Origin of the sequence: Vibrio sp. J2-3(2022), assembly GCF_021725735.1 — a bacterium.
GTDB classification, from domain to species: domain Bacteria; phylum Pseudomonadota; class Gammaproteobacteria; order Enterobacterales; family Vibrionaceae; genus Vibrio; species Vibrio diabolicus.
In genome coordinates this window covers 288,358-346,028 of sequence record NZ_JAKKCK010000002.1, presented here as the reverse complement: position 1 = coordinate 346,028, position 57,671 = coordinate 288,358, and the positions used below count along the sequence as shown (strand labels likewise).

Annotated in this window: 46 protein-coding genes and 1 pseudogene (2 of these 47 only partly in view); 30 read left to right on the top strand and 17 right to left on the bottom strand. The window is 44.1% G+C overall.

Annotation, left to right across the window (positions count from 1 at the left end; genetic code table 11):
- The 5 genes and pseudogenes from L3V27_RS09645 to L3V27_RS09625 all read left to right on the top strand — a co-directional run.
- Positions 1 to 766, top strand: the 3' portion of a protein-coding gene (locus L3V27_RS09645; protein WP_237311718.1) for an HAD family hydrolase. 236 nt of this gene lie to the left of the window's left edge; only the last 766 of its 1,002 coding nucleotides appear in the window; its start codon lies beyond the left edge, outside the window; its stop codon occupies positions 764 to 766.
- A 187-nt stretch (positions 767 to 953) separates the two neighbouring features.
- Positions 954 to 1,727, top strand: a complete 774-nt coding sequence (locus L3V27_RS09640; RefSeq protein ID WP_237311716.1) for a DeoR/GlpR family DNA-binding transcription regulator — start codon at positions 954 to 956, stop codon at positions 1,725 to 1,727.
- 11 nt (positions 1,728 to 1,738) lie between these two features.
- On the top strand, positions 1,739 to 2,779 hold the full coding sequence (locus L3V27_RS09635; protein ID WP_085343880.1) for an oxidoreductase: 1,041 nt from the start codon (positions 1,739 to 1,741) through the stop codon (positions 2,777 to 2,779).
- Positions 2,776 to 3,252, top strand: a pseudogene (locus L3V27_RS09630) (heme-degrading domain-containing protein). The gene L3V27_RS09635 and the pseudogene L3V27_RS09630 overlap by 4 nt, the downstream one beginning before the upstream one ends.
- Before the next feature lie 189 nt (positions 3,253 to 3,441).
- Positions 3,442 to 5,019 (top strand): sensor domain-containing diguanylate cyclase, encoded by a 1,578-nt coding sequence (locus L3V27_RS09625; protein ID WP_237311714.1) that lies wholly within the window; start codon positions 3,442 to 3,444, stop codon positions 5,017 to 5,019.
- Between the two features lie 51 nt (positions 5,020 to 5,070).
- On the opposite strand, the gene L3V27_RS09620 is transcribed toward L3V27_RS09625, so the two are convergent.
- Positions 5,071 to 5,628, bottom strand: a complete 558-nt coding sequence (locus L3V27_RS09620) for a DUF3750 domain-containing protein (protein ID WP_012841873.1) — start codon at positions 5,626 to 5,628, stop codon at positions 5,071 to 5,073.
- 480 nt (positions 5,629 to 6,108) lie between these two features.
- Between L3V27_RS09620 and L3V27_RS09615 the strand changes: the two genes are divergently transcribed.
- The 5 genes from L3V27_RS09615 (at position 6,109) to L3V27_RS09595 (ending at position 10,443) form a co-directional block, all read left to right on the top strand.
- Positions 6,109 to 6,471, top strand: coding sequence for a hypothetical protein (locus L3V27_RS09615; protein ID WP_237311713.1), 363 nt, complete (start codon positions 6,109 to 6,111; stop codon positions 6,469 to 6,471).
- 35 nt (positions 6,472 to 6,506) lie between these two features.
- Complete coding sequence (locus L3V27_RS09610) at positions 6,507 to 6,983, top strand: GNAT family N-acetyltransferase (RefSeq protein ID WP_150918632.1); 477 nt, start codon at positions 6,507 to 6,509, stop codon at positions 6,981 to 6,983.
- Between the two features lie 240 nt (positions 6,984 to 7,223).
- The gene (locus tag L3V27_RS09605) at positions 7,224 to 8,642 is read left to right on the top strand and encodes an SLC13 family permease (protein ID WP_005394158.1); all 1,419 of its coding nucleotides are present in this window, start codon (positions 7,224 to 7,226) and stop codon (positions 8,640 to 8,642) included.
- A 3-nt stretch (positions 8,643 to 8,645) separates the two neighbouring features.
- A complete protein-coding gene (locus L3V27_RS09600; protein ID WP_005394159.1) occupies positions 8,646 to 9,983 on the top strand; it encodes an ATP-binding protein in 1,338 nt (445 codons plus the stop codon).
- A complete protein-coding gene (locus L3V27_RS09595) occupies positions 9,970 to 10,443 on the top strand; it encodes a response regulator (protein WP_046875216.1) in 474 nt (157 codons plus the stop codon). Before L3V27_RS09600 ends, L3V27_RS09595 begins: the two co-directional genes overlap by 14 nt.
- Before the next feature lie 131 nt (positions 10,444 to 10,574).
- Here the strand turns inward: L3V27_RS09595 and L3V27_RS09590 are convergent, their stop codons facing one another.
- The gene (locus L3V27_RS09590) at positions 10,575 to 12,278 is read right to left on the bottom strand and encodes an EAL domain-containing protein (protein ID WP_237311711.1); all 1,704 of its coding nucleotides are present in this window, start codon (positions 12,276 to 12,278) and stop codon (positions 10,575 to 10,577) included.
- 486 nt (positions 12,279 to 12,764) lie between these two features.
- On the opposite strand from L3V27_RS09590, the gene L3V27_RS09585 reads away from it, so the two are divergent.
- The 4 genes from L3V27_RS09585 (at position 12,765) to L3V27_RS09570 (ending at position 17,462) form a co-directional block, all read left to right on the top strand.
- Complete coding sequence (locus L3V27_RS09585; RefSeq protein WP_005394162.1) at positions 12,765 to 13,982, top strand: HD-GYP domain-containing protein; 1,218 nt, start codon at positions 12,765 to 12,767, stop codon at positions 13,980 to 13,982.
- Between the two features lie 192 nt (positions 13,983 to 14,174).
- Complete coding sequence (locus tag L3V27_RS09580) at positions 14,175 to 14,798, top strand: LysE family translocator (RefSeq protein ID WP_012841868.1); 624 nt, start codon at positions 14,175 to 14,177, stop codon at positions 14,796 to 14,798.
- A gap of 214 nt (positions 14,799 to 15,012) precedes the next feature.
- Positions 15,013 to 16,557 carry a YjjI family glycine radical enzyme gene (locus L3V27_RS09575; RefSeq protein ID WP_237311709.1) on the top strand — a complete coding sequence of 515 codons (1,545 nt, stop codon included), beginning with the start codon at positions 15,013 to 15,015 and terminating at the stop codon, positions 16,555 to 16,557.
- A 23-nt stretch (positions 16,558 to 16,580) separates the two neighbouring features.
- Positions 16,581 to 17,462 carry a YjjW family glycine radical enzyme activase gene (locus tag L3V27_RS09570; RefSeq protein WP_006741577.1) on the top strand — a complete coding sequence of 294 codons (882 nt, stop codon included), beginning with the start codon at positions 16,581 to 16,583 and terminating at the stop codon, positions 17,460 to 17,462.
- Positions 17,463 to 17,486: 24 nt separating this feature from the next.
- Here L3V27_RS09570 and L3V27_RS09565 read toward each other — a convergent pair whose 3' ends face one another.
- Entirely contained in the window at positions 17,487 to 18,425 is a 939-nt protein-coding gene (locus L3V27_RS09565; RefSeq protein ID WP_041853038.1) for a LysR family transcriptional regulator, read from the bottom strand.
- A 414-nt stretch (positions 18,426 to 18,839) separates the two neighbouring features.
- Here L3V27_RS09565 and L3V27_RS09560 point away from each other — a divergent pair, with 414 nt between their 5' ends.
- Both L3V27_RS09560 and L3V27_RS09555 read left to right on the top strand, forming a co-directional pair.
- The gene (locus L3V27_RS09560; protein WP_167426618.1) at positions 18,840 to 19,610 is read left to right on the top strand and encodes a TerC family protein; all 771 of its coding nucleotides are present in this window, start codon (positions 18,840 to 18,842) and stop codon (positions 19,608 to 19,610) included.
- Positions 19,611 to 19,770: 160 nt separating this feature from the next.
- Positions 19,771 to 20,373, top strand: coding sequence for a 2OG-Fe(II) oxygenase (locus tag L3V27_RS09555; RefSeq protein ID WP_046875222.1), 603 nt, complete (start codon positions 19,771 to 19,773; stop codon positions 20,371 to 20,373).
- Positions 20,374 to 20,434: 61 nt separating this feature from the next.
- Here L3V27_RS09555 and L3V27_RS09550 read toward each other — a convergent pair whose 3' ends face one another.
- Positions 20,435 to 21,700: an HD domain-containing protein gene (locus L3V27_RS09550; RefSeq protein ID WP_237311707.1), complete on the bottom strand. Its 1,266-nt coding sequence runs from the start codon at positions 21,698 to 21,700 to the stop codon at positions 20,435 to 20,437.
- A 625-nt stretch (positions 21,701 to 22,325) separates the two neighbouring features.
- On the opposite strand from L3V27_RS09550, the gene L3V27_RS09545 reads away from it, so the two are divergent.
- The 8 genes from L3V27_RS09545 (at position 22,326) to L3V27_RS09510 (ending at position 32,986) form a co-directional block, all read left to right on the top strand.
- The gene (locus L3V27_RS09545; protein WP_225461644.1) at positions 22,326 to 23,519 is read left to right on the top strand and encodes an iron-containing alcohol dehydrogenase; all 1,194 of its coding nucleotides are present in this window, start codon (positions 22,326 to 22,328) and stop codon (positions 23,517 to 23,519) included.
- Positions 23,520 to 23,680: 161 nt separating this feature from the next.
- A complete protein-coding gene (locus tag L3V27_RS09540; RefSeq protein WP_237311705.1) occupies positions 23,681 to 24,886 on the top strand; it encodes an aromatic amino acid transport family protein in 1,206 nt (401 codons plus the stop codon).
- 274 nt (positions 24,887 to 25,160) lie between these two features.
- The gene (locus L3V27_RS09535) at positions 25,161 to 26,285 is read left to right on the top strand and encodes an HD domain-containing phosphohydrolase (RefSeq protein WP_237311704.1); all 1,125 of its coding nucleotides are present in this window, start codon (positions 25,161 to 25,163) and stop codon (positions 26,283 to 26,285) included.
- Positions 26,286 to 26,372: 87 nt separating this feature from the next.
- The gene (locus L3V27_RS09530) at positions 26,373 to 26,591 is read left to right on the top strand and encodes a hypothetical protein (RefSeq protein ID WP_005377723.1); all 219 of its coding nucleotides are present in this window, start codon (positions 26,373 to 26,375) and stop codon (positions 26,589 to 26,591) included.
- A gap of 335 nt (positions 26,592 to 26,926) precedes the next feature.
- Positions 26,927 to 27,691 carry an ABC transporter ATP-binding protein gene (locus L3V27_RS09525; RefSeq protein ID WP_237311703.1) on the top strand — a complete coding sequence of 255 codons (765 nt, stop codon included), beginning with the start codon at positions 26,927 to 26,929 and terminating at the stop codon, positions 27,689 to 27,691.
- 10 nt (positions 27,692 to 27,701) lie between these two features.
- Positions 27,702 to 28,586, top strand: a complete 885-nt coding sequence (locus L3V27_RS09520; protein ID WP_046875228.1) for an ABC transporter substrate-binding protein — start codon at positions 27,702 to 27,704, stop codon at positions 28,584 to 28,586.
- Complete coding sequence (gene fhuB, locus L3V27_RS09515; protein WP_237311702.1) at positions 28,583 to 30,559, top strand: Fe(3+)-hydroxamate ABC transporter permease FhuB; 1,977 nt, start codon at positions 28,583 to 28,585, stop codon at positions 30,557 to 30,559. Before L3V27_RS09520 ends, fhuB begins: the two co-directional genes overlap by 4 nt.
- 204 nt (positions 30,560 to 30,763) lie before the next feature.
- A complete protein-coding gene (locus L3V27_RS09510) occupies positions 30,764 to 32,986 on the top strand; it encodes a TonB-dependent siderophore receptor (RefSeq protein ID WP_237311701.1) in 2,223 nt (740 codons plus the stop codon).
- Between the two features lie 41 nt (positions 32,987 to 33,027).
- On the opposite strand, the gene L3V27_RS09505 is transcribed toward L3V27_RS09510, so the two are convergent.
- From L3V27_RS09505 to L3V27_RS09480, 6 genes are all read right to left on the bottom strand, one after another.
- The gene (locus tag L3V27_RS09505; RefSeq protein WP_005394187.1) at positions 33,028 to 33,576 is read right to left on the bottom strand and encodes a hypothetical protein; all 549 of its coding nucleotides are present in this window, start codon (positions 33,574 to 33,576) and stop codon (positions 33,028 to 33,030) included.
- Positions 33,577 to 33,827: 251 nt separating this feature from the next.
- Positions 33,828 to 35,603, bottom strand: coding sequence for an ABC transporter transmembrane domain-containing protein (locus L3V27_RS09500; RefSeq protein ID WP_237311700.1), 1,776 nt, complete (start codon positions 35,601 to 35,603; stop codon positions 33,828 to 33,830).
- A gap of 3 nt (positions 35,604 to 35,606) precedes the next feature.
- Positions 35,607 to 37,346: an ABC transporter transmembrane domain-containing protein gene (locus tag L3V27_RS09495; RefSeq protein ID WP_237311699.1), complete on the bottom strand. Its 1,740-nt coding sequence runs from the start codon at positions 37,344 to 37,346 to the stop codon at positions 35,607 to 35,609.
- Positions 37,347 to 37,619: 273 nt separating this feature from the next.
- A complete protein-coding gene (locus tag L3V27_RS09490) occupies positions 37,620 to 38,111 on the bottom strand; it encodes a type II secretion system protein (protein ID WP_101911898.1) in 492 nt (163 codons plus the stop codon).
- Between the two features lie 214 nt (positions 38,112 to 38,325).
- A complete protein-coding gene (locus L3V27_RS09485; protein WP_047008748.1) occupies positions 38,326 to 39,669 on the bottom strand; it encodes a sodium:glutamate symporter in 1,344 nt (447 codons plus the stop codon).
- Positions 39,670 to 40,244: 575 nt separating this feature from the next.
- On the bottom strand, positions 40,245 to 40,931 hold the full coding sequence (locus L3V27_RS09480; RefSeq protein ID WP_237311698.1) for a DNA-3-methyladenine glycosylase I: 687 nt from the start codon (positions 40,929 to 40,931) through the stop codon (positions 40,245 to 40,247).
- Between the two features lie 86 nt (positions 40,932 to 41,017).
- On the opposite strand from L3V27_RS09480, the gene L3V27_RS09475 reads away from it, so the two are divergent.
- Positions 41,018 to 41,212 (top strand): hypothetical protein, encoded by a 195-nt coding sequence (locus L3V27_RS09475; RefSeq protein WP_005394200.1) that lies wholly within the window; start codon positions 41,018 to 41,020, stop codon positions 41,210 to 41,212.
- Positions 41,213 to 41,310: 98 nt separating this feature from the next.
- On the opposite strand, the gene L3V27_RS09470 is transcribed toward L3V27_RS09475, so the two are convergent.
- From L3V27_RS09470 to L3V27_RS09460, 3 genes are read right to left on the bottom strand one after another with little or no spacing between them, the layout of a single operon-like run.
- The gene (locus L3V27_RS09470; protein WP_237311697.1) at positions 41,311 to 44,121 is read right to left on the bottom strand and encodes an Hsp70 family protein; all 2,811 of its coding nucleotides are present in this window, start codon (positions 44,119 to 44,121) and stop codon (positions 41,311 to 41,313) included.
- Between the two features lie 60 nt (positions 44,122 to 44,181).
- Entirely contained in the window at positions 44,182 to 46,137 is a 1,956-nt protein-coding gene (locus tag L3V27_RS09465; protein WP_225461651.1) for an Hsp70 family protein, read from the bottom strand.
- A complete protein-coding gene (locus tag L3V27_RS09460) occupies positions 46,137 to 46,769 on the bottom strand; it encodes a DUF2760 domain-containing protein (RefSeq protein WP_006741562.1) in 633 nt (210 codons plus the stop codon). Before L3V27_RS09460 ends, L3V27_RS09465 begins: the two co-directional genes overlap by 1 nt.
- 289 nt (positions 46,770 to 47,058) lie before the next feature.
- On the opposite strand from L3V27_RS09460, the gene L3V27_RS09455 reads away from it, so the two are divergent.
- Both L3V27_RS09455 and L3V27_RS09450 read left to right on the top strand, forming a co-directional pair.
- On the top strand, positions 47,059 to 48,600 hold the full coding sequence (locus tag L3V27_RS09455) for a sensor domain-containing diguanylate cyclase (RefSeq protein WP_031780387.1): 1,542 nt from the start codon (positions 47,059 to 47,061) through the stop codon (positions 48,598 to 48,600).
- Between the two features lie 83 nt (positions 48,601 to 48,683).
- Positions 48,684 to 49,214, top strand: coding sequence for a 3'-5' exonuclease (locus tag L3V27_RS09450; RefSeq protein WP_005394213.1), 531 nt, complete (start codon positions 48,684 to 48,686; stop codon positions 49,212 to 49,214).
- Positions 49,215 to 49,466: 252 nt separating this feature from the next.
- On the opposite strand, the gene L3V27_RS09445 is transcribed toward L3V27_RS09450, so the two are convergent.
- The 3 genes from L3V27_RS09445 to L3V27_RS09435 all read right to left on the bottom strand — a co-directional run bounded on the left by L3V27_RS09445 (position 49,467) and on the right by L3V27_RS09435 (position 52,397).
- Complete coding sequence (locus tag L3V27_RS09445) at positions 49,467 to 49,907, bottom strand: TerB family tellurite resistance protein (RefSeq protein WP_046875238.1); 441 nt, start codon at positions 49,905 to 49,907, stop codon at positions 49,467 to 49,469.
- Between the two features lie 189 nt (positions 49,908 to 50,096).
- Positions 50,097 to 52,037, bottom strand: coding sequence for an alkaline phosphatase D family protein (locus L3V27_RS09440; protein WP_193447101.1), 1,941 nt, complete (start codon positions 52,035 to 52,037; stop codon positions 50,097 to 50,099).
- Between the two features lie 9 nt (positions 52,038 to 52,046).
- Positions 52,047 to 52,397, bottom strand: coding sequence for a hypothetical protein (locus L3V27_RS09435; protein ID WP_182036576.1), 351 nt, complete (start codon positions 52,395 to 52,397; stop codon positions 52,047 to 52,049).
- A gap of 237 nt (positions 52,398 to 52,634) precedes the next feature.
- Here L3V27_RS09435 and L3V27_RS09430 point away from each other — a divergent pair, with 237 nt between their 5' ends.
- Both L3V27_RS09430 and L3V27_RS09425 read left to right on the top strand, forming a co-directional pair.
- Complete coding sequence (locus L3V27_RS09430; RefSeq protein ID WP_047008808.1) at positions 52,635 to 53,939, top strand: MipA/OmpV family protein; 1,305 nt, start codon at positions 52,635 to 52,637, stop codon at positions 53,937 to 53,939.
- Positions 53,940 to 54,004: 65 nt separating this feature from the next.
- Positions 54,005 to 54,421, top strand: coding sequence for a hypothetical protein (locus tag L3V27_RS09425; protein ID WP_237311696.1), 417 nt, complete (start codon positions 54,005 to 54,007; stop codon positions 54,419 to 54,421).
- 79 nt (positions 54,422 to 54,500) lie between these two features.
- Here L3V27_RS09425 and L3V27_RS09420 read toward each other — a convergent pair whose 3' ends face one another.
- A complete protein-coding gene (locus tag L3V27_RS09420) occupies positions 54,501 to 55,085 on the bottom strand; it encodes an FMN-dependent NADH-azoreductase (protein ID WP_237311694.1) in 585 nt (194 codons plus the stop codon).
- Between the two features lie 185 nt (positions 55,086 to 55,270).
- On the opposite strand from L3V27_RS09420, the gene hrpA reads away from it, so the two are divergent.
- Positions 55,271 to 57,671, top strand: partial view of an ATP-dependent RNA helicase HrpA gene (gene hrpA, locus L3V27_RS09415; RefSeq protein ID WP_237311692.1) — the 5' portion only. It continues 1,586 nt past the right edge of the window; the window shows 2,401 of its 3,987 coding nt (coding positions 1–2,401); it begins with the start codon at positions 55,271 to 55,273; the stop codon falls past the right edge of the window.

The window sequence follows — 57,671 nt, the reverse complement described above, 5'->3', positions numbered from 1 at the left end:
TCTACAGCTGTTTTTTGCGATCGATAAAGTGAAAGAGATGGCCTCTGAGCATCCTGATTGGAAAACAACAGAACCTTTTGCTTCGGCAATAAAAGGTGACTTGGAGGGGGTTGGTAAGCAAGGCCTTGAAGGTGTGATGAAGCTTGTTATGGCGACTCACTCCGGAATGTCGACTGATCAGTTCCATCAAGAAGTGAAGGAGTGGATGAAAACGGCCGTGCATCCTACGACGGAAAAGCCATACACTGAAATGGTTTATCAACCGATGCTTGAGTTACTCGACTATTTGAGAGCAAATGACTACCAGACCTATATAATTTCTGGAGGTGGCATTGATTTCATGCGTGTTTGGGCACCAGAAGTATACGGGATCCCAACGCAAAATATCGTTGGGACGACATTAAAAGCGGAGTATCAGGTCGTTGATGGAAAGCCAACGATTCAACGCTTGCCTGAAATTGATTTTGTGAATGATAAAGCGGTGAAGCCTGTCACGATCCAGAACTTCATTGGTAAGCGCCCGGTGATGGCATTTGGTAATTCTGACGGTGACTTACAAATGCTAGAGTGGACTAAAGCGGGGTCTGGCCCACGATTTTCAGCGGTTATCCATCACACGGATGACAAGCGAGAATGGGCGTATGATAAAGATTCTCACGTGGGGAAATTAGACAAATCATTTAAAGTGGGTGAAGAGCAAGGTTGGTTGTTTGTTGATATGAAACAAGATTGGAATCAAGTTTTTAAAGAAGCCATGAAAAAGTAGCGACCCAGCCAACGTAAACATTACACCAAAAATTTTTTGATAGGGGGTGATGAGCAAAACGCTCTTCATCTCCTCAACTTAACAATTCTGTTTGGTATCAGCATAAGCAAATATTGCGTGCGTCCGTATTGGTTATTTGATTGCTGTGTGGCATCATTGCTTAAAACCACTTAAGTGAATTTAAGTAATGACGCAAGAAGAGCGATTGATAGAGCTCAGAGCCAAGCTAGAGCTACAAAACAAAATAACGTTATCGGAAGTTTGCGAGTATTTTGGCATCTCGCGAGATTCAGCGCGTCGAGATTTAGTTAAGTTGAGCCAACTACCGGGATTACAAAGAATCCGAGGTGGCGTCATGCTTGCCCCGATATCTTCCTCTACAGAGGCGTACTCCAGTCGAGCAATTAGCGACACTAAACATCGCCTTGCTCAAGCGGCTGTTAAGCTTTTGGATGAGCGTGACCACCTTGTCATTGATACCAGTACTATCTTATCTCTGCTCCCACTTTACGTAGAAAAAGCACGTTGTGAAGAAGATAAGCTCAACGTGGTCACCAACAGTATTGACGTACTGCTCGCTGCTGAAAAAAGTGAATCAATGGACGTCCATTTCTTAGGTGGACACTTTGACCCCTACGCCAGAGCGATCTTGGGTGCACAAGCAGAACAGCAAATGAAGCAATATCATGTGAATAAGGCGTTTATTGGTGTGTGCGCGTTGTCATCCCGAGGGTTGACGACAAATAATGAGCTAGAAGCAACCATGAAACAAACCATGATAGAGCAAGCTCAACAAGTCATTGTCGTTTGTGAATCCCGCAAAATTGGAAGCGACAATTTTCACCATGTATGTGATTTGTCAAAGATCGACATCGTTATTACCGATCATGCTCCTCAATCAGATTTTCAACAACTTCTCGACCACAATGATATTGAATGTATTGTTGTTTCACCGAAATAAGGAATCTTAGTATGGCTTACGATCCCGTAAAGACCGCCGTGATTGGTTACGGATATTCAGCAAAAACTTTCCACTTACCCTTCATTAAAGCACTGCCAAACTTGACGTTGAGCGCAATAAGTTCTCGTCAACAGGAAGCGGTCCAAAATGATTGGCCAGATGCTCAGTGGTTTGCTGATGCTAATACTTTACTCGATGACAGTGACGCTGAGCTTGTGATCATCACTGCGCCAAATGACGTGCACTACGAGCTCGCAAAGCGCGCGTTGAACAATGGGAAACATGTCATTGTTGAAAAACCGTTTGTAACGCGCATAGAAGATGGGAATGAGTTGATCGCCTTAGCAGAAGAAAAAGGATTGGTTCTGAGCGTTTTTCATAATAGGCGTTGGGACGGCGACTTTCTCACCGTTAAATCGCTTATCGAACAAGGTAAGTTAGGTGGTGTGAGGTTGTTTGAGTCGCACTTTGATCGCTACCGTCCTGAAGTTCGTCAACGCTGGCGAGAGCAGGCTCAAGATGGCGGTGGTATTTTATTCGATCTTGCTCCCCATCTTCTCGATCAGGCCTTGGTGTTATTTGGTTTGCCAGATGCGATAGACGCACAGTGTCGAATGATGCGTCCGGGCGCGACGACGATTGATTACTACAACTTAGTGCTTCATTACCCAGACCATATTGTGCATTTACATTCAAACTTATACAGCCCAGAACCAAACCTGCGTTATAAAGTATTGGGTACCGAAGCTAAATATGAAAAGTTCGGATTAGATCCTCAAGAAGGCTACTTAAAAGAAGGCCGATTACCGGAAAACGATGCTTGGTCAGAAGAGGACGAGGCGTTATACGGTGTCCGCTACGACGAAGACGGTGCGCAAACCATCAAAACGGAGAGAGGTGCGTATCAAGCTTATTTTGTTGGTGTAGCAGATGCAATTCGTTTGGGGACTGATAACCCGGTTCCTGCCGTTCAAGCAGTACAGAATATCGCTCTGATTGAGATGGCATTGGAAAGCAGTAAAACGGGTAAAACGATTCAGGTGAAATCATGAGCTTAACGCTTGAGCTCGTCGCTCAACAAGAGCATGAGCTTCAATTGAAAGAGTTTAACCATCAAGTTGCGTGGTCTATTGGTTTAGCTTTAAAAGAAGCGGCGGAAGCCTGTGACGCGGCTGTGGCTATTGAGGTCTACGGTTTTGGACAAACGCTATTTTAATACGCGATGACAGGAACGTGCGCTGACCATTTGGATTGGGTTCGTAGAAAGCGAAACTCAGTATTGAGATATGGTCACAGCTCTTACTACCTCTCGCTATACAATAAGCAAAAGCAGCGTGATTTTGAAAATCAGCCACATCTCGATGCGCGTGAGTATTGTGCTCATGGCGGCGCGTTCCCAATTCGAATCTTGGGTTCTGGTTTAATTGGGGTTGTGACGGTATCGGGTTTACCGCAGTTAGATGATCATCAGCTTGTTGTCGATGTATTAAAGGCAATGGTAATGACCAGCACAGAGCTTGCTTAAAGTTGTGCGATATTACAGTGGCACGGCATTTATTTTGTGTCACTGAATTCTCTTATTAGCTCATTTTGTGTTCTATTATGTGAGAAAATATTTAATATTGCTCCCAACTTCCTACCTGAAAATTAAATCGATTTCATATAACCTATACGCTCATTCATACAAAAAGCCATCGAAGCTGGCAGTTGGCAAATGTCCTTTAGAAGAAAAGAAAAACTTAATCTTAGAAACCTTATTGTAATCTTGTGTGTTTTCAGTGTGCTTGTCACTTTGATCAATGCGTTTTATTCGATCTATCGAGTGCAACGAGATCTCATCATCAATAACACGTTAGAGTCCAACCGCGTTTATGCGCAAAAAATGTCAGAAATGACGGACTCTTTCATAGAAAGCTCAATGTCGCAGCTAAAATACAGTGCGAACTTGCTAAAAGATAAGATGCACGATGCTCAGTTTCTTGACGAAGAGGCGGAGAGGCTGAGAAAGCAAACCAAATCATTCAACTCTGTGGTTGTCGTTAATGCGAAAGGCGTCATTATTTCTGTATCACCAGAGACACTTCAGGTGAAAGGTGTAAAGCTCGTTGGTGAAAGAAAACGTCAATCTTTAAATGCTCAAGCGCCCGTTGTCACTGAGCCATTTATCTCACCCGCAGGAAATTATCTGTTAACGATCTCATACCCTATATTTTCTCAGTCCAATGAATATTTAGGCTATATCGGCGGTACTATCTATTTAGAGAAGGACAATATTCTTGCGGAATTACTTAGCCAGCATGCTTACAAAGATGGCTCTTTCCTTTACGTTGTGGACGAAAGCAATACGCTGATCTACCACCCAGATAAATCGCGGGTTGGTGAAGTGATCAACGATAATATGGCAATTAACGCCGTGACAATGGGTCAGCGTGGTAACAAAGAAATTGTGAACTCTCGCGGTGTTGAAATGCTAGCAGGGTATGCACCAGTTGAATCATCAGGGTGGGGCATTGTCGCTCAGCGCCCGAAATCAATGACGTTAATGGTGCTAGATGAGCAGATGTGGAGTGTATTTTTCAAATCGATTCCAATTGGTTTATTAACTCTGCTGTTGATCTGGTTCTTCTCTCTACTTATTTCAAGACCATTATGGCAACTGGCTGGCGCTGTTCGAGGAGTGGAAGAACACTCTTCATCCATCGATGATTTGAAGCTGGTTAAGTCTTGGTATTTTGAGGCTTCACATTTGAAGCTCAGTTTCCTCAAAGCGTTTGGTATCGTTTCAAAAACCATTGATAAGCTGCAACTGGATACGCTAACAGACGCGATGACTGGGTTGTTAAATCGACGCGGCTTAGACAAAGTTCTAGGCTTGTTTAAGCAAGAAAACACCGCTTTTTCTATTTTAGCTTTGGATATTGATCATTTTAAGAGCGTCAATGATAACTATGGTCATGATGTGGGTGACAATCTACTCAAAGAATTCGCTCAGTTGATGAAAGAGCAAGCCCGAGAGAATGATCACCTTTGCCGTTCCGGTGGGGAAGAGTTCATGATGTTCCTTGAAGCGACGGATGTTCATCACGCGGCTGATGTCGCTGAGCGGATTAGGCATAACGTAGAAAAACACGATTTCCTGGTCGTTGGTAAGGTAACGGTATCACTTGGTGTTTCTCACTGGAAAGGCAACGATATGCCAATTGAAGCGGTAATGAAAGACGCTGACAACGCTCTGTATAAAGCAAAGCGCAACGGAAGAAACAGAACCGAGTTGGGTGAAGACGCACAATAGGTATAGTGCTATGCGCTGCACGTAAAACGCGCCAGTTACCAAGCTTTTGTTTTACTCGTTGGCGTAGCCGCTACCAATTGCTCTAAATGGCAAGTCGAGTTCTAACTCCGGAATTTGCTTGCCTACCCAAGCCGGGAATGTATTGCTATTTGGTCCTGGAAACAACGTGTATTCTTCAGCCCAAGGGTATTGGTTGATAACGCTTTGTATTTTTGGGATAAGTTTATCGGCTTTTTCACCTTGTATTGAGAGTATTTTTTCTGGCTTCGCACCATACCAGTAGCGATCAGGTGTGCCCGTTTGGTATTGATACAGAGCGGGTTGTCCACGATTCACGCGCCACCCTACCACTTCATACACGGTATATTCGTTCGCATTTTCAGGCTTTATCGCAAACCAAGTGTGCACCGCAAACCAGCCTCGCCAACCAAATGCATCTGCGGCGTAAAACTCAATTACGGCATGTTTCACATTGGAAGGGTCAGGCGCGATACCGGCAGGTTCTCTGCTTGCGGTACGCCAATCTCCTTGAGTGCATCCACCCATCAAAGCTGCGATTGATATCAAGCCAACTTTTAATAGATGAGTAAAACTGAGAGAGTTTTTCATTGATCGCTCCTAGACCAACCGATGTTGGAAATGCTTTATTGATTTTAGCTATAAAATAGGTGCAAGCCTTATTGTTAAATCTTCCCTTCGTTAAAAAGAAGGGAAGGCTAGCGCCACAATATCGGATCATACGTAATAATGAGGTAAGCAGATTTGTAACATGTGGCATAGACAATATTGTCTCTCTCTATTAACTTGCTTAGTTGCGTATGAAAAAGTAAGAGCTTGTACGTATATTGCTTACACTATTTATTACTTTTAAATTCAATAAAAACAATTGCTTGGGTGTTATTGGGGGCGATTAAATAGGCTGTTTTATCCTCGGCTGCATTGTGATTTCCCCATTTTTAGCGGAATTTCATCGTACATCCTTTTACTGTATTTAGAGACTTGCGTACACCTGTGGCACAATAGGCGATTATTGAGGAGTGCTGTTTGGTAATGCAAATGGCAGAAAAATAACTAGAAATTGAATAACCAATGTTTAAATCAAAAAGTATATTTGCATTATGCATGTTCGCATTTGGCTGTTTTGCCCATCAAGATAGTGAACCAACGTCCGTTGTACTGAACTATGGTGACTCTTCACTCAGTGCTGATATTCAAGCAAATCGAAAATTTCATGTGGTCCAAGATAATGAAAGTGAGCATGTGGAGTTTTCTGGAGGAGTCACGAAGGAATATTCCGATTACATTGTTAATATACATATCATCAGAAAAAGCAAAATACGCAGATCAAGTCGAGAGCTGAATACCACCGTATTGATGAACAGCGATCAGCTTGAAAAGCCTTTAGTGGTTGGTATTGAAAATGATGAATTCACCAGTATTACTTTGCGTTAATACTTGGTATTTATCGAATAGGAATGATTAAACCGATGCTCTCAATACGCCGCTATCGCACAGAGGATGCTCCAATATTGTGGACACTTTTTTACCACACTGTACGAGTCATTAATCGTCGCGATTATACCGAATCACAAGTTTCAGCTTGGGCCCCATCAGATTTTGATCTCAATTCATGGCAACGCACAATGGATGCTATTCAACCCTATATCGCGGAAATAGAAGGGCAGATCGTTGGCTATTGTGATTTGCAAAGTGACGGCTTGATTGACCATTTCTTTTGTCACCATGAATATCAAGGCCAAGGTATTGGTCGTGATTTGATGTCTTTTCTATTTTCACAGGCGAAAGTAAAGGGGATAGAGCGACTGTACTCTGAAGTGAGTATCACTGCCCGACCTTTCTACGAGAAAATGGGGTTCACAGTTAAGGTTCAGCAACGTGCTGAAGTTAGGGGAGAAACCTTAACTAACTTTATGATGGAAAAGTATATTTCACTGAAATCGTGAGCATTTAGTGAGCTTGAACACAGATATAAAATGTTTTCCAATGTGAAAACAAGTTCATTGATCTCGCACCAAAGTTTTGTTTGAAAACAGTGTGCATAATCTTCTCTGGAACAAGCCATTACTGCATTTTTCGTCTCTGAAGGCTTAGTCAGAGCCTAAAAGCTTCGGTATTGCGGTGGGTAATGGCGTTCCATACGCCAATCGTGTCTGGCTAACCATCTCAGGAAGAGAAGTAGTACTATGCGCCCTTATCTCAAATACATTATTCCAACATTGATACCATTGCTTATTTGGTTAATGCCCCTCTCTGCATTCCCATTTGACGGCATTACTATCGTCCAGCAGAGAGTGATCGCAATCTTCTTGCTTGCTGCACTCTGTTGGGTGTTTGAACCAATTCCAATCTACGCCACTTCGGTCGTTATCATTGTGCTCGAATTATTGCTTGTTTCGAATAAAAGCATCGTACTTTTTCGTTTGCAAGAAGGGCAGCCACATTTTGGTGAGCTGTTGCAATATAACGAGATAATGGCGACTTTCGCTAGCCCGATTATTATGCTGTTCCTCGGTGGGTTCTTCTTAGCTATGGCGGCGACAAAGTACAGGCTGGATGTCAACTTAGCGCGCGTGTTGCTAAAACCATTTGGGCAAAACCCAAAGTTCGTTATGTTGGGTTTGATGTTGATCACCGCTGTCTTTTCCATGTTTATGTCAAACACCGCAACAACAGCAATGATGTTGTCGATTCTAACCCCTGTGATTGCGGTATTTGGGCCTAAAGATCCCGGTCGAATTGCGTTTGCCTTGTGTATTCCTGTTGCCGCCAACATTGGTGGTATTGGTACACCAATCGGCACGCCCCCGAATGCTATCGCGCTGAAATATTTGGTTGGTGACAACTTAATTACCTTTGGTGAATGGATGGTCTTTGGCGTGCCATTCGTCATTGTGATGATGGCGCTAGCGTGGTTTCTGATTGGCTTTTTGTATAAAGCCGAGCAAACCACCATTGATCTGAATATTAAGAGCAAGTTTTTGAAAACACCAAAAGCGATGATTGTCTATGTCACCTTCGCAGGTACGATTATTCTCTGGTTGATGGGGTCAGCACATGGGATGAACTCTTACACAGTGGCATTAATTCCGGTCGCGGTATTCTCATTGACGGGCATTATCAACAAGGAAGATTTGAAGAAAATTTCTTGGGACGTGCTTTGGTTGGTGTCAGGTGGTATCGCTCTGGGTCTTGCTCTGGATAAAACAGGGCTTGCGAAGCTGGTGGTACACAGTATTCCGTTTGATCAGTTCTCGCCATATGTGGTCTTGTTTGGTGCGGCTTTCTTGTGCTTGTTAATGGCAAACTTTATGTCGCATACGGCTACTGCAAACTTACTTATGCCGATTATGGCTGCGCTAGGCACCTCGATGACTTCGTTAACGCCATTGGGTGGAGAAGTGACGCTGATCTTAGTCGTGACATTTGCCGCTTCACTCGGTATGTCGTTACCAATCAGTACACCACCAAACGCGTTAGCTCATGCTACTGGGCATGTCGAAAGCAGCCAAATGGCTCGTATCGGTGCAGTGCTGGGCGTGATTGGTGTATTACTTAGTTTTGTTATGGTTTGGATTTTACATACCGTTGGGCATATTGGGTAACCCATGTACGAAACGAAACTAGATGCGTTAGTACAACGCTATTTTAACCATCTTGAACGCCGATTAACGGTCCTATCCGGATCGGTGCTTATTGAGCAAGCTGGCTACAACGATCGGTTGTACTACGTGCTGTCAGGAGAGTTGGCTGGCTATTATGCGGAAGATGACAAGAAGCCAATCCAGGTATTTTCTGCGTCTCAAGGTGCGTTTATTGGCGTACATAGTTTCTTTTCTGGTACATGGACGGCCTCTTCGACAGTGATTGCTCAAACCGACGTTGAACTGGCTTGGATACAGCGTGATACGCCCGCGGTGGAAGAGGCGACATACGGACCATTGACGACACAATTTATGCCTGTGATGGTGAACGAGTTATCTCGGCGTCAACGGCGTGCAATGCAAGAGGCCTTAGCTAAAGAAAAAGCGTTACAAAAGCTTCATACCGCAGAGCAAATGACAACGTTAGGGCAGCTTGCCGCGGGTATTGCTCATGAGTTGAACAATGCTATTGGTGTGGTAAGCAGTAAATCTGAGCGACTCGAGTCGGTCATCATGGAATTGCTTGAAGAAGTTCATCCGGAAGCGAGTCAGTTTTTTGATTTTGGTTTGATGCAAGGACAGAAAGTCTCTTCCAGCGAAGCGAGAAAGCGGGGGCGTCACTTCGAAAAATATTACGGCTTACCCAAGGATCTCGCGCGTGATCTCGCACGTGCCGTTCCAAATAATTTCCTGTCGGAGCATTGGTTAAAAAGACCCGAAGAAGCGATACGTTTCTGGCAAATGGGGCGAGACCTTCATGATTTGCGTATTGCCTCTAAACATACTGTTGGCATTGTACGTTCAGTGAAACAATTGGGGCGTACGGATATCGACTTGGATGAAGCGTTTAATATTAATGACTCAATCAATCGAGCGCTGGCCCTATTGCAAAGTGACTTAAGACGCGTGAGCGTACGTTTTAGCCCAGCGGAGTTGCCGGACTTTGTTGGCTCTCAAACCGAACTCGTACAAGTTTGGGTCAATATTTTAAAGAATGCGTGTGATGCACTTGGTCAAACCGAAGATCCGGGGATCGAAATACATACTAGAGAGAGTAAGGGGAAAATTTTGGTCACGATTGCTAACAACGGACCAGAAATCGATGAAGCGACACGCAGAAAAATTTTCCGGCCAAACTTCACCACTAAAAAGGGTGGGTTGTCGTTTGGTTTAGGATTAGGGCTGTCGATTGTGAAGCGCATTATCGCCGGATATAACGGCTCTATTGTGGTAAAGAGCGACAGTGAAAAAACAATTTTTAGAATCAAGTTACCAGTAGAGGGTGAACATGGAGAAGCTTAATGTAATTTGCGTTGATGACCAACGAGAGGTATTAAGCGCGGTTCTACAAGATTTAGAGCCGTTACATCAGTGGTTGAATATCGAAGACTGCGAATCCGCAGGTGAAGTTCTAGAACTGATGGATGAGCTTGATGCAGAAGGCGAGATGATCGCATTAATAATTTCCGATCATGTCATGCCAGGTAAAACAGGAGTGGAACTACTGACAGAGGTATCACAAGACAGTCGTTTTGTTCGCACACGTAAAGTGCTTCTGACGGGGCAGGCGACGCACACGGATACCATTAATGCGATTAACTCCGCAGGTATTGACCGCTACTTTGAGAAGCCATGGCAAGCGAGCCAATTGATTGAGTGCGTTAGAAACTTGGTGACTCAATATATCTTTGATATGGGCTTAGATTACACTCAATATCACGAACACTTAGATCAGAGAGTTGTTTTTGAGCGCCTACGTTAATCAAGGCTCTCTAGGGTTGTTTTCGTCACGGCCAGTTAGTGTCTGAAATTTACTGTGAGTAGTAGTTCAGCGTGCTTAACGTGGCCGTGCGGAATAGCGTTAATTCTGGGATTATTTCGCCGAAGAACGGTTTAGCTCAATGAATAGCGACTGGCACTGGCAACAGAGAGTGGTTTAGAGAACCAATAACCTTGCAAATAATCGACGCCCATCTCGGAAAAGAAGTCACACATTTTTGCGTCTTCGATGCCTTCTATCACCACTTCAATATTGTTTTCCTGACACATAGTGATAAGAAACTTCAAATACTCTTGAGAAGAGCGATTGGTCAGTGTCTTCCATGCCATCGACTTATCAATTTTGATTTGTGTCATCGGCAAGTCGAAGAAGCTATTTAATGAACTGTAACCAGAGCCAAAGTCATCGAGCGAGAGTGCAAAACCTAACTCCCTGAGCGTGCTTAGGGGGGCAATAGCCGTCTGGTTATTATCCAAAATAAACGTTTCTGTCAGTTCCAAAACAATAGACTCGGGGTCAACACCTGCTTCATCCGCCATGGCTTTAATTCGCGTAGGGAATTCGCTGTTCATCAACTGAAGTACAGAAACGTTCACGTTAACACGAACTTGGTTTTGGTAACGTTCACGGTAGTTTTTGATGAATTCACATGCTTTGACAAATACTTGATATCCCAGTTCGACGATCAATCCTTTGTTCTCTGCTACAGGGATGAATTCGTCAGGATAAATTTCGCCAAACTCTTTGCTACGCCAGCGAACTAGCGATTCGAAGCTCACCACTTTTGAGCTTTTGGCGTCAATAATTGGCTGAAACTTAACACTTAATGTCTGTTTTTCTAGCGCACTTTTAAGACCTTGCTCAATAAAGAAGTAGCGATCAACGGCATGCTGCGTCTTCTCACTGTAGACCGCGACGCGGTCTCTATTTTGTTCGCTCGCGTACTGACAAGTTCTTGCCGCTTTACGTAAAATCTCCTCTGCGGAGTGACTAGGGTCAATACAAGGATACAAACCAATGCTAATGTTGCTACCTAGGTATTGGCCTTCTTCAATCACCGCTTCATGGTAGGTTTGTTTTAAACTTTCAGCGTAACTCTGTAGCGCTTCTATTGAGCACTCATCGTGAATCAAAATCGCAAAGTCATCATCATGCACTCGATACACCGAGCTGTTTGGAGAGGGCAAGTGGCTGAGAGTTTGTAGCAACTTCTCTACTAACCCATCGACCAGTTCGCTGCCATATTGATTCAAGTAAGATTTGATGTCTTCGATCTGAATATAACAAATAGACGCGCAAGAATCGGTGGTACGTACACTGTCTTCGATATCCAGCAAGAGATGGGCGCGGTTAGCCATGCCTGACGCGTTGTCATGAAATGCAACTTGATGGATGTAACTTTCCATCAGCTTACGCTCAGAAATATCGCGATGGCTGCCAACCATGTAATGGCCATGTTCTGTTTCTTTGGTCATGGCTACGCCTTCTATCCAGACGTATTGTCCATTGGGTTTACTCACTCGGTAAGTGGTTGTAACCCTCTTATTGTTGGTCGTGATGTGCGCATCGACCCTTGTGGACAGCCTTTCTCGATCAAGAGGATGAACAAGCTCTAACCATTGCTCTAAACTGATTCGGCCAGCGTTAATACCGAGCTGTTCATAGAAGCCTTTGTTGTAAAATACCATGGTACCAAACTCATCCATGTAGAAGAGGCCTTCGTTAAATACGTCGAAGATATGAATGAATCGTTCTTCAACGATTTTCAGGAACTCTCGGTCACTATCTGAGGCTTGTTGGTCAAATATGGTGGTCAAGATATTTCCTCCTCGAGCGTGTTAGCATCAGAGATGAGTGTGGGGGTTTGATAACATAGAGTTGATCTGTTGGCGTACATTACAATCACAAAAGTATCAGTTCAAATTGTTTGGCTATCATTTTATGCGCTACTAGGTTAATAACATACTAAGATTAGGCGGCTAATCATCGACATTTATAAAAAATAGTCAACAGTAAAAATCATTTATAAAATACAGTTATTGATGCTGTCCGCAATCTATAAATATTTATGAATAATTATCCTCAAGTTATTTTAAGACGTGTCGGTTAGAGGTTCTGCTCTTGAGTGTCATATCTGTATATTTGCTAGGCTAAAGACCATAATAACAAAAAGGGCTTAGTGATCGCGATGGGTTATTAATTGACAGGATGCTCATTAATAGTAATCAATTCTAATTTATTATCACGCCAATTAATCAAATCTCTTATAATACTGCCGGTAATATCGAGTAAGCTTTCTTTTTATGCAGTACGATCCAAAAAATTCAATCAAAATTGCGCTCGCTGATGTCGGCGTTGGTATGTTTGTTACCGCGATAGAGCACAACAAGCGCGTAAATTTAGCCAATGCAGGGCGGATATCTAGCCCAGAGGGCATTAAGAAGCTTACCGCGAGCGGCGTGAAGTATGTTTGGGTAGATCAAACATTATCTTCTCAGAAGTGTGTTTTTAAGCCTGTGGATGAATCCATTGTTGCCGTAGAAGAGGAGCGAGAGCCCAAGTCCTCTGACTTTTCGAAGGTTCAACGCGCTTATCGCTCGAGAGATGTTCAACATAAACGAGCCAAAAAGCTAATTGCGGAAGCAAAAGATCTGGCGCAGAAACTATTGAATCAAACTTTTGAAGGCAAAATCATTGAAGTTGATGAGGTAGAAGCTTGGGCCGATGATGTCATTGAAAGCGTTTTTATCGACTCAGATGCGTTGCAATGTGTTTCTGCACTCCGAAAAAAAGACTCCTACTTGTTGGAACACTCCGTCAATGTGGCTTGCCTTTTAGTGTCATTTGGTAAGTACTTGGGGTTAGATAAGCAGACATTAAAGCAGCTCGCTATTGGTGGCATCATTCATGATGTAGGTAAAATTAAAGTTGATGACAAGATTTTGCATAAACCAGCAAAGCTAACACCTGAAGAGTTTGAACACATGAAGCTACATCAAGTGTTCGCTGGTGAGATTATTCTCCATGTAAAGGGCCTTAGTGATGTGAGTCGCGATGTCTGTTTGATGCATCATGAGAAGTTAGATGGCAATGGCTACCCTAGAGGCTTGAAGGGCGATGAGATTCCGATTCACGGCCGCATGAGTTGTATTGTTGATATTTACGATGCGTTGACGGCCGATCGCTGCTACAAAAAAGGCATGAGCTCAGCAGAAGCGTTTAAAATCTTGTTGAGTTTAACGCCATTTCATTTAGATGCAGACCTAGTCTACAAGTTCATTAATTGCGTTGGGATGTACCCAGTGGGCTCTATTGTTGAGTTGAGTGATGGGCGTGTTGGTATTGTTTGGTCCTCAAATGACTCTCAAGCTTTAAAGCCAGAAGTGAAGTGTTTTTACTCACGCAAATATCAGCGTTATATCGATGTGGCGATGGTTGATTTGAAAAATAGCCTACACAAAATAGAAAGAGCAGTCGCTCCGTCATCGTTAGAAATCGATCCCAAGCCTTTTTATGATTAAGAAAAATAAACATGCTTTACAACCTTGCATGCAGAGCGTATTTTGATTGCATAACTATCTATTAATGGTTTCTAAATTATGTAGGGATTAGGTGGTTATTAAAGAATCGAGTTTCATGGATGGAAACTGAGCTAGGAATATCTCAATAAAGATTGAGATATAACCCTCTACTTTTTGCGGGAAGGGATGCCAATGCAAATTGATACATGGATTTTTTACACCCTGGCCATTTTGGTGCTCACTGCATCGCCTGGGCCAAGCTCATTGCTGTGTTTAAGTAAAGGTGTGAGTAGTGGGTTTCGTATTGCCCTCATGACTGCGCTAGGCAGTTTATCAGCGATCACTATTATACTAACGCTTTCTTTTACCGGGTTAGGGGTTGTGATTGCCTCATCTGAGCTGGTCTTCAATATCATCAAATGGTGTGGTGCCGCTTATTTAATCTGGTTAGGCATTCAAGCGCTGCGCTCTTCTCAAACGGATTTTGACAAAACGGCAGCCGTCCAAAGCTCCTCGAATGGGATCAGCGCGTTCACCAGTGGTTTTATTGTTGGCGCTAGTAACCCGAAAGCGATTGTCTTTTTTACCGCTTTGTTTCCTCAGTTCATTGATCCCTCTGCGACTTTGCTGGCTCAATACGCGATTTTTGCATCTACATTTGTGGTGTTTGAGCTAAGTTGGCTAACATTTTATGCATTATTAGGTGTAAAAGCTTCAGACTGGCTGTTTGTCGCTGGAAGAGCCAAGTTGTTCAATCGCCTGACTGGCGGAGTATTTATTAGCGCGGGCGTCATGTTGTCGACGGCAAACCGATGAGAAAGCGCGTGTTCGGTGCATGGTTGGATTATTTCAATAGCGTAAGTTGCAATAACCTAATTTAGCGTTAGCTTATTTCCATTATGGAAATAGACGTTTTGTTTATTTTCATTAGTGGCAACAGGTAAGCCGGAGTAAAATCACGTTACTCTTTAGGGGTAGAATCCATGTTTTATCTTGTGGGTTTGTGGTTACTTTTTCAGGGACATCTCAGATGAAAAGCCTTTCTGAACTACAACAACGTTTTCTAGACATTGCGACTGATGTTCGTCTTTCTCCAAAACAAAAGTCGAACTTTTTGGTCTTGGAGGCGGAAGCATGTATTCCTTACATGTCGATTTCCCCATCGCTAAGACAAGCAATGGATGAAGGAATCATCTGTGATATGTTTGAAGGCCATGCACCTTTCAAACCACGCTATGTGCTGCCTGATTACGCTAAGTTCCTATCGCAAGGCTCTGAGTATCTAGAGTTGCTTCCAGCTGACGATTTCGATGATGCGCTGAATATGCTCACCATCATTTACCATCATGTTCCATCGGTAACGAATATTCCGGTGTATTTAGGTCAGTTGGATGATGTCTTACTGCCTTACATAGGCGACCTGACAGAGAATCAAATTTACAAAAAGTTAAAACATTTTTGGATCATGTTGGATCGCACATTGCCAGATGCGTTTATGCACGTGAATGTCGGACCGACAGACAATATTATTTGTCGCACTATTTTAAAAGTGGACGCCGAGCTCAAGCAGATTGCGCCAAATCTTACTTTCATGTACGACGAGTCGGTCACGCCTGATGATTTACTTCGTCAAGCGACGCAGAATATTTGCGAGTGTAGTAAGCCTCATATTGCCAATTACCCTGCGCACTCTAAAGCCTACAGCGGTTCACGTTTTGGTATTGTAAGTTGCTACAATTCACTGCCACTGGCTGGTGGTTCAAACACGCTGGTGCGAATGAACCTAAAAGAAGTCGCAGAACGAGCATCGGATTGTAACGACTTCTTAAACAGTGTTTTACCTCTATACCATCAATTAATGGTTGAGTTGATGGATGCTAGAAGTACGCACTTGCATGAAAAGTCCAATTTCTTTCAAGGATTTTTGACGCAAGAAGGGTTGATTGAAGAGTCCCGTTTCGCACCAATGTATGGCATTTATGGTATGGCAGAAGCGGTGAATCTTCTGTTCGAAAAAGAAGGCCAAACGGGGCAGTACGGAAAAGATGAACGTGCGAATGCCTTTGCTCATGATGTTTCAGCCACACTGGCGAAACTAGTGGAGTCAACCCCAGTGAAATACGGTTTGGATGGCAAAGCGCTCTTACATGCTCAAGGTGGTATTAGCTTAGATCTTGGCGTTACGCCAGGTGTGCGCCTTCCTTATGGAACGGAGCCAGACCCTGTCACTTATGTACAAGCAACAGCTGAGCATCACCAGTATTATCGTGCAGGTATCAGCGATATTTTGACGATTGATGAAACGGTGAAATCAAACCCAGAAGCGATGTTCAATTTGTGCAAAGGGGCATTAAATGCTGGCTATCGTGAGTTTACCGCGAATGTGGCCTCAAATGATTTGATTCGCGTTACGGGATACATGGTCAAACTTTCTGATATCGCAAAATATGATGAAGAAGGTTCGAGAACCAATACGACGTTTCTGGGAGCAGAGGCGGCAAAAAATACTGGGATTTTAGAACGCTCACCACGTGTGGTGAGTCATGAAATGACACCGACCTACACGCAGGCGTAAAGGTCGGTTTAGGAAAGAACAAGATGTCTAGACGAAGTGGAAGCCTTTTGGCAAAAGTCACTCGTATCCTTCCTTTCTCTTGTGTTGATGGGCCAGGAAATCGTCTAGTCATCTTTCTACAGGGTTGTAACTATCAGTGTTTGAACTGTCATAACCCTCATACAATAAACCATTGTAATCACTGTGGTGATTGTGTGAGTGAGTGCCCGGCAGACGCACTGAAGTTCGACGAAAACAACAACGTTGTTTGGCTTAAAGAGGAGTGCACCCACTGCGATCATTGTATAGAGATATGTCAGAACCAATCTAATCCAAAAATTACTGACTACTCTGTGGTAACAATGCTCGATTTGATACGCAAACATCGCTTTTTCATCAGTGGTGTTACAGTATCCGGTGGGGAATCTACCTTACAACTTCCTTTCATTATTGAGCTGTTTAAAGGGATGAAGCAAGATCCTGAGCTACAGCATCTTTCTTGTTTCATCGACAGCAATGGCTCTTTATCAGTGACAGGTTGGCAGCGTGTGCTTCCTTTTCTGGACGGTGCGATGATCGATTTGAAATCGTGGCAGACAGAGACGCACCAGTGGCTAACTGGGCGTGATAATCACCGTGTATTCAAAACGCTTCAGTACCTCGCAAAGCATGAAAAATTGTATGAAGTTCGGTTACTGCATATTCCAGGGAAAAGTGATTTAGATATAGAAATCGTAGCGATTGGGCGCTATTTGAGTACTTTGCCTGAATCGGTGCTTATCCGTTTAAATGCATTTCAACATCACGGAGTCATGGGGGAGGCGCTAACTTGGGATGCGTGCTCTCGCCATGATATCGAACGCTTAAAATCAGAACTTTTACGTTACGTGAGTAACCCCATCGCAGTGCCGACTGTACTCACGTAATGCAGTTTTGATTCGTTATCTTACTCACGCATCGCACGCGTCTAGCATGGCACAGGCATCGAGCAATTGTTTTTGTAGCCATTTTAAAGCCGGATCGTTCAAGCTCGCTTTGTTCCAAACGAGGCTGTAGGCTACCTGTCCATAATCGAATGGAAGGGATTGTTCAACCAAGCCTTTTGCTTGCATGGCCGCCCTTGCCCAAAGTTTGGAACAGGTGAACAAGTAATCTGAGTGCTGACACATCACCGCAGCTGAACCAAAATCCGCTACACGCATAGCCATGTTTCGCTTCGAGTGCCTTTGTGTGAGGTTCTGCTCGAAATAAGGTTGTGAGAGATCTTTATCATGAATCCCAATGTGTCTTGCACAGAGGTAGCTTTCAATAGACAAAGGCTGATTAGAGAGTGGATTTGATGGTCCCATTAAACAAACCATTTCATCTTTCAGAATGGTTTGCCATACCAAGTCTTTGTTTTGCGTGGGCGGCTGACTAAGATCGTGTGGAAGCAGCAAAAAGTCCACTTGGCCTCTTACCAACGCATCGAAACTCATTTCCTCTTTTGCATGCACATTCAAATGTGCGTGATTGCCGAGTTGCTGAGATAAATGCTGTAGAACTGGCGCAAAAAGCTCAAACGAACTTTCACGCATAGCTAATGAGAAACTGCCCTGATAGTAAGCTGGATTAAATGAGCCCTGATGTAATAATCCATTCATGCTAGAGAGTATGCCATGGATCGAGGGGCCAATGTGCAGCGCAAATGCCGTTGGTACCAAGCGAGTACCATCGCGATAGAAGAGGTCATCTTTCAGCGTTTCACGTAATTGTCCAAGTGTTTTACTGACGCTCGAAGGTGTTACACACAGGCGCTCTGCGGCAAGCGTAACACTGTGAGTGGTTAACAACATATGCAATACAGTGAGGTGTTTTAGGCTAATGCGTGAAAGAGCAATGTAGTCCATAAATAGCATGGTTTCTTATGATTTTTGGCAGTATATCAGGATGAAACAAATTTTTACTATTGTTTATCTCGTAAATGAGCATCTTTCGCTTTGAGCTCAATGTATTTAACGTGTTGTGTAAAAATAATTTGAGCTTTGTAAGATTAAAGAATTCTCTTGGATTTGTTAGGTCTTTGGCATTTTCCTTTCCTCAATTTTAGAATTTCTATTTCATTTATCTTTCTAGTGCGAGGGCTGAATAGTTTGTGTACGAATGAAAAGCCGTAATTGCCTCTAAAAATAGCCATTGTGTTGTTAATTGTTTGGTGATTTACTCAAGATCCTTAAGTAACAGAGGTATAAATAATTAATGGACGACCCCTTTAGTCGACAGAACCCTTCACCGTATGTCTTCCCATCACTGGAGGCGTACTCATGTTAGAACTTTTCATGCAACCAGAGGCTTGGGCGATTTTCGCCACTTTGTTTGCGCTTGAAGTTGTCTTAGGCGTTGATAACGTCGTTTTTATCTCCGTCCTATGTGAAAGATTGCCACAGCACCAACGTAAACTGGCAAGAAACCTTGGCATCGGCCTTGCTGTTATTGCTCGTATTGCATTGGTTTTTTCTATCTCTTGGATTATGCAGTTGACTCAACCACTGTTTTCCATCGTAAACCAAGCGTTTACCGGAAGAGACGTGATCATGATCGCGGGTGGTGCATTCTTATTGGCAAAAAGCCTGAAAGAGTTGTGGAGCTGGCTAAATCACAATGAATCTGGCCACTCGACTCATGCTCGTACTGGATTAGCGGTAGTGCTGCTGCAGATTGTTGCTGTGGATGCGGTATTCTCAATGGACTCGGTGATAACCGCCGTCGGTTTGACAAGTGATGTCCCGCTTATGGTCGCGGCGATTGTCTCGTCTGCAATCGTGATGGTAATGACTGCTGAAAAAATCAATAATCTGGTGACGCGCTATCCCGGCTTTAAAACGTTGGCATTGCTGTTCCTCGTTTTATTGGGTGGCTTATTGATGGCAGAAGGCTTCGCAATTCATATCAATAAAGGTTATGTGTACTTTGCGATGGCATTTGGTTTGATTCTGGAACTTTGTCATATCCAGCTAAAAAACAAACAGCGTCCTAGCATTAAGCGTCTTCGTCCGTTGCGAATTCGAGCAACGAGATTAGAAGCTCGTCAATAATAAACGACATTGCCGCTCACATGAGCGGCATTTTTGTATCTTACATCGCCTATTTTAATTCTCGTTTTGCTTTGTTGTCGTCTCGATAAAAAATCGCATTTGTTGTTGTGTCGCAGATTTTTTATATAGAGCGCCCAACTAACACGAGTGAACGAAAATAATGAATAAAATGATCGATGCGTTAGCAACCAATGGCTACTACATCTGGGATGATTTTCTTTCTGAACAAGAGGTGGCTCAACTGCGAGATTGCATTCCAAGCAACTGGAAAAAAGCACGTATTGGTCGTAACGATGATGTTACTCGTATTGAATCTATTCGTAGTGACAAGATTCAATGGTTATCGCCAAATATGGGGCATGCTGTTACTTCTTACTTGGATAAAATGGAAGAGATCCGCCAAGAAGTGAACCGTCACTTGTTTCTTGGACTTTTTGAGTACGAAGCTCATTTTGCCAAGTACGAGAAAGGGGACTTCTACCAAAAACATTTAGATTGTTTCAAAGGTAACGAAAACCGTCGATTGACGACCGTTTTTTATATGAACGAATCCTGGACGGAAGAAGACGCGGGTGAATTAGTAGTATACGATTTGAATGACACTAAAATTGCAACCATTCCCCCACGCTCAGGGCGTTTGTTCGTATTCTTATCAGAGCAGTTCCCACATGAGGTGTTACCAACCAATGCCGAGCGTTTTAGTATCGCTGGTTGGTTCAGAATCAATGGTGTGCGAGATAATTTACTTGATATTGCTAGGTAGCTATTTGTCTGCCTAGTCTTATCATCCTAAAAAAGGGGGCGTGTGTTCGCCCCTGTTTTGATTAAACGTCGGTTGAGAGTTCGTAACACTCTGTCATGTGTCGTTCTAATACCGCATAAACGTCAGAGCAAAGCTCCTCTTTGGCTATTTGCTCACCCATAATGTCGGCGATCTGTGTTTGAGTCATTCGTCCTCGATAGGGGCGATCTTGAGACAGGGCTTGGAAGACATCCGCGACAGCAATGATACGCGATGGAACATCGAGCTCGTCGCCTGTTTTGTGATAGGGATAGCCCGACCCGTCTAAACGTTCATGATGATTGGAAGCCCATTCCGCTATTTTCGCGTTAGGAAAGACCTTGTGCAATGCGAGCTGAGTATCAATGGTATGGCGTTTAATGCGTGTGTACTCTTGTTTGTTTAGAGAGCCTTCTTTGTGAAGGATTTCATCTGGCGTTTTTAATTTTCCAATATCATGCACCAGCCCTGCAATATATAACATTTCTTGGTCGTGCTCGTTTAGCCCAAGCTTAATTGCTAGATAACGAGATAATTCCGCTACTTTTTGTGAATGTTGATAAGTGAACGGGCTCTTTGCATCGACAATTTGAGCGATAAACATTCCCAAACTGTTCATATCTTGGATGGTTAATTGTTTTTGAAGCCAATCAATGCTTTTAAAATTTAGGCCTATGGTTTCAATATTTTCCGACTCCATCGCGAACCAAAACGCGTCGGTCATGACGAGTTTAACCATTGCTTCGGCCATGCTTGGATTAAACAAGGTTCCAACGTTTGCCATGATACACTCAGCAATCAATTTCTCATGAAGCGTGACAATGTCACAGTGGCAGTTCATGACGTATTTTGAGCGCATAAAATCAAGGCGATCCGATAAGTAGAGCAGGGCGGCCACCTCTTTTTCAAAAGGCGGTAAATCGAGCTCTTTTAGTTCGCTCCAATGTGTATGGTGGTAAAGAACTGGTGTCGCAAATTGGCGCAACAAACGACACTGCTTGAGGCTTCGGTACCCTCTTAAGCAGTGTGTTTTCACGTCTTGTGGCACCAGCTCTCCAAGTAACATTTTATGTTCTTGTGTTTCGGAGACTCCACAGTCGTGGATCATACCTGCGAAGTAACAAAACTCCGCTTTTTCTGGCTCCCAACCCATGACGCGAGCACATTGGTAAGCGATATAAGCGACACGATGGCTGTGGTGAGTATCGTCAACACCGACATAATCGAGAGCTCGAGCAACCCAGATAAGTGCTTGTTTTAGATCGACTTCAAAGCCCGTGTCCGTATGGGAATGGCAAGAATGATTCATGGTTTATACCGACATTGCTAATTAGCCCACGCGAAACCCAAATCAGAAGGTGATAGGAAAATTGGGTACGACAGCGAATAGACCCCAAAAAGGTGGGCGTTTAGACGTAGTTTTAATTATGGGGCGGATAATAATCCTAGTTGCATAACAATATCACCTGAAGCTCATGATTAAGAGTCAGTTATTTGAACTAAGTATTAGTTTTGAAAGATTATTGTTGCTTTTATTGACTTATTTGAAAACGACAATAAATCATGATGTAACGCATTCTTATTTGTATTTTTATAAGTGATGTTCGGATTAGATTACTGATATACCGTACCGTTATGTGATTAAGTAGAATCCATATTTTTGAGTTTGTATGAATGATAAGGCACCTTCAATAACCACTTTATGATCGGCAAAGCCGAAGAGGGGTGAGTTATTAAGGTAACGCTAATGGAAAATCATAAAAAATAATTTTCTCTACAGCTCATGTGGTGTGGGGAGATCAAGATAACGGTATTGCTCCCTCTGCAGCATTTATGCGTTGATGGAATGACTTAATTAAAAAATGTGTGATTGCAAAGTAAGCATAGGTGATAAAAGTAGCTAGAATGATAGCTCTAAATGAAAAGGATTTCGTATGTTGAAGCATCGCTTATATCGGACTTACACCGCAGGGCTAAAAATAGCAGCTCTTATCCTTCCTATGCCGAGACCAACCTTGTTTTCCGGCCCTGGTTCGATGAATGAGCTATTAGAATCGATGACCGAACTGGGATTTAAACGCGTCTTATTAGTTACCGACGAAGGGTTAGTCCAAGTCGGTATTGTCGATAAGGTGCTCAAGGCGGCAGCACAACTCGATTTACAGTTAGATGTTTTCTCGAAAGTGCAGCCCGATCCTACCTATGATCAGGTAGAAAGCGGTCTAGAGGCTTACCATCGTTTTCATTGTGAGGGCATATTAGCTTTGGGTGGTGGCTCGGCAATGGACTGCGCAAAGGTCATTGCTGCGAAAGTTACCAATAAACGGCCAATAAAAAAGTTAGCTGGACTATTGAAAGTATGGCGAATGCCAGCGCCTCTGTTTGCTATTCCAACGACCGCAGGAACAGGAAGTGAGGTCACCATCGCCGCGGTCGTATCAGATCCCTCCTCACACATTAAAACCCCTTTGATGGATCCAAAGTTGGTGCCACTAATGGCAGCTTTAGATGCGAACTTAATGATTGGTTTACCTCCTAAGATCACGGCTGATACTGGCGTTGATGCATTAACTCACGCTATTGAGGCGTATGTGTCGAGAAATGCTACTCAAGAAACTAGGGCTTACTCTGTTGCCGCCATTAAGTTAATTTTTAAGCATCTTCCTCGGGTCGTAGCGCAAGGGGATGATGTTGAAGCTCGACATAAAATGGCCATGGCATCCTACTACGCAGGTTTAGCATTTACGAAAGCGAGTTTGGGTTATGTTCATGCGTTTGCTCACACATTCGGTGCGAAATATGGAATACCTCATGGCATGGCAAACGGATTAGCCTTGTTACCTGTGCTGCGCTTTTCATTATCAGAGATAGAGCCTCAACTAAGAAAACTCGATGCGTTGACGGCCGAAGGGCAGTCAGGTGAGGCGAGTGCTCAACACTTTTTGACGCATGTGGAGTCTTTGTTTGCAAGCATTGATATTAAGCAGACAAGTGCACTCATTCAGCGCGAAGATGCTGATGCGCTTGTAGATTTAATTCTGAAAGAGGCGCACTGGAATTACCCTGTCCCTAAGTTCATGAGCAGGGAAGAATGTACTCAGCTATTGTTGGATATTAGTGGTGTGTAAGTTTTTATTTACACTTATGGTTTTTTATCCTTACACTTTGCTTGATCTTCTGCTGAAGATCCTACAATATCGACAGCATTACAAATATGGTATTGGTTTCGGTACGCCGTTGCTCGATTTAATACCGATAATTCCTAATAAAGTGTAAAGATAAATATACAATGAGTCGTTCTAAAGTATTCGGTAGTACGCTAATTATTGCGGGCACTACAATAGGTGCTGGCATGCTAGCCCTTCCACTTGCCTCTGCCGGCATTGGTTTTTCAACTTCAATCATCATCATGCTCAGTTTATGGGCTCTGATGGCTTTCACTGCCTTACTCATGCTAGAGCTTCATCAGCATGCAGAAAGTAGTGCAACTCTTCATACTTTAGCGAAACAGATCCTAGGCCAAAAAGGCAAGTGGGTGGCAAGTTTTGCGATGTTGTTTCTGTTCTACTCATTGTGTGCAGCGTACATCGCTGGCGGTGGTGCTCAGTTCGGAGACCGCCTTGCACAATGGTTTGACCTTGATATTTCAGGGCCTACATCAACGATGATCTTTACCTTGATTGTGACTTTAGTTGTGACAGTTGGTACAGGTACGGTCGATAAAGTTAACCGCGTGTTGTTCGCGATGAAACTTGTTGCGATGGTTGCTGTGCTTTCTTTTCTTGCTCCAAACGTTACGGAATCTTACTTATTGAGTATGCCGATTGAGCAAGGTCTTATTGTAGCGGCGATTCCTGTTATCTTTACTTCGTTTGGTTTCCACGGAAGCATTCCGGCAATTGTGAATTACTTAGATGGCGATACTTCTTCTTTGCGCAAAGCCGTTATTATTGGCTCGACGATCCCGCTCGTGATTTACATCTTTTGGCAGATCGTGACATTGGGTGTGGTTAGCCAAAGTACGCTTATTGAAAACGGTGGGTTGAGCGCGCTTATTGGTCAACTATCGCAGACGGTGCACCAATCAAACTTAGGCAACATTGTCGGTGTATTTGCTGATTTGGCTCTGTTAACGTCATTTCTTGGTGTGAGTTTGGGTCTATTCGAATTTTTGGGTGATACCATCAAAGGGAGCAACGATAAGCCTAATCGCTTGGTTGCGGCACTCGTGACGTTTACCCCACCGCTGGGCTTCGCACTTTTTTACCCTCAAGGCTTTATTATGGCTTTGGGCTATGCAGCGATTGCCTTAGCGATTTTAGCCATCTTTTTACCTCTGGTTATGGTGATCAAGGTTCGTAAATCGGATGATTTTACGGGGGAGTACCGAGTTGCTGGTGGCCAAGGCGCATTAGTGATAACGGGTATCGCAGGCACAGGTATCGTATTAGCTCAGGTGTTAATTACTTTGGGTGTGCTTCCTGCTTTGGGCTAGTTGTTTGGAACGTTTTCTGAATAACTTCTAGTTACTGAATTCATCGTAATCAATCAGTATTGTTAAGCCAACGAGTTTCGCTCGTTGGCTTTTTTAATCTGGATCAAATTACCGTAAGATATTCGGTGAAAGAATTGGTAGAAATGTGCTTTTATTTCGTACACTTAAGTTGTGGTATATCGATAATTTAAGTGGAGAAAACCGCTCAAAATACCATTGAATTTGCAACACAATGAGCTTCTCTTTTTTCTCTGCTTGGGTGTGGAGGTGAAGTATGGCGCACCGGAGTTTTTACCCGTTTGCAAAACCGCTTAATGAGCAACTGCAAACGCTAAAGGGCAGGATGCAGGCGCACTTGCCGTGTATTGATAGGGTGTCATTTGCTAAATATCACCCAGACCAAGATGTGCTCAAATCATTTGCAGAAAGTGAGTTCGACACTTGGTGTTTAGCCCACCATGAGTCAGCATTCCGTAAACTCCACCACCTCAATATTGCCTCCAAAAACGCGATTCCTCGCATCGTCGAAGACCTTCACTATATTAATCACTGTCCTCGGGTTCAAACCTTACTCAAACACGGATACCAGTCGTCGGTTGCGATTCCTTGTTACGACAATAAAGCATTTACTGGCTTTGTGTTCTTAAATTCCACTCAGCCCAATGCATTTAGCTTAGAAGCGTTGAAGAGTCTTAAACCTTATTTCGAAATGATTCAATTTGCGGTTGAATCAGAAGACCACGTCGTTAGCGCGATAGAAACGTTGGCGAACCGAATGCAATGTATGATGCCAGGCTACTCCCCTGAGTTTTACGCGCATACCAAACGAATGAAGTACTATAGCCAAGTCATCGCAACGCAGTTAGCGGATCGTTATCACCTGAATGATGAAATGGTCGAAGATATTGGTATTTTTGCTCAATTCCATGCGCTCAGTGATGTTCAGCTGCCAGTTGAAATTGCTAGTCGCCGAACAAATTATACTCAAGAACAAGAGGCGATATTGATTCAACATATTGAGCGTTGCATCGACTCGGCCGATGACATAGTGGCTCGTATCGGAAATCCGGTTCACCCGAGTGTGACTTTGTTTTTGCAGATGGTTACTTATCAATACGAAAACTTAAATGGTACTGGTTATCCGTATGGTTTAACCAGTGACGATATACCAATCGCCGCGCAAATTACGGCTGTCGCGAATGCCTTTGATTTTATGACGACGCACCATCCGTACAGACAAGCGTGGTCCATCCCATACGCATTGTTAGAACTTGAAAAATGGGTATATCAGGGATGGTTATCTCGAGAATGTGTTAATGCTCTGCGAGAGCATCAAGGTTATATAAAGCAAATCATCCACAAATATCCGGAGCACTATACAGGCTTGGGGTTAATGTGAAGAGCAGTAACGAAGTTGAAATGTTGACGAGGAGGAATATTTAAACAATACTGTTTTTATATACAGTAGTAAGTTTGGAGGTGAAGTATGTTGTGGGAAACCCTTGAAAGAGTAAACCGCTTACGCCAACAAGCACTTGCAAATCCTGAGTTTGTTGAGTCAGCAAAAGAGCACGAACAAGCACTTCAGGAGCAAGAATACCATTATCAAACGAAGAAAAAGCGTTCAGCCAAAGACAAACAAGGTAAAAAGTCGCTGGCCGATATCTATAAAGAAGTAGAGTTTGGCGCTGACGCTCGTCATTAATTTATTAACTGCGGCATTTCTCATTTCTTCATGCGCCGCAGTATTCATTCAAATTTATGCGAGGGCAGTGGTAGACCGCTGCTCTCGTTGACCTGCCGACAATCCACTAATGAAGTCATCCGCAACAAATAATCATTAACGCTTAGTAATTCTCTCAATGATCTTGTTGGTGTAATGATAATGACAACGGTTTGCATTTGTATCTTTGTTGTTATATAAAACCTCCCTTATTAATCGTTCTGTTGAATAAGAACGGCAAACGTGATGAACGAATGAAAGCGAATGAAAGCGATTGATTAGCTTTCATTTGTGAATGGCTATTAGGTGAAGTAGGGATGTTGGAAGCTAAAGCACTCCAGTTTGAGATTGAAGGCAAGTCATTGCTAAAAGCGTTTGATGTGACATTTGAACCTGGAAAAACATACGCTCTTGTTGGGCACAATGGTTCAGGAAAATCGACATTGTTAAAGTTGCTGGCACAGCAACAGCTATACACCGCTGGTGACGTGGTTCTGCATGGAACGAGCATTAACGATCTCTCAGCGAAAAAATTCGCCCAACACATTGCCTACTTGCCTCAGCATCTTCCGGTGACCGACAGTATTTTAGGTCGTGATTTAGTCGGCTTTGGTCGTTACCCATGGCATGGTTTACTTGGTCGTTTGAGCAAGAAAGATCATGACATTGTTGAAGAATCAATGGCGATGACAGGAACACTAAAATACGCAGATCGCTTAGTTGATACGCTATCTGGAGGGGAGCGCCAACGAGTGTGGCTAGCCATGCTATTAGCGCAAAAAACCGAGTATTTGCTTCTTGATGAGCCTTTGTCTGCGTTAGATATTAGCCATCAAGTCGATATGTTGAAGCTCATCTCTAAACTCAGTAAAGAGTTGGGTTTGGGCGTTATTATCGTATTGCACGACATCAACTTAGCGGCGCGCTTTTGCGATCATATCGTTGCATTACATCAAGGTGATTTGATTGCACAAGGCAATGTTGAACAGGTGTTTACTGAACCTAAGCTGAGGGACATATACGGGATAGAGATGAAGATCTCTGACCACCCTGCGGGTTATCCGGTGGCGATGCCAAGCTAGAGGTTGAATAATGAGCAGTACAAACACTCGACTTAAGCATTTCTCTTTCGCTCTCTCACTTAGTGCGCTTTTGGTCAGTTCCTTTCAAGCAGTAGCTGAGGCGTCACCTCGGGTGATGTCGGTTGATTGGACACAAACTGAAACGATGTTGGCGTTAGGGGTCGTGCCCGTAGGCGTCGCTCAAGGGCAAGATTACGATGCTTGGGTAAAATCGCCACCGTTACCACCTCAAACTAAGGATGTAGGGTTAAGAACTCAACCCAATATAGAGCGTATTTACGAGCTCAGACCTGACCGTATTTTTATTGCCCCGTATTTCTCCTCAATGAAGCATCGCTTAGTCGATATTGCCCCCGTTACCACGATTGACTTATATGAAAGCGGGATTACAGATTGGTCGGTACTTACTCGTTTCACTCGGAGGTTTGGTGAAGAGCTAGGAAGAGAAGCGGAAGCTGAGGCACTTATACAACAATATGAAGAACGTTTCTCTTTATTAAAACAGCGCATAAACAAAGGCCAGCCGCCGCTTTTAATGATTCAGTTTATGGATACGAAGCACGTTCGTGTTTTTGGTCAGAATAGTCTTTACTCTCAGGCTATCGAAAAGATTGGGCTGAGTAATGCGTGGAACGAAGAGACAAATAGCTGGGGCTTCAGCTTAGTCGGCATCGATAAGTTAGCAGGTATAAGAGCCCAAATTGTTATCGTTGAGCCATTGCCTCACGGTGGCGAAAAGCAGCTCTCTCAAGATCCGTTTTGGCAATACGTTGTTCAACAGTCTGGTGAGAAGGTCATGCAAGTCGCGCCTGTTTGGAGTTTTGGTTCTATGCCTTCAGCGCTTCGGTTCGCGGAGTTAGTTACGGCGAGTAAGGTCGAGGAGTTAGAACAATGAAAGCCATGCCTTTAAGCCTTGTGGTGTTACTTTCGGCATTTACCTTTTCTATTGGTGCTTTCCAATTGTATCAAGCAAGTTCATTCTCACTGGCTCTTAGCAGTTTATGGAAACCTAACTTTCAATCTATCGATTCCGTCTTACTTCACTTTAGCTGGTGGCCTCGAGTCTTCACCACGATTATATCTGGTGCTGGATTAGCGGTTGCTGGGGTATTGATGCAGCAAGTTCTGCGTAACCCTCTCGCTTCACCCACGACACTTGGTGTGGCGAGCGGTTCAAGTTTTGCTTTGATGTTAGCTACGCTATTTGCCCCTTGGATGTTGGATATAGCACCTAATTTGGTTGCTCTCATCGGCGGTGTGACATCGATGGGGTTGGTGATGCTGTTGTCATGGCGACGAGCGTTATCTCCAACGGTTGTCGTCGTTTCTGGGTTAGTGATAAACCTGTACTTTGCATCATTAAGTACGGTTATTCTAATGATGAATACCGAAAAGCTGAATGGATTAATGATATGGGGAGCGGGCTCGCTTGTTCAGAGCGGATGGGGCGATTTCTCGTATCTTGCACCTCGAATCGCACTTGCTACGGTTATCGCATTTGTGTTTGCAAAGCCGTTAAGTCTGTTAGAACTCTCCGAGCAAGGTGCCAAGAGTTTAGGTGTCTCGCTAGCCAAACTGCGCTTTGTCTGTCTTGGGCTTGCGGTACTAATCACTTCTTGGGTCGTTTCTGCAGTAGGAATCATCGGTTTCATCGGATTAGCAGCGCCAGCGATTACTCGATTGATAGGTATCAATAAAATCCAGCATAAGCTTTGGGTATCAATGCTGATTGGTGCCATGTTATTGACTTTAACCGATTTGGTTATTCAGCAACTGCCGGGGCTAATGGCGAGTTTTATACCAACGGGAGCAGCAACGGCTGCACTGGGCGCTCCGCTACTGTTATGGCTGCTACCTCGCTTATCACAAAAGACGCAGGGTCATACTCAGACGGTGTTAACTCGGCATCGTCAACATGTTTACAGGCTAAACCCTAAAGCGATCTTATTGTCATTGATCGGCACGCTAATTTCCGTTGTTCTTTTTGCCACAGTTGCTGTGCAAAATGAAGGGTGGACAAACTTGTTTGCTAGCCAAAATTGGATTTTTTTGGAATGGCGCGCACCTAGATTATTTGCAGCAGCAATTGCGGGGGCAATGTTAGCGATTGCTGGCTCCATGATTCAACGCCTAAGTGGAAACCCAATGGCCAGTCCAGAAGTGATCGGCATCAGTTCAGGGACAGCGATGGGGTTGATCATCGCGATGTTTACTGGGTTTGGTTCGTCAATTTTCACTCTTTCTCTAGGCGGGCTCGTAGGCGCATTAGCGACGGTATTGGTCATTGTGCTGCTAAACCGTAAATCAGGTTTTCAGCCGGAGCGCATTTTGTTGACTGGTATTGCTATTACCGCACTGATGAATGCAATACAGAGCTTTATTCTAGCCACTGGTGACCCAAGAAGTTATCAAGCATTGGCTTGGTTGTCTGGGTCTACCTACTATGTTTCGGTTGAAACGTTACTCCCATTGTCTTTATCTGCGCTTGTCTTTATAGGGTTGAGTTTTCTCTGCGTAAGATGGCTAGATATTCTTCCTGTTGGCGCCGCTTCCTCTAAAGCACTTGGGATTCGCGTTGATCGTTCGCGCGCGATACTGCTGCTTTTAGTTGCTTGTCTCACGGTCAGTGCGACATTGGTTGTTGGTCCTATTAGCTTTGTTGGGTTACTGGCTCCGCATTTAGCTCGCTTATTTGGCTTTAACAAAGCGTCACAACACATGTTATGCGCCGCGATATTGGGTTCCGGCGTGATGTTGTTGGCCGATTGGTTGGGACGACAAGTTCTTTACCCACAAGAAATACCAACAGGGCTGATGGCATCTCTCATTGGCGGTTTGTATCTGATGTGGGGATTACGCCGTTTATAGATACCAGCTAAGCCTCAACGAAGAAAGTACTTATACAACAAACAAGCACTCGCAGTGGCATTCGTAACCTATGCGAGTGCTTTATGCAAAACCTCTGGTTTGTCTTTTATGGAAACAATTGGCGATGCTGTAACTCGCTTTTCTTTCAGCGATCGCTGAAGTCATGAAGGGTTAGTTTGGCTGCCGACAAAAAAGGAGAATAATATGACTCGGCAGTTTATGCTGACACCAACGTCAATGGCGGTTGTATTAGCGTTATCAACGCCAAATGTCTTAGCTCAGGAAAATGAAAATATAGTTGTGATTGGACAGAAGCAAGACAGTGCAGTTGGCCCTGATTTTGGTTATCTTGGAGTGAAGAGTCGGGCAGCGACGAAAACTGATATTGCCATCAATGAAACCCCAAGAGCGGTATCTGTTGTTACGCGAGAACAAATGGATGATCGTGCATCTATTAGCATTTCTGACGCGCTACAGTACACACCAAGTATTCAAACTAATTATTTCGGCGAAGATAACAAGCAAGATTGGTTTATTATTCGTGGTTTTAAACAGGCGAACAGCGGGCTGTATCAAGATGGTACCCGTTTATATTCTTCTGGTTTCTATAGTTGGCAAATAGATCCGTTTGCGTTAGAAAGGGTTGAAGTGTTACGTGGTGCAGCGTCTGTTCTTTATGGGCAAAACCCTCCTGGTGGGGTTATCAATGTCGTCAGTAAGCGACCTCAATTTGATGGAGGCTCAGGGCTTGTATCTTTGGAGTACGGTTCTGAAGACCGTAAACAACTTTCTCTTGACGTAAACTCTGAGGTGAGTGAGCAGTTAGCTTTCCGCTTTCAAGGGTTAGCGAGAAAAAATGGGACGAGAATTAGTGGGGTAGAAGCAGAGCGCATTCTTCTCTCTCCATCAATGACGTACAAATTTAATGAGACGTCTGAAATTACCTTTCTAACGAGCTATCAAAAAGACGACTCAGATCCTTATCTGCAATTTTTGCCAGTTGAAGGAACGTTAATGCCAAGCAAAAATGGAAAGATCAGTGATAGTTTAGCGATAGGCAATCCCAACTGGGAGACGTTTGAGCGTGAGCAGGTGTCTTTAGGCTATGAGTTTTCTCATGCGTTTAATGATACCACTTCGTTTGTTCAAGCTGCTCGTTACAGTGAAATGGATGTTAAGTTGAGACAAATGTATTCGTACGTTTACTCGGCTGATGTACCTGGGTTGGGGCCGATTTTAGATCCATCAAATGAACGCAAGACCATACTTCGGGGCGCTTCAACAGAAGATGGATCATCCGATGCTTTTAATATTGATAATCGTTTGATGCGCCAAGTAAATTGGGGAAGCGTTGAGCATAACTTGATGTTGGGTTTAGATTTTCAAATGATCAGTATCGATGGTAAGGACTTTGCGAATGATCCTATCGTTGCTGATGGTAATGCGCTCTTAAACACACCAATGGGAGCTTTGCCTGACCCTAGGTTTAATGTATTTAATCCCACTTATTCGGATAATATAACGTTACTCGATCCGAATACGCTACAGCCATTGAGCGAAACCGATAAGCAAAGAACGAAAGTTGAGAACCGACAGCTCGGTGTCTATTTTCAAGATCATATGCTGATTAACGATAAATGGACAATGTTATTGGGTGCGCGTTACGACGATACAAGTAATGAAGTACATAATGTTACCACGGGTGCTCGCACGAAAGTCGATAATGGAGAGTGGACGTTTAGCGTGGGAACGGCTTATATTTCTGATTCTGGCTTCACGCCATATTTTAGTTACTCTCAGTACTTTGAGCCAATTATTCAAGAAGACAGCAATGGTAAGCCAGCGAAGCCGGAAAGCGGTGATCAATTTGAAATCGGTGTAAAATACCAACCGGATTCATTCGATGGCTATTTCAATATTGCAACGTATCGGGCAACAAAAGAAAACTTGGCTCGTATCTACTTGAGTGAATTGACGCAAATAGGAAAAATAGAAAATAACGGCGTTGAGTTTGAAGCTGTAGCCAATGTGACACCTTCTTTAACATTAATCGGAAACATAGCCTATGTTGATGCAGAGATAAAAGAAGACGTCAATAAGACATGGGTTGGCAAAACACCTTCTCAAGTCGCGAATACCGTATCATCAGCTTGGGCACATTATCGTTTCTTTGATGGACCTCTTGATGGCTTTGCTGTTGGCTTAGGTGCGCGCTATACAGGTGAGTCATACGGAGATAATGAAGAGAGACTAAAAGTACCAAGTTACTTTTTAATGGATGCGACGGTCAGCTATCGCATTGGAGATTACAAGCTACAAGTCGCAGCCAAAAATATCACTGATAAAGAGTACATAGCGACATGTGATGGTTTTTGTTGGTATGGCGATCGACAAAATATTATTGCCAGTTTAACTTACGATTGGTGATTTAACGGATAAATAAACACCCCTAGTGTAGGGGTGTTTATTTAGAAATCGGCTTTGCGGACAAAATGTGGGTTTTTGTACTTTTTCTGCGGACCAAACGATGATACGACGAGCTTGTTCCATAACGTTTTGTCAAACTCACCCTTTGGAATCGAAGGGTAGAGGGTTTCCTCTTCTTCTCTTGCAAAGTTCATGTACTGTTTCTTCTTAATTTGATTGTACTTTTTGGCGATCTGGTTATGTTTTCTTACCCACTCCAGTTTGTAATTGTGGAGCACTTTTTCACCTTCTTCCGCACTCATTCGAGATAGGAATAATCGCTTGTACGAGACCTTTCTGTCCAACATTGTGCGCATGACGGTTTGGATATATTTACCGTGGTGCGTGACAGTAATATCTTTTTCGTCAATAGGAGTGACGCACCAGCCTTTAGGTAAAAAGTCTGGTTTCTTAAATTGCTTATTACGCTCCATTAGCGCCTGATGTAAAACTAAATCAGAGGTGCCGCGGAACGTTTTTTGCCATTTACCGATACGAATTTGAATCGAACCAGGCAAGCGATAGATGTTAGTAAACTTATCTTTGTCCATGGACTTGTGTCATGAGATTAATATGCATTATTAGAAAGTGAAAACAGTCTAGTGCAAAGGGCGCCAGACTGAAGTACCGTACGATTTTACAACGACCTTGCGTGATATAGCGAGGGGTTATGTCAATAATAGGTAAGAAATAGAAAATTAGTTCACATTATGAAGAAATTGGAAGCTAATCAGGCTAACTTTTGAAGTTGGGCCGATTATGCCCATGCCTACCAAATAAAAAGAAGGCATGGGTATAAACATCACACCGCTTCTTCGAGTTGCTTGGTTTCTTCTTCAATCTGCTGTAAATGTCGGTTTGCTTGCTGTAACTGATACATTTGGGCATAACGACCATTTTGTTTCAACAGTGTTTTGTGTGTGCCTTTCTCTACTAACTCCCCATGATGAAGAACAATGATTTGGTCCGCATCCAAAATAGTTGAAAGTCGATGAGCGATAACGACTAGTGTCATGTCTTGTCTGAGTACTGCCAAGCTCTTTTGTATTAAAGCTTCTGTTCCTGAGTCAATATTGGCCGTTGCTTCATCTAATATCAATATTTTAGGTTTTACCACAAGCACACGTGCTAACGCTAAGAGCTGTTTTTGTCCAGCAGATAGATTGGTTTCACCTTGACCTAACTGCGTGTCTAGCCCATTAGGATAACGGTGAATTTGCTCTGCCAAACCTACCTTGTCTAACGCATCCCATATTTGAGTATCGTCAACCGCTCGACTAAGAGAGATGTTTTCTCTGACTGAAGCAGGGAGAATGTGCGGATCTTGCTGAACCATTGCCACATCTTTACGAAGGACGTCTTTCCCTAGTGTTTTAAGTGGACGACTATCGATGAGCAGTTCACCACATTGCGTTGGATAAAAGCCCATTAACAGTGACGCTAATGTGCTTTTACCGCTTCCTGTATGCCCGACAAGCGCGATAAAGTCTTGGTGGTTGGCCTTCAACGAAATGTCTTTTAGGACGTCCTGTTTACCATCGTAGCTAAATGTGAGGTCTTTAAGTTCGATAGCACCTGACCTTAATGGTTGATGATCGTCCCCGTAAGTTTGTTCTTTCGCATCAATCAATTCAAAAACACGTTCGCTTGATACTAACGCTTGCTGAAGTAGAGCAAGTTGCTGAGTCATTTCAATTAATGGCTCAGTAACGCGTGCAAGATAACTGATAAACGCATACAGTACCCCCACACCAATCAACTCAATACCGTTAAAGCCAAAGATCGCAACCAAGCAAAGTAACGCGAGGCCAGCGAGCAAGTCCATCAATGGTCTTAGCAGATAGCCGTTTAGCCGAATCACTCGTTTAGATGCCACCAAATGCTCTGCGGTTAGCTCGTTGAACTGTTTATTAAAACGCTCTTCTTGTTGCATTAATTGAATGACACTCATCCCTTGAATGGATTCACTCAGATTCGCATTTATGTCAGTCAATAGGTCGCGCATCCTTCGGTAGCTTTCTGTACTTAGCTGCTTAAACAAGTACATAAAGCCGATGACGATCGGTAGCAATACAAGCACAACAAGTGTGAGTTTCCAGCTCATGAAAAACATAACGCCAAGCATCACCAAAATCATGACCACGTTTTTCACCACGGTCGCGATCAAGAGCTCATAAAATTGCTGTAGAGATTCCGTATCGTTGGTGATTCGCGATACCAATTTTCCAGCAGGAGTGTAATCAAACGCAGATAACGGCTGCTTAATCACGCCAGAAAATACTTGCTTACGAATCGCTTTGATCGTGTTAGCCGCGACAATGCTAAATTGCAATGACTGAAAATACTGGAATGTTGCCGATACGATCTGAAGAGCGATATAACCTACTGCTAGCGAAATCAGAATATTTTGTGAATAGTCACCTTTAGCGATGTGCTCATCAATGAAATATTGAATTAACCAAGGGCCGCCGGCGCTGGCTAACGCTGCAATAAACAGCAAGGCGAGTCCTTTAATCATTGGCTTTGGTTGAGATAATGGGTAAGACATTAACCGTTTAAACGTACTGGTCTGCTTCATTCATTATTCCTCCATCGCCTGTTCTAGTTTTTGGTACTCGAACATTTCGGCGTACCAGCCTTTATGCGCTAATAAAGCGCTATGTTGCCCACGTTCAGTAATGTGTCCGTGATTCAATACAATGATCTCGTCTGCTGCTTCCAATGCGGTGAGGCGGTGCGCAATAACGATTAGGGATTGATCACGGTAGTGCGTTTCCAAATTCTTAAGGATTTGATGTTCGGTTCGGCCATCAACAGCCGAAAGCGCATCATCCAATACCAAGACTTGTGCATTTAGTAACATAGCGCGTGCTATCGCAATTCGTTGTTTTTGTCCTCCAGAGAGAGTAATGCCTTTCTCGCCAACTTCAGTTTGATAGCCTTCAGGAAACTTCTCTATATCATCATGAATACAGGCTAACTTTGCTGCTCTGTAGACTTCTTCCTTTCCCGCGTTAGGGTTGCCTAAGGCAATATTGTCAAAGATAGATTTTGAAAATAGAAACGGGCTTTGATTAACCACGGCAAAGCGGTTGCGCCACTGAGGAAGTAGGGCATCTTTAATCTCAACATCCCCGAATGTAATTGAACCGTTTGTTAGGTCGTGCTGACGCAAAAGCAGCGTTAGCAGGGTTGATTTTCCGCTTCCGACAGGGCCAGCTACTCCCAACATTTTACCGGGTTCAAGTTCGATTTTTATTTCGGCCAAGGCTGGTGGTAAATCACTGGACCAGTGGAAAGCATCGATATCAATTTTTAATGGCAGTGGTTTATCTTCTAATGGTTTATTACCACTGACAATTTCTGGTGTTTCATCAAAGATCTCTTGTAGGCGATTCCATGCTGCGGAGCCTCTCTCTAAAATATTAAATAAGAAAGCGAAGGCCAGCATAGGCCATATCATCAACCCTAAATACATCGTAAAGGCTGTTAGATCACCAAGCGTGATCTCTCCCTTATCGACAAGGTAAGCACCGGCAGAAACACTGAGAAGGAAAGAGAGGCCGATGGTGAGTTGGATAGCTGGATCAAATCTCGCGTCGACTCTAGCGACGGCGATATTTTTCTGACCGGTATCATCGACTACATCTTCAAAGCGCTGTTGTTCTTGATTCTCTAACCCAAAAGCTCGCAACATTCGCACGCCGTTAAGTGACTCTTGCGTCATGTCTGACATGGTAGAAAAGGCTTCCTGAGCAATGCGGAAACGTTGATGCAGTATACGGACAATAAAAAAGATGATGATTGCAAGAAACGGCATTGGAAGAAGTGCCATAACGGTGAGCTTCCAGCTAACTTGCGTTACCATGATGATTAAAACTGCAATACCCGTGATCAAGGAATCGGCTGCCGTTAAAACCCCTTCGCCGGCTGTCATTACGATGTTACGTACATCATTAGTACCACGCGCCATCAGATCACCGGTCTTATAACGTTCGAAAAATCGGGGTGGTTGTGTCGATAAGTGCCTATAGAGACGATTACGTAGAATGGTTCCGAGTTCCCAGCTTGCGCCGAAAAGCCAAATTCGCCATAAGATACGGCATCCATAAATGGCAAAGATCAGTGCAGTGAGTCCCAAGAGCCACAGAATCAGCGTATTTGTATCTAACGTGTTATCTACGACCCCATCAACGATGATACCGACCGCTTTAGGAGGAACAAGTTGTAGAGTTGATATCACAGCGAAAAGCAAAATCGATCCGACATAATGCTTCCACTTTTGTTGGAAATACCAACGTAACTGCCAGAATATTCTCATCACGCCTCCCGCCTTAAATTATTGAATTTGTTATAGAACTATTATTGAGCGAAATGATGAGTTTACAAGCACAAATTATTGGCGGTCGGAAAAACGATAGATTGTTTCGATTACGGGCGTGTGCGGTCGCGAATTACTTGTTTTCTCGCTGCAAGCTAACTATGAAACAACATTATGTGAAATAGTTGTTAATAATGGGTTTTGGGGCCAGTATTCTGCTAAAAGCGATGAAAGCACCAAAAGTGCAACTGTTACTTTCACTCACTAGGGGAACTAGCAGTCGTCAGTTTGTATTTTGTAGCTGACTTGGCCACCTGGAGTTTCTGGGTAGTAAACTTCGACATAACACATATGGTCTGGACCAACAGGTTTGTTTGCAAAGCCGATAAGGAAATAGGGTTCGTCCGGGCTGTCTACCCCGTACCAAGTATTGATAGTGAGTTGAGGGTCGAAACCTGCCAGCTCTTTTGCGGGAATGACATTCTTAATAAATCCAAAGTAACCAATTAGGTCGTTATTGCCGTCATTATCTAGATCAATGTTATATTGTTTGTCGCCATCTACCGTCTCTTGAGATTGAATAACGGCTTTGGTGTACACAAAGTTGTTTGCAGTCATGAGCGCTTCCCTCGCGCCATATAGAACCGCCACTCGAGCATCTTTTTGCAGACCAAGAAATTTAGGAAGGGCAATAACACTAACGACACCAAGGATAATGATGCACACGATGAGTTCAATGAGGGTAAATCCTTGAGAGCGATGCACTGCCGTTTCTCCATGAGTCATGAATAGTTTGGCGGCTATTTTGATATAAAAATGCGCAGGTCAAGTATTAAAAAAGGATGGGAAGGAGTGACCAAGCTTGCAGATCTTAAATATAAAACAAGTTGCTTATTTGTTGCATGCTGGTGGGAGGCGGCTATCGAATAAGGGAAGAGAGTTAAATTCGGGAGGATAAAATACCTCCCGAAATGATCAATTAAGACTCGTTTGCGACGGCTTGACCGCTGCGCTTAAATACAAATCGCCAAATGAATAAGACAACGGCAATATAGGTTAGACCAACACCTAACGCTTGCCAGTGCATGCCGTTATACATTGCGATTGGCATAAGCGAGATGATGAAAATGTCCGTAATTGAGCCTGGAACATAAGCGATAGCATAGTCATCTAACACTTTACTGCGCATTTTGGGGTCGACAATGCGTAATAACGCGATACCCATAGCGACTGTACCTGTTAACCATCCCCAAGAGAAAATGCCTTTCTCAAACCAGTCATCTCCCATGATGCGAGGTGCAACCCAAAAGATAAGCCATAGCGTGAACGCGATACCACCAATTGCGAGCACTACCATTGGCATTAAATACTGCGCTAGAACCGTGATCTTAATCGCTGAGATACCAAAGATGATCAGGTAATCCGTACTAATACCCGCTGCGTGTTTGAATGCGCCGTCACATAGGTAATGAGATGCCTTGGTTTGCTTAGCGATGATTCGAACTAACATACCGCCCAGAAAGCCAGTAACGAAAGTCGGAATTTGTACCTTATCGTGGAAAGAAGATAAGTAGTTGGCTGCTACATAAGAGAAAGCGGTTACCACTACAACCAGCGCCGCGTGAATCGCGAAAGAATCGACTGACAATGATGACATCGTATCTTTCATCACAGGTTCTTGATCGTCAGGTTTCACTAAGCCTTTGCGTTCGTGTTCGTCCATGCTGTCGAATGTCGTAAAGCTACGAATCCAGCCCATTTTCAACGCAAACTGAAGCATTAACATGCCCACTGAGATTGAAATAAAGATCCCAACCGTGGCGAACGTTAAACCAAGTGTAAAACCATCTTCCCAGCCAAGGCCTGTGAAGATTTCACCGACTACAGATGCTGAACCATGACCGCCCATGAATCCCGCGGACATGGTTACGCCAAACCCAGGATTAATCTCAGGCCAAAAGAAGGTGGTAAGTACTAAACCAAACATTGCTGCAAACAGCCATTGCGACACGGATGCAATTTGGTTAAACGCCCACAATGAGCCTGCTCGTTGAGCAACCACTTTTGGTGACGGGACATCTGTTGCTAAACCCAACGCAGAAAAAAGTGCAGCAGTTAAGAGGCTTGCGTTTGCGGTAAAGGTATCTGTCCAAGGTAATACGTTAAGCAGAGCTGGGCCAAAAATAAGACCAAATAACCCAGCCAATACAGCAGATGGAATGTACATGCGTTGTAGTAAAGGCATATGTACACGAATTACTTTTGCTGCAATTAATAGTAAGCCAGCGATGGCTAAGTCAGTCAGCATTAGACCTTTTGGCATTTCTTGTCCTCCAGTAAATGCGTTCAAGGGGCTCATCCTTTTAACCAGCCTTGATGTAATAAATAACTTCCAGCACAAAACCACGAAAATAGTCACTCATGTGACATCGCGTCATGGTTGTTCTAGTCAGCACTCTATTGCGCTGTCGAATTTGTATTAACGGATCTGTTGATCCTTAAATCTATAAAGTGAGTGCAATTGTTGTGAGTGCTCACGAAGTGTTGAGAAATTTGAATAAATTCCTCGATCAAGTTTCTGATAGTTCACTCAGGAAGGGCGTGTATCCTAGTCAGTTTGTCAGCGCAATGCAATTGAGCGTCATCAATATTTAGTGCCTAAAAACTGGGCACTTGTAATTAAATATTTGATAAATAAAAATATTGAACAAGAAAAATAATTTGTCGATATGATAACTTTTTGTGATTTGAAGGGGGATTTTGCCACTTTAAGGAGGGATTTTTTGGAGGAATCGAGAAAGTAGTAATATCAGTAAGAGCTAAAGTAGAGTGATTCGTGCAAATATCATGCGTTATAGGGGGGCCGGAATTTCGCCCCCAGAGCTACAAAGTGCTTGTTTAAATTCGGTTGTCACCAGTACTAAACGCGATAATTTGACTGATTTCGGTCAAGCTTCTTCCACTTTCTTGCTGCCACTGAATAAAGGCTTTATTAGCAGAGTCCAAGGACTTTTTCGTGTCTTTGCCGCCTTCAATGATCTTGCAGTTGCGTAAATAAGCTTCGACATCGTTAGACAGAATAAAAGTGTCCACGCCCATTTGGCGTAAAGTGTAAGGGCCTGTATTTCCACCCAGACGACTACCATGCTTCTTCAAGTAGCCCCATAGATCCGTGATCTTTTCCCGAGGCCATTCAGCAATCATGTTACTGAACGAGCCATATTCGATTCTTGCTTCATTGATCATGCGAGCGTTGGCCGGAATCGACATGACTTTAGTGAGGTGGCGAATGATGCGTTTGTCGGTCGCTTTGGTTTCCCATTGCTCATCAGACAGCATCAATAGCGGCTCGATTTTAAAGCCGAAAAATACCTCTTCGAAGTTCGGCCACTTGTTGCGAACCACACTCCAAGAAATTCCACTTTGGAATACTTTCATCGAAAACGCCGCTAGCCAACGGTCATCAGGAATTGCGGCCAGTTCTTCTTTGCTTAGTGGGTGAGACAAAAGCGCTTCAAGTTGATCTTCACCACCTTTACGCTCGGCAGCGCGCTGATAAATCGCGTCAAATTTTTCGATACTCATAAAAGAAGTTAGTCCTAGTTTATGTCGATATTTGCGAAACATACTACGCTTAAGTGGCTGAATCGTAAATTGATGGAGTGTCACAAATGAAGAAGGTCACATTAACGTTTGTCGGGGAAGGTTCGGAGCGTATCGCGGATAAATTTTATACTTGGCTGGCCGATGGCGGATTAGAAGACAGCTTAATTGAGACTCTATCGGACAGAGAAGTGTCGGTGGTCGGTATTAGCGATATGGATAACGAAACGCGCGATGTAGTGATTACGACAGAAATGAATTAGCGCGTTGTACACGATCAAAACCAAAAGAATGCGATACAACAAAGCCCTTCGTCGGAAGGGCTTTGTACGTCTAACTCGTCTTCTTGTGTAGAGTGGAATTAATGATGAACTAGCGTTAAACCGCTTGGTAAAGCATCACCGAAGACGCGTTTTGATTCGCTTTCTGAAAGCTCTTTCACTTCTTTAACTAGTGATACCCAAGATTCGGGCACTTTACTTTGTTTCAGCTTCGTTAGAACTTGCTCTCGGTAATCGTCAGAAATATCAAACAGGCGGTCACCTGTCTTACGACAAATCATTACGGCTGCGAAAGCGATCATTGGCTCTTTCTGCCAGTTCTGCTCTAACAGCTTAGGCAACCACTGTTCTGCTTGTTCACGAGGAATGACGTTGTGCTGGCTGCCATAAAGTGGTGTGCGAGAAGCCAAACGTCCCATCGCCCACCAGTGCGCTTGTTCAAACTGGTTTTGGTTGATCGCTCTACTCAAGAACCACGTTGCCAAAAGAACTTTATCTTCCACTTCTAGATGCTCTAGAGAGGCTGAAAGACGCACCATGGATTCGTAACCCATGTCTTGTGCCGCTTTGGCGGATTGTGGGTTTTTCATCGCGCCGGGATGCAGATATTTTGCGATGTCTGCCAAAATGGTTTCTTGTTGTTCTTGGCTTAGACCGCCCGCGATACGTCGCCAGAATACCCACCAGTCTGTCCAGCCTTGATGGTTTTTGAACTGAATATTTTGTTGATACAGTCCCCAAACTTGCTCAATACGCCAAGAGTCTGTTGGATCGCCAAAGCCCGGACGCAGTGCAAAGCCCGCCAAACGAAGCCAGTTTTTCTCGTGCTGTTCAGAACGACGGCGACGTTTACGACCTTGTGCAAAGGTATCAAACAGTTGACGTAGGGTAGTAAAATCCCATTCATCGCGCTTGCCAAGTTTCTTCTCAAGATCTTTGGCTAAGGTTTTGATCTCTTTGCTTTCTGCGCTTTTCTTGTTACCGCTGTATAGGCGAGCGATCAGCTCCTTACATTCGTTCAGTTTAGGGTGAAGCTTAACTTGCTCGCTGTCATCGGTTTGCTTGTTACGGACTTCAAATTCGAGTTCCCAACGTTTGTTGTCGTCTTCTGCGCTGACACACTCCATCTTAAGAGTGCCAACTTCTGTTAGTTGACAAGCCAATTGCACTTCGACACGTTCTTTCTGGTTGGCTTGCAGTTCGGCACCTTCACCTTCAAGGGTGGTGATATAAGGCGGCAGAGGAGCAAACAAGTCTGGGTCAACATCAACCATCACGCCATTTTGAATGGCGGTGTTATTGGTTAACGTATCGTGGGTAGAAGTCAGCAGGTTAAAGCGGACTGGCTCTCCAAGAGTGAGCGAGAAACGACGACCGCTTAAACGGATCTCATGGCCTTCTTCTGTTCCTTTTGCAAGCAAACAGAGCGCTTTGCCCATTTTGTTCTTTTCTTGAAGATGCAAGAAGTAAGAACGCGCTGCACCGCCACCAATTTTAAGCTGCGCACCACGACGTGCTTTACCAAACGCAACAGCACCCAGTGCAACAGACCAATCTGGATGTGGGTTATCTAATACCGTAACTGGTGCGCCGCGCCAGTCAGAAAGTAGGGCGGTGACACGTTCAGTCACCAGATCACTGTTAAACACGCCTCCGTTCAACAACACGCCAACTGGAATCGCGTTTTGTTTATCGTCTTCAATGCCAAGAGCGGCACGAGACACTTGCTGGTGCTGAGTTAAGAACTCGGCAACGTGCTTGCTCACCGCTGGGTCAGCAACGTATGGAAGACCAAACTCGACAACGGCGCTGCGGCGTTTGTCTGGTACTTCACTGAAATCAGAAAGCGGGAAGAAGCCATCTAATGCGATTTGGTGCACTTCTTGTTTGCTTAGAGCAATACTCTTTGTGCCCCCAAGTAGCTTAGAGCCGCTACCTAACATGGTGATCTTCACTTCGTCAGGTGCGCTCGCTGAAAGCAGGTTCTCTTTCGCTTTACGTGTTTGCTGAATTAGCTTTGTTAGGCTTGCTGCAGTGAGCTTCTTACTTTGATTGAAGCGGCTTTCTGCAAGGTGTGCTAATGCTAAGTCGAGGTTATCACCACCCAGCATCAAGTGTTCGCCAACGCCAATACGATCAAGGGCTAGCTCATCTTGAGAAGAGAAACTTGCTTCAATCAAGCTCAAGTCGGTGGTACCACCGCCCACATCGCACACAAGAATCAGCGGTAACTCTTTGAGTTCATCAGCTGCGGTTTTCTGATGGCGTGCGTACCAGTCGTAACATACGGCTTGTGGCTCTTCGAGCAGGACGATTTTCTTTAAACCTGCCAACTCAGCGGCTTCAAGCGTGAGCTTACGAGCGGTTTCATCGAACGATGCTGGAACGGTCACAACCACATCTTGGTCTTCTAGCTTGTTGCTAGGATGACGGTAGTTCCATGCTTGACGAATGTGGTTGAGGTAGCTTGCGCTGGCAATGACGGGTGAAACTTTATCCACGTCTTGCGCACCAGCCCAAGGAAGAATGTCTGAGCTACGATCCACTGCTTGGTGCGATAGCCAGCTTTTTGCACTGGATACCTGACGTCCTTCCACCTTCGCGCCTAATTCACGAGCCCATTCACCAACGATGACATTGTTAATGTCGCCAGCAACAGGTTCGTTGTCCCAAGGAAGAGTGAGGTCAGAAGAGGAGATTTGACCTACAGCTGGATGATAGCGGAAAGAGGGCAGAAGTGGTTTACGAACGACTTCGCCCGGACCAATCAGTTGGTCGATGTCAAATAGGGATACTTCGGATTGTTCAAGGTTGTCGGTGATTTCACAGTAGGCCACCACAGTGTTTGTGGTGCCGAGGTCAATACCAACAAGGAAACGAGGAGATGCCATACAAACCAAACCTTCGTGTATTTAAAAACGGCACCCGATTGGATGCCGTTTGACTTCTAATTATTGTTCTTCGTTTGAGTCACTTTTCGCGTCTTCGCGCACATCGAACTCAACATGCCATTTTTGCCCGTTATCAGCGGCAATGGCTTCTAAGTAAAGCGTACCAAGCTCTGTTACGCGAGAAGCTAGGGTAACTGGAACCACTTCACCTTCACGACGACCTTCTGATACAGGCAGCGTTACTTGGATTTCTGGTAGCTCTTCAAGCTCTTCTGGTGCCCAGTAGTCAAGGTGAGTACCTGCTAGGTCGTCACGACGAACGGTTGAGCCGAAGAATTGGAAGTTAACTGGCTGGCCGATGATCAAACCAAACTCTTGGCTTGGTACGTCAACGCTTGAGCCTTCTTCCATACCAAATGGTGCTACACACAGTGCTTCCATTGGAGGTGCCATGCCCGGAATCGCAGGCATCGCACTTTCGATACCCACGTAGTACGCCGAAGCAATACCGCCGCGGATACGAACGCCTTGACCACGACGCACAGAGCCGTAGTAAGCCGCACCGCTAGCAACCGCAAGGTCTAGATCCACACCTGTTAGGCGTTTCGCCATTTCTGCGTCTGCTTCAATTAGCCATTCGTTGATCGTGTCTTCTAGACGAGTGGCTAGAAGTTTTGATTTCAGCACACCACCGTTGAATAGGATTGCTGTTGGCTTGATGAAGTCAGCCGATTGCGCTGCATCCGCGCCAGGCATACCTGGCATGTTTGCAAATGGGTTGAAATCTTGAGCTTGCGCTGATTCACCACCGCTTTGCGCGTGTGCTTGCTTAGACAAGAATGCTGCAATGTGGCGAGTAATACCCGCATCTTGTGCGTAAGGCAGACCCATTTGTGTTAGTGCACCACGGTTACGTTGAACAGGGTGGTCGGTAATCGCAACTTGAGGGAAGAAACCGTCAACTAATGTCTGTTGTACTTCTTCTTGAGTCAGTTCAGTTTTCAGCGTTGCGCCAAGCAGTTTAGAACCGCGGCTTGGTACAACGATTGGCACTGACTGAAGCTCGCTGTCGTTCAATAGCGCTTCTTTAGCATCACGACATGCGTGCGTCATCGCCTGAACTTGCCATGGCTGTAGCTCTTTGCCTTCTTGCGCGAGCTTCATCTTCAAGCGGTACGCAAGTGCAAGGTCCATGTTGTCACCGCCAAGTAGGATGTGTTCACCTACCGCGATACGGTTCAGAGTTAGGTTGCCGTCGTCTTCAGTTACTTCAACCAAAGAAAGGTCAGTTGTACCACCACCGATATCGACCACAAGTACGATGTCGCCAACTTCAACTTCGTCGCGCCATTTGTCGTTGCTGTTATCAATCCAGTTGTAAAGTGCAGCTTGTGGCTCTTCTAGAAGCGTTAGGTGCACAAAACCAACGTTGCGTGCAGCTTCTGCAGTTAGATCACGAGCCGCAGGATCGAAAGAAGCCGGAACCGTAATGGTAACGTCTTGATCGGCAAGGTTGTGATTTGGGTTCGCGTGATTCCAAGCATCTTTTAGGTGCTCTAGGTAAAGCTCTGTCGCGCGAAGAGGGGATACTTTTTCCACTTCTTCAGGGCTACCTGCTGGCAGGAAGGAATCACGACGATTCACACCTGCATGGCAAAGCCAAGATTTCGCACTTGCAACAAGGCGAATCGGTGTTTTTGAACCTAGGTTACGCGCGATAGCACCAACCAGAGCTTTTGGCTCACTCGACCACGGAAGAACGCGTGATTGCGGGTTCATTTCGTGTTCGTGTGGTTGGTATAGGAAAGAGCCTAATTGGCTACGAGTCTCTACCGTACCCGGCGCAGTCAGCTGCGGGATAGGCATTACTTCTACGCGAGCGTCTTCGTCGTGCGTATCAACAAAAGACATGACACAGTGTGTTGTACCTAAGTCGATACCAACACTGAATTTAGGCGTCTGTTGAGTTTCAACAGACGCTTCTTGAGAATGGTTTTCTTGGTTCATATGTTCCATTACAGCTCAACCTCGGCTGGAGCAATCACAGATGCATCGTAGTTTTCAGCCAGTTTAGGCAGGTTCATAGACGTTGCCTTCCAACCTTTGTGAACTAGAGTGCCGTGGAACGGCGCGCTGCCTGTCACGTTACCAGTTAGGCGGATTTCTTGTGGGTTGAAGCCTTCTTCAACCGTAATACGAGTTTCTTCTTCTTCGTTACGAACGTGCGCAAGTGTCACGTAATCGTTCAATACTTTTTGACCGCCAGTGTGAATAACACGAGCCGCAGCGCCTACTTCTTCATCAGAGAACGAAGTTAGGTCTTCTTGTAGGAAGTCGATCAGACGAGCTTCTTGCTGCATGATAGAAAGTAGCTGCATTGCAGAATCAGTAGAAGCTGTTGCGAGTTTCGATTCAACTTCCACCACTTTTTCTACGACTTTCTCAACTTCAACGACTTTTTCTACTTCGACGATCTTCTCAACTGGCTTCTCAACTTCGACGATTTTCTCGACCGGTTTTTCTACGACTTTCTCAACCACTTTTGATTTGCGAGAGACCGCGACTAAAAGAAGCAAAACGCTCGATGCGGTTAGGCCAGCGTGAAGCATATCGAACGTTTGAGGAATTAGGTTCAAATCAATGTTCATGACGTTTTTTCTCTTTCTATTGATTATTGGTGCTCAGTATTGGCTCATATGTGTTCACTAAAACGATCGTCTTTGCGATCTTGCACCAAGTTTAGACATTAAAATGATGACGGATGGTAGCATATTCAAGGCTTAAGGCTGTAATAATTCGTGACTATACCGTACGAACAGCGTGAAAAATCGACGATCGGACTGCCCAGCATAGGTTGTTGCTTGATGTTTGTGCGTTGCTAACGCAGTATTTCAATAGATCCCGAAGTTTAACTTACGGAAGTATCAAAATTACGATATGACACAAAGCACCGCTCACAAGAGCGTTATCAAACGACATTCAGACTCTATTCTAGCTTTTGCAGCGACGTTGTGTGTCACTGCTGGTGTGGTCGGTGCTGCTTATACGATGCAGCAACGGTATACGCAGACGACGTTTGATACTTTAGCTGACCGACAAGCAGAATCACTGAAAGCGAACGTCGAAAATGATTTAAAGTTCATTGGTGCAGGTGCAAACTTTTTTCATTCGATTGAACGCACCTATTGGTCTTCGTTCCCAATGTATGCGGAACAAGTAATCAATAGCTCGCGAAGTCTAATTGGACTTCAATGGATGCAAAAGGTCGAATTCGAAGACCTTGATGAGCATATTTTAAAGACCCGTCAAACATTTCCTGATTTCCAACCGTTTACCGTTCCTAAAGATGGCCCCAAAACCTACGGGTACATTTTTGAACACAAAGAGCCAATTTTTATCGCATCGGATATTTATCCAAGAACACCAGAAAACCTTTCTCTACTAGGTTTCTATTTTTCACGTAAACGCTTCGATCTCATCTTGGATGATATATCCACAAATGGGCGAGCGAATGTCTCGGATAAAGTTCGCTTATTGCAAGATGGGTATGACAAGTCCATTCCTAAAACTGGGCTGCTAGTGTTCCATCCAGTGTTTGACTTCGAGAACCAACATTTATTAGGTGTAGTGACAGGGGTGATTCGAAGTACGGTTTACTTTGAGGATTTGATCACGAAAACCGCGACCGAGCTAGATATGTCGGTGCGCGTAGAAGATTTAGGCTTTGACGCAGCAGATGACCCCGTTCTCTTCCAAAGTTCAAACTGGGACAACATTCGAGGAACGGTTATAAGCCGTACCATTCAACTGCCTAATCGTGAGTGGCGGATTGATTTTAAACTTTCTGATGCCGTCTCTGCTTGGGAGCGTTCTATTTTAGCGGGCACGACATTAGCCGGGTTGGTAATCGCCTTTTTGATTAGTTGGATTGTGAATTTACAGTCACGAGAAAAAGAGCGCTTGGCGGTCATGTTAGAGCTTAAAACCGTCGAATTAAAAAGGATGGCTGAGCGTGACCCTCTAACTCAGTTACTCAATCGCCGAGCGTTTAACGATCACTTGCTTAGCCAGATAAATAAAGGTGTTAGCTTCGCATTGGTTGGTTTTGATATCGACCACTTCAAAGTTATCAATGACAAGCATGGTCATTTAGGGGGAGATGAAGCATTGCAGCATGTGACTAAGCTAGTCAGTGCGAATCTAAAACCTGGAGACCGATTTTATCGTGCTGGTGGTGATGAGTTCTGTATTATTTCTAAAGTCATTGATAAAGAAGCACTGGAAGCTTATCTGGAAAAGTTGCGGAGCATCGTGGCAAGTACGGCTTTTGACTATGGCGATGCTTCAATCATTTGCACGTTAAGTATCGGCGCGGCTGTCCATAAAGATGAAGATCCTGAAAGCTTGTATCACAAAATGGATAATCAACTTTATTTGAGTAAAAAAAACGGTCGTAATAATGTGTCGATTGGCGATTAAATGGGCGCGCAAATTCGAGTTTTACACCGTGTTACGGTAGAATCCCACGCTTTAAAATTTTATGTTAGGAATCAAGACAAACTATGAACCATAACCGTATTGTATGCTTCGATTTAGAAATGTGTTGCTGGAACGAAAATGGTGTCGGCAGCACGGGTGAAATTATCGAAGTTGGGTTGGCTGAAATAGATTTGTCTAGAGGCGAGATAGTCAAGCGAGCTCAATACTACGTAAAACCTGAACATGATGAAGTTTCGCTGTTTTGTGCCGAGCTAACAGGTATTACGCCGCGTAAAATTGAAAAACAAGGACGCCCATTAGAAGAAGTGCTTAAATCCATGGTTAAGAACTTTGGTGGTCGAAACAAGATTTATGCATCATGGGGCCGAGATGACCTCATCCTGCTTGAAGAGTGTAAGCAAAAAGGTATTGAAGCGCCATTTACGGAGTTCATCAACTTAGCGACGCTTTATCGCATTCAAAATCGTCTTAAGGATAAGCGTATTGGTCACCGAGCCGCTCAAGAAGCAAAAGGCATTGATTGGGAAGGGCGCCAACATTCTGGTTATGTGGATGCGTACAATTTAGCTAAGCTCGCTCTGACTATGCTTTAATGGTCCGCTATAGATAGGCAAACTTGTAATCAAATCGTCATTCAACCATTGTCGTTTTGTCATGGAATCTGTTTAGTGTTGAGTTCGTCAAACACATTCATATCTTGACCAGTATTTTAATAACAATGTCGTTGGCTTATCGAAAAAACGCGCGTAATGCGCGTTTTTTTGTGGCTATAGAACTCAATCTTCGCCATCATTTCACGGTAGACTTGAAATAGCTTGCGCGACTTACATGTTTACCTTGTTTCCTTACTGAGATTGCAACTTTGCTCGAATGAACTCACTGTGATCAACGTAGAGTAGTTCTGCTGTTTTGCGGATCACTGCATCTTCTAGTGGATCAATTTCGCCATCGGCATACGCCACTTCCCACATGCTTTTGATTAAGTTGTAGCGTGTTTCTTGAGTCAATTCTCTCAGTTGAGAAGTAAAATCGTACAGAGACGCGGAGTCTTTTATTTTCTGTTGCGCTTGATCTAACAAAGCATTTGATTCTTCTTCATTTAATGACAGAAGCTTCATTAATAATGAACGCTTTGTTTCTTGCTCTTTATCATCGACGTTATGGTCTGCGCCAGATACTTCACACAGCAAACACGCGATAGCCATATTCGGAGAGAGTGTGTTGGTTTGGCTTAAATCAGAGCCTTCAATGAGCTGTTTAAATAATGAGGTAAGAGAGTTAAACATATTGAACACCGAGCTATTGTTTATTTGGTTAACATGGTCATAAATACGGTAGATCTCAAGGTGTGGTATCAAATTTAGCACGCCGTTGACAGTCAAGAGCTTTGCTCATCTACCCAAATCCCTCGTACTTTTAAGTTCAGCCAAAATGACTTGCCTTCAAGAAAGGGCAAGTCATTTTGGGAGCGAGATTTAGCCTTCTGCACGAGTTGGTGGAAAATGTACCTCTTCACCATCGCTCGTTAGAATGCTAATTTGGCTCGGCTTTCCTTCGTCATCAAGACGCAGCTCACCAATGGCGCTGTGGTTAACTAAGCGATAAAAATTGTGCGAACTTGGTGCGCGTTTGTAGATCTTTAGCCGCTTACGTTTTGTGAACCAGTTTAAAGGCGAACGAGGGCTATATAGAAGCCTATCTAGACCATCACAAATATTGAGCAATTGGGTTGGGAACTGATTTTTAATCCCGCTACAGGTGATTTGATAGATATTCGGACTATTTTTTCGGTAGCGAAGTTTAATGTCGTATGCAAAAGAGTAGTGCACGTCGCCAGAGAGAATAACGAAATTGGTCGGCGTCTTAGTATGTGTAAAAATACTAATAAGCGTATTCGCACTTCCGGGGTGCGCCATCCAGTTTTCAGCATCGACCATCAATGGTTTACCAAGCATCGTCACTACTCGCTGCAGTGCTTCGATAAACTTCACTCCGAACATTGGCGCGGCAGAAACAATGATAACTTTGTCTTGATGAACAAGTTCTTGGTGGAACTCAATCATTGCTTCCCAGTCCATTAACCCAGAGGGCTTGTTCATTTTAGACTCAGAACGCCAGCGTCTGGTTCGCGTATCTAGCACGACAACTTTTGGCGTCGTCGGAATGGTGTAATGCCAATTCTCAAAGCGATACAAATATTGAATAAATGCATCTTGAGTTTGTGAGGAACCCTCGTTGAAAAAGCGTTGAGCGATACTCATAAACTCATCATTGAATTTTTCTGGCGCGTTTCCCCACCCTTGGCAGAGCCAGTAGGCAATCAGGCTGTTCCCGATAATACGTTTCGCAAAGACGTTGCTGTACGCGGCTTGTTCCCAGCCTATGGTAAGGTTCCAATCGTCGGTGACATCGTGATCATCAAAGATCATGTAGGTTGGAATGTGAGCGAGTAAGCGTTGAACCTTGTCCAGACCTGCGACGAATTTATCAATTTGAACTTTTTCTTCGCGCCATTGCTGTTGCCATTTGGGTTCGAGAGTTGCTCCGCCGACAGTAAACTCATTTTCTAATAAGCGATCTGTCCGAATAAGCTTCCATAAGGTCGGAGACCAAACCAATAAGTACATTGCAAAGCATTCGGCAAAGCTTATTAGATGGTTTTCACACTCTTTGGCGCTGAATATTGGCGTCCCTCTGTGCGGGAAAAACGTACTCAGTAAACTGCCATCATTCACATAATGAGGCAACAATTTGTCCCGACCATAATAACAAGCTGAGTGCTGGTAGAGGGCATTGGTATTTTTTATCGGCGCTTGCTCGAATTCTTCGCCCGGTAAACCGAGTAGGGCAATGACTTGTTCGATGGCGTCCAGAGTAGGGCCTGCAACATGGTCTGCGTAGATTTGGTCACCACTCATGATGAGCATATCTGGTCTTTCTTCGATGGTTTGAGATGCGATTTTATGATCCGCAGCGACCAATGTATCTTTACTGAAGTGGTGGGGATTCCGGCACGAGCCATGCAGAACATAATCTGCTTTTTCGCTGATTAGGAACTCAACGCCCAAATTTGGACAGTTATCTCGTTCATAAGTCAGATGAGGAAGCAGTTCCGTTACTGAGCCGTGTTGCGTTTGTATTTGATAGCGTAACGTTTGATGGGTCGGAAACTCGCCCTTTAATTGCAACAAACAGCACCACGCATTGAGACCGATTTGAAGCTGTTCTTTTTGCTCACTTAAGGGGGCTTGATGAATGACGGAGGCGTTTTCATCCGTAATTTGCACCATACCCTCCAAGCGTTGGGTGGTGACTAGCCAAATATTGATTTCAGTTGCGGTCACTTTGCGCAAAATCGGACCTGCAACGATAAGAGGAAGTGAAGATGTTTCAGTCGTGTTCATCAATGCTGGCAAAACGGCTCCTTATGTGTCAGCTTCTTCTTCTAATATTTCGATAACTTGTGAACTGCTAAGTTCATGTCCCATAAGGAATAAACCTAGCATGGCATCGGCTTTTGACGCGTTATCACTGTCTTCATCCAAAATCTGCTGAAGTCGCGTTCTGATTAGATCTATTTCGTGCTCGACGAAGCCGCGTCCCTCTTCGTCTCCCTGACCATCTTCTGGAGCATTATCAAAGTGCAAAAATAACATGTCACCATCAAGTTGAGTCCCTATCAACCTTTCAGGCAGCCATGCTTCTCCCATCACAATGTCTGGGTCCGTGTCTGCGGGTATATGATTCAAGGTAGAGATAAGTTCTGATGCTTTCACTTTTTACTTCATTATGTTTGATTTGGAACTAAGCTAGAGTTTTAAGAGCTTGTTACGATAGTAAAAATATTCACAAATAAGCTCATCTAGTCGTGCAATATTAATATAATCTTGGGACTCAAACTGTCACGAGGATGACAACATTTGTCATTGTAACGGCTATCATCAGAAGAACATAAGCTTTAAATGGCAAATCATTGATGTTTGCCTGCTTCTCAACCAACATTTTTCGAACTCATGAAGAGATTAATTCTAACAACACTCACTTTGCCTTTAGCTGCGATGGCTTCTTCTGCGTATGGTGTAGAAGAGCAAACGTGGGGAATTGCAGCGATGTATCGCACTGCATCGATCCCGTTTTATACCGCCGATAATGACTCGACGGTGAGTACATTTGTACCAATGATGTTCTTTGAAAACGAGCATTTGTATATCAATGGCATTGAAGGCGGCGTTTTTCTGTATGACGAGAGTGATTCTGATTGGCGCGCGAGTGCGATCATGCGATTGAGATTTGTTGATATTCCCATGTCGCTACAAAATGCCAATGAAGGGGACAGAGTCGACTTTGGTGGTCAAGTTCGTTATAGCATTAACGACAACTGGCGCGCAGAAGTAGAACTAATGACGGACGATGAACTCCAGTTTCACTCTAATTATCGCCTTGCCGCTAATTATGCGTTTGGTGATTGGGAGTTAGAGCCATCTATCACGATTCGATACAAAGACGCTGACTTCAACAGTGAATATTATGCGTTTAAAGATGTTACTGGGGAAAGAATTGGAGCAGGACTTGATGCCAACCTCGGCATCAAAGCGCGTTATCATGTGACTTCCAACTTGTATTTATTGGGGGAGACGAGTGTCACTCGCTTAGATGATAATGCCTACAACAGCCTGCTTGTAGAGGACCGATATCAAGGTGAAGTGTTTGTCGGTTTTGGCTTTTTCAACGATAAAGGCAAAGCTCCGAAATCAACACTGAGCAATAAACCATACCTACGTATCGCGCATGGTTGGGCAACGCCTTCAAATATTGGTGAAATATTTAGCTTTGAGAGAGAAAAAGACCCATACGACAATCAACTTACTTCATTGTTTTATGGGCACCCGCTAACGGACGAGTTGTTTGGTTTTCCTCTTGATATTTATTTAACGCCAGGTTTGGTTCATCACTGGTCGTCCAGTGTTCAGTCCGCGAGCACAGAATACGTGATGGCGATTAAGGCTTATTATACCGTTAATTGGCCAACGACTTGGCGATTTGGTGTTGCGGAAGGTATGTCATACGTCGACAACATTACCTACATCGAAGGAACCGAAATGGAAGACAAGGGTTATACACCAAGTAAGCTACTGAACTACTTAGACTTCTCGTTTGATGTAAATATAGGTGACTTATTCAACCAAAAAAACTGGGAAAATATGTGGGTGGGTTATTCATTGCATCACCGCTCAGCAATTTTCGAAAGTGCGTCCCAGTTTGGGCGCATTAAAGGCGGGAGCAACTACAATACCATTTACTTCCAGTTCGAGTTTTAGAGCATCGTAAGATGCATATAGGTCGGATTTGCAACTGACTTCTTTATCGCCCATTATGAGTAATGATGAATAATACAATGCTGCTTTCAACGCGAACCTTCGTGTATCGTGCCAAAGTTAAGGCTGTTTGTGATGCATCTGATGAATCGGATGGCATGAGCACCATGAGTATCGACTCCTCATTCAATATTCAAATTGAGGCGATAAACTGTACCAACGATGAATTTGCCAAGCGCTTTTTTGTCGTCCACGGGGAAGGACATTTAGAGAGTGATGAATGGTTAGTGTTGTACGTCAATTCTCTTGAGGTTGACGTTGGAGACGATCTCGAAATTCCGAGTGATGTCGCGTTTGATGCGATGATTGAGAATATGATAAACGAAGCTGAGCAGTCTTTGGAAAAGCTCTATCACGAAGCGCTACACAACTTAGAGAAAGTGAATCGCTCTGGGAGAAATAAGATAACTTCTAAACACTATTAGGGTATTTTGATCGACAAGGGATTGGCGCGAACCAATCCCTTGTTATTTGTATTCTACTTGTTCTTGAACTTAGGCTAATTTACGCTATCGCTGCAAGTTGGCTCTGCGCTTCAGAAATGCCTTTCGCAGCGAAATCTTCACCCATGTTTAGCGCTTCCGCATAAACAAATTCCACATCAGTGATACCAACGAAAGCTAGCACGGTACGCAGGTATGGTGTGACGTTGTCAGTTGGTGAATCTTTATGGATACCACCGCGAGTCGTGATGACAATCGCTTTCTTACCTTCGATCAGGCCTTGAACGCCGTTTTCAGTGTATTTGAATGTCACGCCAGCACGAGCAATCAAATCAATCCAGTTTTTAAGCTGAGTTGGAATTGTAAAGTTATACATTGGTGCGGCAATAACCAAAGTGTCTGCGGCTTTTACTTCTTCAATAAGGGTATCCGACAGTTCGACAACCGCTTGTTGTTCTTGTGAAAGATCTTCCGTTGCGCGAAGTGCAGTGGCAACGGCGAAGTCCAAAACTGGTAATGGGTTGGCAGCCAAATCACGAACAGTTAGCTTGTCTTGGTCCACATTTTTGATGAAGTCTTCAATCAGTTTGTTTGATTGAGAGTAGTCGCCAAGGATGCTTGATTTTAGAGCTAGTACACGAGACATAATGGTTATTCCTTAAATAAGTGCTTTTGACTATGGGAGCCATTATAAGCGAGGCACGTTGGTTAAAAAGTATAGGGATTCGCTGAACATGTTCGAAAAATTTGAATGTGGTTTCGGTTATCTTGTTGCAGATCTTGTGTGATACAATCCGCGCAGTTTTTGTAATGAAAAGAATAGGAAACGCTTTGACTTCGTCACAGCCCCCAAAAAAGAATCCCGCTGAAGAGCAAGCGACACCGTCAAATGGTGTGCAAAAGGCGACAGCGAAACAAGATAAAGCACCTCAGGCTCAAGTGAATAGCGCGGCGTCTCTACGCAAAGCGTTAAGCCAGTGCATGATGCGTGACCGCTTCCGTTTAAGTAAACGCATTTCTGGTGCGAGCAAAATTAAGAAAGACGCAGCACGTAATGCTGTGTTTGATGAAATTGCACTCGACATTGCCAAATCAATGATGGTTGCGGAACAACGCAGCAACTACAAACCAACGATTGAATACCCAGAAATTCTGCCCGTCAGCCAAAAGCGTGACGACATCGCTAAAGCGATTGAAGAAAACCAAGTGGTTATCGTCGCGGGTGAAACCGGTTCAGGTAAAACCACTCAGTTGCCAAAGATCTGTGCAGAACTTGGTCGTGGCAAATTCGGTTTGATTGGTCATACTCAGCCTCGTCGTCTTGCGGCGCGCTCGGTTGCGAACCGTATTGCTGAAGAGATGGAAACCAAGCTTGGTGAGTTTGTTGGTTACAAGGTTCGATTCAACGATCAGATCTCTGAAAATACCCAAATCAAATTGATGACGGACGGTATCTTGTTGGCTGAAATTCAGCATGACCGTTTCTTGAATCAATACGACACCATTATTATCGATGAAGCGCACGAGCGCAGCCTTAACATCGATTTCATCTTGGGTTACTTGAAAGAGTTGCTACCACGCCGTCCTGATTTGAAAGTAATTATCACGTCGGCAACCATCGACCCAGAGCGTTTTTCAAAACACTTCAACAATGCACCAATTATTGAAGTGTCAGGTCGTACTTACCCAGTAGAAACCCGTTACCGCCCACTAAGCGGTGATGACGACAATGATCGTGACCAACTTGAAGGCATCTTCGAAGCGGTAGACGAATTGTGCGATGAAGGTTTAGGTGACATCCTGATCTTCATGAACGGTGAGCGTGAAATTCGTGATACCGCAGATGCATTGTCCAAACGTAATCTGAAGAGCACGGAAATTGTGCCGCTTTACGCGCGTTTGTCGGCGGGCGAGCAGAACAAGATTTTCCAACCTCATGCTGGTCGCCGAATTGTACTGGCAACCAACGTGGCAGAAACCTCGCTAACCGTTCCGGGCATCAAGTATGTTATCGACCCGGGCACGGCGCGCATAAGCCGCTACAGTTACCGAACTAAGGTTCAGCGTCTTCCAATTGAGCCGGTTTCTCAGGCGAGTGCGAACCAACGTAAAGGTCGTTGTGGTCGTGTGGAAGAGGGTATCTGTATCCGTCTGTACTCAGAGGAAGATTTTGAGTCGCGCCCAGAGTTTACCGATCCCGAGATCCTGCGTACCAACCTAGCATCAGTTATCTTACAGATGACGGCACTTGGCTTGGGCGACATTCAAGCTTTCCCATTTGTGGAAGCACCAGATAAACGTAATATCCAAGACGGCGTACGTTTGCTGGAAGAGCTTGGTGCGATTAACTCTGAGGTAAAAGACCCGAAAAAACGCTTGACTTCCATCGGTCGCCAATTAGCTCGTTTGCCAATCGACCCACGCTTGGCGCGTATGGTTTTGGAAGCGCCAAAATATGGTGCGCTTAAAGAAGTGATGATCATTGCAGCGGCCTTGTCGATTCAAGATCCACGCGAGCGTCCTTCAGACAAACAACAATCATCAGATGATAAGCACCGTCGTTTCTTCCATGAAGAGTCGGACTTCCTGACGTTTGTGAATTTGTGGGAATACATCCAAAAGCAGCAAAAAGCGTTGTCTAGCAACCAGTTCCGCAAGCAGTGTAAGCAAGATTATTTGAACTACTTGCGCGTTCGCGAGTGGCAAGACGTGTACTTCCAAATTCATCAGTCGATGCGTGAAATGGAATTCAAACTTAACGATGAGCCTGCGTCGTACCATGGTGTACACAGTGCGATCTTGGTTGGTTTGCTGTCGCACATCGGTATGAAAGACCAAGAAAAGAATGAATATCAAGGCGCGCGCAACGCTCGTTTCCACATCTTCCCTGCATCGGGTCTATTTAAGAAACAACCTAAGTGGATAATGTCAGCCGAGTTGGTGGAAACCTCGAAACTTTGGGGCCGTATCATTGCCAAGATTCAGCCGGAATGGATTGAGCCATTAGCCAAACACCTTATCAAGCGCAGTTACAGCGAACCGCATTGGTCGAAGAAACGTGCGGCGGTGATGGCGCACGAAAAAGTCATGCTTTACGGCGTGCCAATCGTACCGAAACGTTTGGTGAACTACGGCAGTATCGATTCGACCGTTAGCCGAGAAATCTTTATTCGTAGTGCATTGGTTGAAGGTGAGTGGGAAACCAAACACGCGTTCTTTAAACAAAACCGTA

Bases quoted from the DNA above. Each gene is read 5' to 3' on its own strand.
- L3V27_RS09425 (WP_237311696.1), top strand. From the start codon at position 54,005: ATGAATAATACAATGCTGCTTTCAACGCGAACCTTCGTGTATCGTGCC.
- L3V27_RS09460 (WP_006741562.1), bottom strand. From the start codon at position 46,769: ATGAACATTGATTTGAACCTAATTCCTCAAACGTTCGATATGCTTCAC.
- L3V27_RS09530 (WP_005377723.1), top strand. From the start codon at position 26,373: ATGTTGTGGGAAACCCTTGAAAGAGTAAACCGCTTACGCCAACAAGCA.
- L3V27_RS09565 (WP_041853038.1), bottom strand. From the start codon at position 18,425: ATGGACTACATTGCTCTTTCACGCATTAGCCTAAAACACCTCACTGTA.
- L3V27_RS09560 (WP_167426618.1), top strand. From the start codon at position 18,840: ATGTTAGAACTTTTCATGCAACCAGAGGCTTGGGCGATTTTCGCCACT.
- L3V27_RS09495 (WP_237311699.1), bottom strand. From the start codon at position 37,346: ATGAGAATATTCTGGCAGTTACGTTGGTATTTCCAACAAAAGTGGAAG.
- L3V27_RS09445 (WP_046875238.1), bottom strand. From the start codon at position 49,907: ATGTTTAACTCTCTTACCTCATTATTTAAACAGCTCATTGAAGGCTCT.
- L3V27_RS09480 (WP_237311698.1), bottom strand. From the start codon at position 40,931: ATGAGTATCGAAAAATTTGACGCGATTTATCAGCGCGCTGCCGAGCGT.
- L3V27_RS09430 (WP_047008808.1), top strand. From the start codon at position 52,635: ATGAAGAGATTAATTCTAACAACACTCACTTTGCCTTTAGCTGCGATG.
- L3V27_RS09605 (WP_005394158.1), top strand. From the start codon at position 7,224: ATGCGCCCTTATCTCAAATACATTATTCCAACATTGATACCATTGCTT.
- L3V27_RS09620 (WP_012841873.1), bottom strand. From the start codon at position 5,628: ATGAAAAACTCTCTCAGTTTTACTCATCTATTAAAAGTTGGCTTGATA.
- L3V27_RS09535 (WP_237311704.1), top strand. From the start codon at position 25,161: ATGGCGCACCGGAGTTTTTACCCGTTTGCAAAACCGCTTAATGAGCAA.
- fhuB (WP_237311702.1), top strand. From the start codon at position 28,583: ATGAAAGCCATGCCTTTAAGCCTTGTGGTGTTACTTTCGGCATTTACC.
- L3V27_RS09575 (WP_237311709.1), top strand. From the start codon at position 15,013: ATGAAAAGCCTTTCTGAACTACAACAACGTTTTCTAGACATTGCGACT.
- L3V27_RS09550 (WP_237311707.1), bottom strand. From the start codon at position 21,700: ATGAATCATTCTTGCCATTCCCATACGGACACGGGCTTTGAAGTCGAT.
- L3V27_RS09570 (WP_006741577.1), top strand. From the start codon at position 16,581: ATGTCTAGACGAAGTGGAAGCCTTTTGGCAAAAGTCACTCGTATCCTT.
- L3V27_RS09635 (WP_085343880.1), top strand. From the start codon at position 1,739: ATGGCTTACGATCCCGTAAAGACCGCCGTGATTGGTTACGGATATTCA.
- L3V27_RS09610 (WP_150918632.1), top strand. From the start codon at position 6,507: ATGCTCTCAATACGCCGCTATCGCACAGAGGATGCTCCAATATTGTGG.
- L3V27_RS09450 (WP_005394213.1), top strand. From the start codon at position 48,684: ATGAACCATAACCGTATTGTATGCTTCGATTTAGAAATGTGTTGCTGG.
- L3V27_RS09465 (WP_225461651.1), bottom strand. From the start codon at position 46,137: ATGGAACATATGAACCAAGAAAACCATTCTCAAGAAGCGTCTGTTGAA.
- L3V27_RS09580 (WP_012841868.1), top strand. From the start codon at position 14,175: ATGCAAATTGATACATGGATTTTTTACACCCTGGCCATTTTGGTGCTC.
- L3V27_RS09505 (WP_005394187.1), bottom strand. From the start codon at position 33,576: ATGGACAAAGATAAGTTTACTAACATCTATCGCTTGCCTGGTTCGATT.
- L3V27_RS09545 (WP_225461644.1), top strand. From the start codon at position 22,326: ATGTTGAAGCATCGCTTATATCGGACTTACACCGCAGGGCTAAAAATA.
- L3V27_RS09470 (WP_237311697.1), bottom strand. From the start codon at position 44,121: ATGGCATCTCCTCGTTTCCTTGTTGGTATTGACCTCGGCACCACAAAC.
- L3V27_RS09600 (WP_005394159.1), top strand. From the start codon at position 8,646: ATGTACGAAACGAAACTAGATGCGTTAGTACAACGCTATTTTAACCAT.
- L3V27_RS09595 (WP_046875216.1), top strand. From the start codon at position 9,970: ATGGAGAAGCTTAATGTAATTTGCGTTGATGACCAACGAGAGGTATTA.
- L3V27_RS09615 (WP_237311713.1), top strand. From the start codon at position 6,109: ATGTTTAAATCAAAAAGTATATTTGCATTATGCATGTTCGCATTTGGC.
- L3V27_RS09420 (WP_237311694.1), bottom strand. From the start codon at position 55,085: ATGTCTCGTGTACTAGCTCTAAAATCAAGCATCCTTGGCGACTACTCT.
- L3V27_RS09625 (WP_237311714.1), top strand. From the start codon at position 3,442: ATGTCCTTTAGAAGAAAAGAAAAACTTAATCTTAGAAACCTTATTGTA.
- L3V27_RS09510 (WP_237311701.1), top strand. From the start codon at position 30,764: ATGACTCGGCAGTTTATGCTGACACCAACGTCAATGGCGGTTGTATTA.
- L3V27_RS09500 (WP_237311700.1), bottom strand. From the start codon at position 35,603: ATGAAGCAGACCAGTACGTTTAAACGGTTAATGTCTTACCCATTATCT.
- L3V27_RS09585 (WP_005394162.1), top strand. From the start codon at position 12,765: ATGCAGTACGATCCAAAAAATTCAATCAAAATTGCGCTCGCTGATGTC.
- L3V27_RS09520 (WP_046875228.1), top strand. From the start codon at position 27,702: ATGAGCAGTACAAACACTCGACTTAAGCATTTCTCTTTCGCTCTCTCA.
- L3V27_RS09540 (WP_237311705.1), top strand. From the start codon at position 23,681: ATGAGTCGTTCTAAAGTATTCGGTAGTACGCTAATTATTGCGGGCACT.
- L3V27_RS09555 (WP_046875222.1), top strand. From the start codon at position 19,771: ATGAATAAAATGATCGATGCGTTAGCAACCAATGGCTACTACATCTGG.
- L3V27_RS09525 (WP_237311703.1), top strand. From the start codon at position 26,927: ATGTTGGAAGCTAAAGCACTCCAGTTTGAGATTGAAGGCAAGTCATTG.
- L3V27_RS09640 (WP_237311716.1), top strand. From the start codon at position 954: ATGACGCAAGAAGAGCGATTGATAGAGCTCAGAGCCAAGCTAGAGCTA.
- L3V27_RS09475 (WP_005394200.1), top strand. From the start codon at position 41,018: ATGAAGAAGGTCACATTAACGTTTGTCGGGGAAGGTTCGGAGCGTATC.
- L3V27_RS09485 (WP_047008748.1), bottom strand. From the start codon at position 39,669: ATGCCAAAAGGTCTAATGCTGACTGACTTAGCCATCGCTGGCTTACTA.
- L3V27_RS09455 (WP_031780387.1), top strand. From the start codon at position 47,059: ATGACACAAAGCACCGCTCACAAGAGCGTTATCAAACGACATTCAGAC.